55 protein-coding genes (1 of these 55 running past the window's edge) are annotated in these 57,671 nt (G+C 44.6%); 31 read left to right on the forward strand and 24 right to left on the reverse strand.

The window, feature by feature from the left end:
* The 4 genes from glpA to ACK5MF_RS09485 all read left to right on the forward strand — a co-directional run.
* The coding region (gene glpA, locus ACK5MF_RS09470) for an anaerobic glycerol-3-phosphate dehydrogenase subunit A (protein ID WP_416921587.1) at positions 1-1,659 on the forward strand (1,659 nt) is incomplete at its 5' end.
* A complete protein-coding gene (gene glpB, locus ACK5MF_RS09475; RefSeq protein WP_416921589.1) occupies positions 1,656-2,996 on the forward strand; it encodes a glycerol-3-phosphate dehydrogenase subunit GlpB in 1,341 nt (446 codons plus the stop codon). The genes glpA and glpB, both read left to right, overlap by 4 nt.
* The gene (gene glpC / locus ACK5MF_RS09480; RefSeq protein ID WP_416921591.1) at positions 2,993-4,204 is read left to right on the forward strand and encodes an anaerobic glycerol-3-phosphate dehydrogenase subunit GlpC; all 1,212 of its coding nucleotides are present in this window, start codon (positions 2,993-2,995) and stop codon (positions 4,202-4,204) included. The genes glpB and glpC overlap by 4 nt, the downstream gene beginning before the upstream one ends.
* A 153-nt stretch (positions 4,205-4,357) precedes the next feature.
* Positions 4,358-5,584, forward strand: coding sequence for a sugar transporter (locus ACK5MF_RS09485; protein ID WP_416921593.1), 1,227 nt, complete (start codon positions 4,358-4,360; stop codon positions 5,582-5,584).
* A 95-nt stretch (positions 5,585-5,679) separates the two neighbouring features.
* Here the strand turns inward: ACK5MF_RS09485 and ACK5MF_RS09490 are convergent, their stop codons facing one another.
* The 3 genes from ACK5MF_RS09490 to ACK5MF_RS09500 all read right to left on the reverse strand — a co-directional run bounded on the left by ACK5MF_RS09490 (position 5,680) and on the right by ACK5MF_RS09500 (position 8,991).
* Positions 5,680-6,702, reverse strand: coding sequence for a LacI family DNA-binding transcriptional regulator (locus tag ACK5MF_RS09490; protein ID WP_416921595.1), 1,023 nt, complete (start codon positions 6,700-6,702; stop codon positions 5,680-5,682).
* Between the two features lie 117 nt (positions 6,703-6,819).
* The gene (locus tag ACK5MF_RS09495; RefSeq protein WP_416921597.1) at positions 6,820-8,256 is read right to left on the reverse strand and encodes a 6-phospho-beta-glucosidase; all 1,437 of its coding nucleotides are present in this window, start codon (positions 8,254-8,256) and stop codon (positions 6,820-6,822) included.
* A 129-nt stretch (positions 8,257-8,385) separates the two neighbouring features.
* On the reverse strand, positions 8,386-8,991 hold the full coding sequence (locus tag ACK5MF_RS09500; RefSeq protein ID WP_416921599.1) for a TetR/AcrR family transcriptional regulator: 606 nt from the start codon (positions 8,989-8,991) through the stop codon (positions 8,386-8,388).
* A gap of 106 nt (positions 8,992-9,097) precedes the next feature.
* On the opposite strand from ACK5MF_RS09500, the gene ACK5MF_RS09505 reads away from it, so the two are divergent.
* The 10 genes from ACK5MF_RS09505 to ACK5MF_RS09550 all read left to right on the forward strand — a co-directional run bounded on the left by ACK5MF_RS09505 (position 9,098) and on the right by ACK5MF_RS09550 (position 18,316).
* A complete protein-coding gene (locus tag ACK5MF_RS09505; RefSeq protein ID WP_416921601.1) occupies positions 9,098-10,627 on the forward strand; it encodes an efflux transporter outer membrane subunit in 1,530 nt (509 codons plus the stop codon).
* A gap of 20 nt (positions 10,628-10,647) precedes the next feature.
* Positions 10,648-11,844, forward strand: a complete 1,197-nt coding sequence (locus ACK5MF_RS09510; protein ID WP_416921602.1) for an HlyD family efflux transporter periplasmic adaptor subunit — start codon at positions 10,648-10,650, stop codon at positions 11,842-11,844.
* A gap of 8 nt (positions 11,845-11,852) precedes the next feature.
* A complete protein-coding gene (locus tag ACK5MF_RS09515) occupies positions 11,853-13,388 on the forward strand; it encodes a DHA2 family efflux MFS transporter permease subunit (protein ID WP_416921604.1) in 1,536 nt (511 codons plus the stop codon).
* Positions 13,389-13,619: 231 nt separating this feature from the next.
* Positions 13,620-14,297 carry a response regulator transcription factor gene (locus ACK5MF_RS09520; protein ID WP_416921606.1) on the forward strand — a complete coding sequence of 226 codons (678 nt, stop codon included), beginning with the start codon at positions 13,620-13,622 and terminating at the stop codon, positions 14,295-14,297.
* On the forward strand, positions 14,294-15,559 hold the full coding sequence (locus ACK5MF_RS09525; RefSeq protein WP_416921608.1) for a sensor histidine kinase: 1,266 nt from the start codon (positions 14,294-14,296) through the stop codon (positions 15,557-15,559). The genes ACK5MF_RS09520 and ACK5MF_RS09525 overlap by 4 nt, the downstream gene beginning before the upstream one ends.
* 100 nt (positions 15,560-15,659) lie before the next feature.
* A complete protein-coding gene (locus tag ACK5MF_RS09530) occupies positions 15,660-16,022 on the forward strand; it encodes a DMT family protein (RefSeq protein WP_416921696.1) in 363 nt (120 codons plus the stop codon).
* A gap of 351 nt (positions 16,023-16,373) precedes the next feature.
* On the forward strand, positions 16,374-16,709 hold the full coding sequence (locus tag ACK5MF_RS09535; protein ID WP_416921610.1) for a helix-turn-helix transcriptional regulator: 336 nt from the start codon (positions 16,374-16,376) through the stop codon (positions 16,707-16,709).
* A gap of 198 nt (positions 16,710-16,907) precedes the next feature.
* Positions 16,908-17,219, forward strand: coding sequence for a hypothetical protein (locus ACK5MF_RS09540; RefSeq protein WP_416921612.1), 312 nt, complete (start codon positions 16,908-16,910; stop codon positions 17,217-17,219).
* Positions 17,220-17,499: 280 nt separating this feature from the next.
* Entirely contained in the window at positions 17,500-18,012 is a 513-nt protein-coding gene (locus ACK5MF_RS09545; protein WP_202641180.1) for a DUF4357 domain-containing protein, read from the forward strand.
* Positions 18,013-18,016: 4 nt separating this feature from the next.
* Positions 18,017-18,316: a hypothetical protein gene (locus ACK5MF_RS09550; protein WP_416921614.1), complete on the forward strand. Its 300-nt coding sequence runs from the start codon at positions 18,017-18,019 to the stop codon at positions 18,314-18,316.
* 406 nt (positions 18,317-18,722) lie between these two features.
* Here the strand turns inward: ACK5MF_RS09550 and ACK5MF_RS09555 are convergent, their stop codons facing one another.
* The 17 genes from ACK5MF_RS09555 to ACK5MF_RS09635 are packed head-to-tail and all read right to left on the reverse strand — an operon-like array spanning position 18,723 to position 33,960.
* Positions 18,723-19,952, reverse strand: a complete 1,230-nt coding sequence (locus ACK5MF_RS09555) for a beta-ketoacyl-ACP synthase (protein ID WP_416921616.1) — start codon at positions 19,950-19,952, stop codon at positions 18,723-18,725.
* Entirely contained in the window at positions 19,949-20,674 is a 726-nt protein-coding gene (fabG, locus tag ACK5MF_RS09560) for a 3-oxoacyl-ACP reductase FabG (RefSeq protein WP_416921618.1), read from the reverse strand. The genes ACK5MF_RS09555 and fabG overlap by 4 nt, the downstream gene beginning before the upstream one ends.
* Entirely contained in the window at positions 20,671-21,135 is a 465-nt protein-coding gene (locus tag ACK5MF_RS09565; protein ID WP_416921620.1) for a hotdog family protein, read from the reverse strand. The genes fabG and ACK5MF_RS09565 overlap by 4 nt, the downstream gene beginning before the upstream one ends.
* Entirely contained in the window at positions 21,128-22,315 is a 1,188-nt protein-coding gene (locus ACK5MF_RS09570; protein WP_416921622.1) for a beta-ketoacyl-[acyl-carrier-protein] synthase family protein, read from the reverse strand. The genes ACK5MF_RS09565 and ACK5MF_RS09570 overlap by 8 nt, the downstream gene beginning before the upstream one ends.
* A 10-nt stretch (positions 22,316-22,325) precedes the next feature.
* Positions 22,326-22,940: a DUF3261 domain-containing protein gene (locus ACK5MF_RS09575; protein ID WP_416921624.1), complete on the reverse strand. Its 615-nt coding sequence runs from the start codon at positions 22,938-22,940 to the stop codon at positions 22,326-22,328.
* Positions 22,937-25,291 carry an MMPL family transporter gene (locus tag ACK5MF_RS09580; protein WP_416921626.1) on the reverse strand — a complete coding sequence of 785 codons (2,355 nt, stop codon included), beginning with the start codon at positions 25,289-25,291 and terminating at the stop codon, positions 22,937-22,939. The genes ACK5MF_RS09575 and ACK5MF_RS09580 overlap by 4 nt, the downstream gene beginning before the upstream one ends.
* A complete protein-coding gene (locus tag ACK5MF_RS09585) occupies positions 25,263-25,889 on the reverse strand; it encodes an outer membrane lipoprotein carrier protein LolA (RefSeq protein ID WP_416921628.1) in 627 nt (208 codons plus the stop codon). The genes ACK5MF_RS09580 and ACK5MF_RS09585 overlap by 29 nt, the downstream gene beginning before the upstream one ends.
* Positions 25,886-26,332 carry an acyl-CoA thioesterase gene (locus tag ACK5MF_RS09590; protein WP_416921630.1) on the reverse strand — a complete coding sequence of 149 codons (447 nt, stop codon included), beginning with the start codon at positions 26,330-26,332 and terminating at the stop codon, positions 25,886-25,888. Before ACK5MF_RS09590 ends, ACK5MF_RS09585 begins: the two co-directional genes overlap by 4 nt.
* Positions 26,333-26,340: 8 nt before the next feature.
* On the reverse strand, positions 26,341-27,900 hold the full coding sequence (locus ACK5MF_RS09595; protein WP_416921632.1) for an HAL/PAL/TAL family ammonia-lyase: 1,560 nt from the start codon (positions 27,898-27,900) through the stop codon (positions 26,341-26,343).
* The gene (locus ACK5MF_RS09600) at positions 27,863-29,593 is read right to left on the reverse strand and encodes a glycosyltransferase family 2 protein (protein ID WP_416921634.1); all 1,731 of its coding nucleotides are present in this window, start codon (positions 29,591-29,593) and stop codon (positions 27,863-27,865) included. Before ACK5MF_RS09600 ends, ACK5MF_RS09595 begins: the two co-directional genes overlap by 38 nt.
* Positions 29,574-29,948 carry a 3-hydroxyacyl-ACP dehydratase gene (locus tag ACK5MF_RS09605; protein ID WP_416921697.1) on the reverse strand — a complete coding sequence of 125 codons (375 nt, stop codon included), beginning with the start codon at positions 29,946-29,948 and terminating at the stop codon, positions 29,574-29,576. The genes ACK5MF_RS09600 and ACK5MF_RS09605 overlap by 20 nt, the downstream gene beginning before the upstream one ends.
* Before the next feature lie 31 nt (positions 29,949-29,979).
* A complete protein-coding gene (locus ACK5MF_RS09610) occupies positions 29,980-31,344 on the reverse strand; it encodes an AMP-binding protein (protein WP_416921636.1) in 1,365 nt (454 codons plus the stop codon).
* Positions 31,345-31,350: 6 nt separating this feature from the next.
* Positions 31,351-31,908, reverse strand: coding sequence for a hypothetical protein (locus ACK5MF_RS09615; RefSeq protein WP_416921638.1), 558 nt, complete (start codon positions 31,906-31,908; stop codon positions 31,351-31,353).
* Positions 31,908-32,165 (reverse strand): acyl carrier protein, encoded by a 258-nt coding sequence (locus tag ACK5MF_RS09620; protein ID WP_416921640.1) that lies wholly within the window; start codon positions 32,163-32,165, stop codon positions 31,908-31,910. Before ACK5MF_RS09620 ends, ACK5MF_RS09615 begins: the two co-directional genes overlap by 1 nt.
* Positions 32,166-32,181: 16 nt before the next feature.
* The gene (locus tag ACK5MF_RS09625) at positions 32,182-32,442 is read right to left on the reverse strand and encodes a phosphopantetheine-binding protein (protein ID WP_102942681.1); all 261 of its coding nucleotides are present in this window, start codon (positions 32,440-32,442) and stop codon (positions 32,182-32,184) included.
* A gap of 10 nt (positions 32,443-32,452) precedes the next feature.
* Positions 32,453-33,223 carry a lysophospholipid acyltransferase family protein gene (locus ACK5MF_RS09630; protein WP_416921699.1) on the reverse strand — a complete coding sequence of 257 codons (771 nt, stop codon included), beginning with the start codon at positions 33,221-33,223 and terminating at the stop codon, positions 32,453-32,455.
* Positions 33,220-33,960, reverse strand: coding sequence for a beta-ketoacyl synthase chain length factor (locus ACK5MF_RS09635; RefSeq protein ID WP_416921642.1), 741 nt, complete (start codon positions 33,958-33,960; stop codon positions 33,220-33,222). Before ACK5MF_RS09635 ends, ACK5MF_RS09630 begins: the two co-directional genes overlap by 4 nt.
* Before the next feature lie 78 nt (positions 33,961-34,038).
* Here ACK5MF_RS09635 and ACK5MF_RS09640 point away from each other — a divergent pair, with 78 nt between their 5' ends.
* From ACK5MF_RS09640 to ACK5MF_RS09675, 8 genes are all read left to right on the forward strand, one after another.
* Positions 34,039-34,428 carry a hypothetical protein gene (locus ACK5MF_RS09640; RefSeq protein ID WP_416921643.1) on the forward strand — a complete coding sequence of 130 codons (390 nt, stop codon included), beginning with the start codon at positions 34,039-34,041 and terminating at the stop codon, positions 34,426-34,428.
* Positions 34,429-34,438: 10 nt separating this feature from the next.
* Positions 34,439-35,524: a methyltransferase gene (locus ACK5MF_RS09645; RefSeq protein WP_416921701.1), complete on the forward strand. Its 1,086-nt coding sequence runs from the start codon at positions 34,439-34,441 to the stop codon at positions 35,522-35,524.
* Positions 35,525-36,204: 680 nt separating this feature from the next.
* Positions 36,205-37,836, forward strand: coding sequence for an ABC transporter substrate-binding protein (locus ACK5MF_RS09650; RefSeq protein ID WP_416921645.1), 1,632 nt, complete (start codon positions 36,205-36,207; stop codon positions 37,834-37,836).
* A gap of 115 nt (positions 37,837-37,951) precedes the next feature.
* Positions 37,952-38,872 (forward strand): oligopeptide ABC transporter permease OppB, encoded by a 921-nt coding sequence (gene oppB / locus ACK5MF_RS09655; RefSeq protein WP_416921647.1) that lies wholly within the window; start codon positions 37,952-37,954, stop codon positions 38,870-38,872.
* A 12-nt stretch (positions 38,873-38,884) separates the two neighbouring features.
* Positions 38,885-39,787, forward strand: coding sequence for an oligopeptide ABC transporter permease OppC (gene oppC / locus ACK5MF_RS09660; RefSeq protein WP_416921649.1), 903 nt, complete (start codon positions 38,885-38,887; stop codon positions 39,785-39,787).
* A 17-nt stretch (positions 39,788-39,804) separates the two neighbouring features.
* On the forward strand, positions 39,805-40,776 hold the full coding sequence (locus tag ACK5MF_RS09665) for an ABC transporter ATP-binding protein (protein ID WP_416921651.1): 972 nt from the start codon (positions 39,805-39,807) through the stop codon (positions 40,774-40,776).
* Entirely contained in the window at positions 40,773-41,765 is a 993-nt protein-coding gene (gene oppF, locus ACK5MF_RS09670) for a murein tripeptide/oligopeptide ABC transporter ATP binding protein OppF (RefSeq protein WP_416921653.1), read from the forward strand. The genes ACK5MF_RS09665 and oppF overlap by 4 nt, the downstream gene beginning before the upstream one ends.
* Positions 41,766-41,929: 164 nt before the next feature.
* Positions 41,930-42,868: a glutathione S-transferase family protein gene (locus ACK5MF_RS09675; RefSeq protein WP_416921655.1), complete on the forward strand. Its 939-nt coding sequence runs from the start codon at positions 41,930-41,932 to the stop codon at positions 42,866-42,868.
* A gap of 41 nt (positions 42,869-42,909) precedes the next feature.
* Here ACK5MF_RS09675 and ACK5MF_RS09680 read toward each other — a convergent pair whose 3' ends face one another.
* From ACK5MF_RS09680 to ACK5MF_RS09690, 3 genes are all read right to left on the reverse strand, one after another.
* The gene (locus ACK5MF_RS09680) at positions 42,910-44,052 is read right to left on the reverse strand and encodes an OmpP1/FadL family transporter (RefSeq protein WP_416921657.1); all 1,143 of its coding nucleotides are present in this window, start codon (positions 44,050-44,052) and stop codon (positions 42,910-42,912) included.
* Between the two features lie 200 nt (positions 44,053-44,252).
* Positions 44,253-46,397 carry a phosphate acetyltransferase gene (gene pta / locus ACK5MF_RS09685; protein WP_416921659.1) on the reverse strand — a complete coding sequence of 715 codons (2,145 nt, stop codon included), beginning with the start codon at positions 46,395-46,397 and terminating at the stop codon, positions 44,253-44,255.
* Positions 46,398-46,535: 138 nt separating this feature from the next.
* Complete coding sequence (locus ACK5MF_RS09690; RefSeq protein WP_416921661.1) at positions 46,536-47,732, reverse strand: acetate kinase; 1,197 nt, start codon at positions 47,730-47,732, stop codon at positions 46,536-46,538.
* A 359-nt stretch (positions 47,733-48,091) separates the two neighbouring features.
* Here ACK5MF_RS09690 and yfbV point away from each other — a divergent pair, with 359 nt between their 5' ends.
* The 5 genes from yfbV to ACK5MF_RS09715 all read left to right on the forward strand — a co-directional run bounded on the left by yfbV (position 48,092) and on the right by ACK5MF_RS09715 (position 53,422).
* Entirely contained in the window at positions 48,092-48,544 is a 453-nt protein-coding gene (yfbV, locus tag ACK5MF_RS09695) for a terminus macrodomain insulation protein YfbV (RefSeq protein WP_416921663.1), read from the forward strand.
* Positions 48,545-48,848: 304 nt separating this feature from the next.
* Entirely contained in the window at positions 48,849-49,814 is a 966-nt protein-coding gene (locus ACK5MF_RS09700; RefSeq protein WP_416921665.1) for an ABC transporter substrate-binding protein, read from the forward strand.
* Between the two features lie 220 nt (positions 49,815-50,034).
* Positions 50,035-50,979, forward strand: a complete 945-nt coding sequence (locus ACK5MF_RS09705) for an ABC transporter permease (RefSeq protein WP_416921667.1) — start codon at positions 50,035-50,037, stop codon at positions 50,977-50,979.
* On the forward strand, positions 50,976-51,770 hold the full coding sequence (locus tag ACK5MF_RS09710; RefSeq protein ID WP_416921669.1) for an ABC transporter ATP-binding protein: 795 nt from the start codon (positions 50,976-50,978) through the stop codon (positions 51,768-51,770). The genes ACK5MF_RS09705 and ACK5MF_RS09710 overlap by 4 nt, the downstream gene beginning before the upstream one ends.
* 188 nt (positions 51,771-51,958) lie before the next feature.
* Entirely contained in the window at positions 51,959-53,422 is a 1,464-nt protein-coding gene (locus tag ACK5MF_RS09715) for a diguanylate cyclase (RefSeq protein ID WP_416921671.1), read from the forward strand.
* A 54-nt stretch (positions 53,423-53,476) separates the two neighbouring features.
* Here the strand turns inward: ACK5MF_RS09715 and dusC are convergent, their stop codons facing one another.
* On the reverse strand, positions 53,477-54,427 hold the full coding sequence (dusC, locus tag ACK5MF_RS09720; RefSeq protein WP_416921673.1) for a tRNA dihydrouridine(16) synthase DusC: 951 nt from the start codon (positions 54,425-54,427) through the stop codon (positions 53,477-53,479).
* Between the two features lie 240 nt (positions 54,428-54,667).
* On the opposite strand from dusC, the gene ACK5MF_RS09725 reads away from it, so the two are divergent.
* From ACK5MF_RS09725 to serS, 4 genes are all read left to right on the forward strand, one after another.
* Positions 54,668-55,288 carry an SEC-C metal-binding domain-containing protein gene (locus tag ACK5MF_RS09725; protein ID WP_416921675.1) on the forward strand — a complete coding sequence of 207 codons (621 nt, stop codon included), beginning with the start codon at positions 54,668-54,670 and terminating at the stop codon, positions 55,286-55,288.
* 96 nt (positions 55,289-55,384) lie between these two features.
* Complete coding sequence (gene lolA, locus ACK5MF_RS09730) at positions 55,385-55,981, forward strand: outer membrane lipoprotein chaperone LolA (RefSeq protein ID WP_416921677.1); 597 nt, start codon at positions 55,385-55,387, stop codon at positions 55,979-55,981.
* 24 nt (positions 55,982-56,005) lie between these two features.
* Complete coding sequence (locus ACK5MF_RS09735) at positions 56,006-57,355, forward strand: replication-associated recombination protein A (RefSeq protein ID WP_416921678.1); 1,350 nt, start codon at positions 56,006-56,008, stop codon at positions 57,353-57,355.
* Positions 57,356-57,457: 102 nt separating this feature from the next.
* Positions 57,458-57,671, forward strand: partial view of a serine--tRNA ligase gene (gene serS, locus ACK5MF_RS09740; RefSeq protein WP_416921680.1) — the beginning only. It continues 1,094 nt past the right edge of the window; 214 of the gene's 1,308 nt are visible here — the first part of the coding sequence; its start codon is at positions 57,458-57,460; the stop codon falls past the right edge of the window.

A 57,671-nucleotide genomic window follows, 5' to 3' on the forward strand; every position in this document is an offset into this window, starting at 1 on the left:
GAAACCGATGTCGTCATTATTGGTGGCGGTGCGACTGGTACAGGGATTATGCGTGATTGTGCTCTTCGGGGTATCAATTGCATATTACTTGAAAGAGATGATTTGGCTTCTGGGACAACAGGGCGTAACCATGGCTTGTTACATTCGGGCGCGCGTTATGCTGTCACCGATCAACATTCAGCTAAAGAGTGTATCCAAGAGAATCGCATATTAAAGAAAATAGCTCGTCACTGTATTGAAGACACTGGCGGCCTGTTCATCACCTTGCCAGAAGATGATTTGGGTTTTCAAAAAACTTTTATTGAGCAATGCAAAGCCGCTGATATTGATGTTGAAACCTTGTCGCCGAAAGAGGCTTTACGCTTAGAACCAAACACCAACCCAGCGCTCATCGGTGCAGTTAAAGTGCCTGATGGCACGCTTGATCCCTTCCGTCTATGTTCATCCAACGTACTGGATGCAAAAGAACATGGTGCTCGGCTTTTTAATCATTCGCGCGTGATTTCACTTATTCGTCAAGGCGATACCATCTTGGGGGTGAAATGTATCAATACCCAAACTAACCAACCTTTTGAAGTGATTGCCCAGCAAGTGATTAACGCGGCAGGTATTTGGGGGCAGGGTATTTGTGAATACGCAGAGCTGGATATCAAGATGTTTCCGGCAAAAGGCTCGCTGCTGATCCTTGATTATCGAATCAATAATCTGGTGATAAACCGTTGTCGTAAACCATCGGATGCCGATATTTTAGTGCCGGGCGATACTATCTCTTTGATAGGTACAACTTCAGAACACATTGATTACGACATGATTGATGACTTGCACGTTACCGCTGCTGAAGTGGACTTGTTGCTTGAAGAGGGTATCAAGTTGGCTCCGGTGATGAAAAATACACGAGTATTGAGAGCTTATGCAGGCGTTAGGCCGTTGGTTTCTCTCAGTGGTGACAGTTCAGGCAGAAACATCAGTCGTGGTATTGTGTTACTTGATCATGAAGAACGTGATGGCTTAAAAGGCTTTACCACGATTACGGGCGGTAAGTTAATGACTTATCGCTTGATGGCAGAGCAAGCTACAGATCTTGTTGCGAGTAAGCTCGGCAACACCACGCCATGTTCTACCCACACCAAGCCTTTACCAGGTTCGGTTGAATCACCTAAAGTGCTTAGAAAAAGCGCCAGTATTGCCAAACCTGTTTACGAATCTGCGATTTATCGCCATGGAGAAAGAGCGCAAGCTTTTCTATCAGAGAAGCCTCAGAGCCAGGCCATTGTATGTGAATGTGAGATGGTGACCGCGGGTGAAATTGAGTATGCGATTAAGAAACTGGATGTAAGAAATCTTATAGACCTACGTCGTCGAACTCGTTTAGGAATGGGGCCTTGCCAGGGAGAGCTTTGTGCCTATCGCGCTGCCAGTTTGTTTCAAGAGTATGGTGAGCTTGATGGCCACGCGTCAGCGTTGCTGCTCAAAGAGTTTTTGGAAGAGCGCTGGAAGGGAATTAAACCGATATTTTGGGGCGATGCATTAAGGGAAGCAGAGTTCAGTTACTGGATCTATGAAGGGTTATTTGGTTGCGGAGATATTGAGTCAGCAATAGACGCTTCTGCTGCGCAGTCTCACGTAACACCATCAACGCAGGAGCAAGAGCAGCAATGATGAATTACGATGTGATAGTGATTGGTAGTGGGATCGCAGGCTATTCGGCTGCCATTAAATGTTTGGAACACGGTTTGAAAACAGCTGTTGTTAGCAGTGGACAGAGCGCTTTGCATTTTTCCTCAGGCTCTATCGACTTGCTTTCTCACTCACCGTTAAACCATCAGTTGATTGATAACCCTTGGACAGAAATTGATGCCTTAGCGAAAGCACTTCCAGAACACCCTTATGCAAAAATAGGAAGCAAGAATATTCGTGCGGCGATGAACTGGTATCAACAGATGTTAGCATCGAACGGATTACCAATGAGTACGCTTGCTTCTGCAAATAATCATTTTCGAATTACTACCTTGGGCACGTTGACGTCGACTTGGCTTTCTCAGCCTTATGTTGAAAAAATAGAACCGGATTTTTCTAATCTCGCTGAATTTAAACGTATTGTGATGATCGCCGTCGACGGCTTCAGAGATTTTCAGCCGCATATTGCGCTTGGCAATTTGCAGCGGCATTCGGCATTTAAAGATATCCCTATCAAAACGGCAAAAGTTAGCTTAACCGCTTTTGGGCAGATCAATCGCAATCCTTACGATTTGAGATCAATCGATATATCAAGGCTATTGCGTGAAGAAAAGCAATTCAACGAGTTCGCCAATCAACTGTTGAAAGTCGCTACGCCTGAAGATTTAGTGGTGTTGCCATCAATTATGGGTAATGGTGATGGCTTAGAACTGATGGATAAACTTAGCCGTTACACCGGGCTAACTCTGCATGAAGTACCAACCATGCCGCCATCGCTACTGGGCATTCGTATTGAAGACGTGATGATGCGTACCTTCATCAATAAGGGAGGAGTGTTGCACAAAGGTGATGAAGTGCTTGGTGGGCAGCTTAAGGATCTCGACGGTAGCCTGAATTTAAGTTCGATTCAAACCAAGAAAATGGGTGAGATGAACCTAACCGCGAAACACTATATTCTCGCCTCAGGAAGCTTTTTCAGTAAGGGGTTGATCGCCAATCAAAACGCGATTAAAGAACCGATTTTTGATTTAGATACCGAAGTTGCGGGTTCTAGAAACGAGTGGCATCAAGCTGATTTCTTTAGTGCGAAACCTCATCCGTTTTTATCTTTCGGTGTGGTCACCGATAAGAGTTTTACTCCCTCAATCCGAGGTAACAAAGTCAATAACTTACACTGTATTGGTGCGATTTTAAGTGGTTATAACCCGATCGCTCACGGATGTGGAGGTGGTGTGGCAATAAGCACTGCTTACTGGGTTGTTGAGCAAATCGTATCGAGTTTGCGAAGTGAGATATTGATGAAGGAGGTCAGTGCATGACAACCGCAAGCAGAGACACCACCTTTGACCAATGCATCAAATGCACCGTTTGTACTGTGTATTGCCCAGTAGCGAAGGCGAACCCCGATTTTCCGGGACCAAAACAATGCGGACCAGACGGTGAAAGGTTGCGTATAAAAAGCCCAGAATTTTATGATGACATGCTAAAACATTGCACCAATTGTAAACGTTGTGAAACGGCGTGCCCGTCAGGTGTACGTATTGGCGATATTATTGCGGTGGCAAGAGGCAAGTTCGGCAAGCGCCCGATGAACCCTAAATTGGTCCGTGACTTCGTATTAAGTCATACCGACTTATTTGGTTCACTTGCTACTCCATTTGCGCCAATGGTAAATGCAGCGACTCAGCTCCCATTGGTTAAGAAAATTATGCACAAAACCATTGGTGTGCATGAACACAAATCTTTGCCTAAGTACTCTCATGGTACCTTCAGAAGCTGGTTCAAAAGCAATGTAACCGATCAGTCGAACTACCCGCGTGCGGTCAGCTATTACCATGGCTGCTATGTGAACTATAACCACCCGCAATTGGGTAAAGATTTTATTCGAGTGATGAACGCGATGAATATTGGCGTACGTCTGTTAGAAAAAGAAAAGTGCTGTGGTGTGGCGATGATTGCCAACGGCTTTCATGATAAAGCGAAAAAGAATGCTGAGTTCAACATCGAACACGTGAGCCGAGCAATTAACAGTAACAGTATTGCGGTACTGTCTACGTCATCGACTTGTTCATTTACTTTGCAAGAAGAATATCCGCATGTGCTTGGGGTTGAGAATGAACATGTGGCGAGTAAAATCCACTATGTGAGCCGTTTCCTGCTTAAAGAGTTTATGAGTGGCAATCTGCCGAAGATGAAACCGCTCAATAAGAAAATCGTTTATCACACTCCTTGCCATCTAGAACGCAGTGGTGGTGCTGTATTTACCATTGAAGTATTAAAGATGATCCCGGGTTTAGAGGTGGTGGTACTCGATAGCGAATGTTGTGGTCTTGCTGGTACTTATGGATTTAAAGAGGAAAACTATGAAGTTTCCATGAAGATAGGCGACGATTTGTTTAGCAAAATCCGGCGTTCAAATGCCGACTATGCGATTACCGATTGCGAAACTTGTAAATGGCAGATTGAGGAAAACACCCAACTTGAGTGCATTCATCCAGTGAGTTTGATTGCCGAAGCTTTGGTTTAAGAGCATTTTGGCTAAGGGGAATCATAAGAACATAGCCGTGAAAAAGAGGAAATAGATACAGAGGTTTTTGCTGTTAATAGAAAATAAAATTCTCTGCGAAGTATTAAAAAAGTTGTATAAACAGTTGGCTTTAATTGTGAAATGAATCACAATATGAGCACATTTATTTATCCTCTTTTGCACGGTTATATGACACAGACCATGTCCGCAACCAACGACAATTCTCGTCGTTCACAATACTTACGTGTTTTTGCTTTAGGTTTCAGTGGCTTTATTTTCAATACCACTGAATTCGTACCTGTTGGATTGCTTTCCGATATCGCCAATGATTTTTCGATATCGACGGCTTCCGTAGGTTGGATGTTGACTATCTATGCGTGGATAGTTGCATCAATGTCATTGCCAATGATGATGATCACCAGTCGAATCGAGCGTAAGAAATTACTGCTTGGTTTGTTTACGCTGTTCATTGCCAGCCACTGCTTATCCGTCTTTGCTTGGAATTTCGAAGTTCTGGTCGCTAGCCGGATAGGTATTGCCTTTGCCCACGCAGTGTTTTGGTCGATCACCGCTTCAATTGCGATTCGCGTCGCTCCTCCGGGTAAAAAGACTTTTGCACTAAGTATTCTGGCCACGGGGACGTCACTGGCGATGGTTCTGGGTGTGCCACTGGGGCGTATTATTGGTCAGTGGTTGGGTTGGCGTGTCACTTTTGGCGTTATCGGTATTATCGCGTTAATGATCATGTTCAGCCTATACCGCTTATTGCCAGTGATGCCGAGTCTGTTTAGCGGTTCAATGAAGAAGCTACCAGAGCTATTGAAGAACCCAGCATTGACAGGCTTGTATCTGTTCATTTTTATGATCTTCACCGCTCATTACACGGCGTACAGCTACATTGAACCTTTCCTGAAAGTGATCGGTTCACTGTCTGAAAACTTTACCACCTTCTTACTGCTGTTATTTGGCGTAGCGGGTATTTTGGGCAGTGTTATTTTTGGTAACTTAGGTGACCGTCCCAACACGCCAATCTTAGTCGGCTGTACCGCAACGGTAATGGTATGTACCGCATTGATTTACTTTGCAGTTCCTCATCTGTGGTCGATCAGTATTTTGCTGGTAGTCTGGAGTGCTGCGTTGATGATAGTGAGCCTGGTTATGCAGGTTAAAGTACTGAATATCGATGCCAATGCATCGGATATGATCATGTCGATGTTCTCCGGCATCATTAACCTGGGTATCGGTGCTGGTGCGTTGATTGGTGGTAAAGTGATTCTGCTGATGTCGCTTGAAAGTATTGGCTACGTAAGTGCACTGTTTGCACTGCTATCACTGCTGTGGATTATGTTTATGATGAAGCGCTACAGCGCAATTCGCTAATCGGCTCTACCGCTATCAGTCGCTTATCGTATCAATGACAAAAGGCAGCTTAGGTTGCCTTTTGTGTATTTCGATTTTGTATATTGTGAACGGTTTTAAATATCTTCTGAACGGTCACGAATAGCTTGTGTTGACTCGCGCGCAACCAGTTCTCCGTGATAAGACTGATGGCTCGGGAGATGAGTTTGCTTATTTGCCTGAGCCAAAGCGAGCGCTGTGGCGTCTTGCGTTAAGTGAACGATAGGCAGCGATACCGTAGACAGGCTTGGAATGGCATAAGCGGCGGCGGGTTCGTTGTCTATACCGATAACCGACACATCCTGTGGTACTCTTAAGCCGTGATCGTGTAAGGCGCGAATTGCGCCAATTGCCATGTCATCGTTACAGGCAAAAATGGCACTGAATTTTTCGCCTGTTTGCAGCAGGATTTGTGCGCCTTTATAACCACCTTCTAAAGTGTTGTCGCCTTCGACGATCCAGTCTTTGTTTTCTGAAACTTGCGCAACATTAAGCTGATGCTTGAACGCTTGTAAACGTAATCGCCCCGTTTCACTATTAAGAGGTGAAGTAATACAGGCGACATCTTTATGACCTAATTGGAGCAGATGACTTATGGCTATTGTGGCTAATTGAGTTTGCTCTAAACCAAAACTCGATAAGGATTTGGCGCTAAGCTGACGGTTGAGAATAACCAAAGGTTGGGCAATTTTTTGTTGCAGTTCTACCAATGCGGGTTCGGACAGATGGCGACTATAAAGCAAAATGGCGTCACAACGTTGGTTGGCGATGGTTTCAACCGATTCACGTTCACCTTCGGCGCTGTTTTTGCTGCGAATAACCAGTAACTTTTTACCCGCTTGTAAAGCGGCTTGACCAGCATGGTGAAGTACGCTGCCGAAATAGTTACTTTGGAATTCAGGAAGTACCAAACCGATGGAATTGGATGTATTAGTCGCTAAAGCTTGCGCGAGTGTATTAGGTTGATAACCCAACTGTTTCATTACAGACAGCACTGCATTTCGGGTGACTTCTTTCACCTGAGGGCTGTTATTGAGTACTCGTGATACCGTAGCTTTCGAAACGCCAGCGGCTTTGCACACATCATTTATGGTTGCCATACAATTCCTTATCTATCCGACTCGACATACCTAAATAAGGTAGGCATGTCGAGAGGAAGACAAGTTTAGCCAATGTCAGTTGAGTTTTGAAAGGCTTATTTGCTCGTTATGTGGCGGTTAGATCACATCCCCGTTGGTTTCGATAACCTTTTTGTACCAATGGAAGCTTTTCTTCTTCGAACGTGCCATTGTGCCGCTGCCATCATCGTGTTTATCAACATAGATAAAGCCGTATCGTTTCCGATATTCGCCCGTGGTGAATGACACACAGTCAATACAACCCCATGGTGTGTAGCCCATGACATCGACACCGTCATAGCTGATCGCTTGTTTCACCGCTTTAATGTGTGAACCAAGGTAATCAATACGGTAGTCATCATTGATTGAACCGTCTTGCTCAACTTTATCTATTGCACCAAGACCATTCTCTACGATGAAGATTGGCTTTTGGTAACGTTCGTAAAGCTCAGAAAGCGCATAGCGAAGACCATCTGGGTCAATTTGCCATTCCCAGTCAGACGCTGGTAAGTATGGATTTAGGCGGCTACCTTCGAACAGTGACGGTGTGTTGGTCGTTTCATCAATTTTGACGGAAACGATGTTGGTCATGTAGTAGCTGATCGCCAGGTAATCTGCACAACCTTCACGCAGGATGACATCATCACCTAGCTGCATGTCGACGGTAATCCCTTTACGTTGCCACTCTTTGAGTAGGTAACTTGGATAGTAACCCCGAACCTGTACGTCGCTAAACTGGTATTTCTCACGCATCATTTCCTGTGCAAGTAACATATCTTCAGGGCGGCACGAAGCAGGGTAGAGCGGCATCATATGGATCATGCTACCAATTTTGAAATCAGGGTTGATAGCATGGCCTTGTTTAACCACGAGAGCACTGGCAAGGAACTGGTGGTGAAGCACTTGATACAGCATTTGTTCAGGATTTTGGTAATCGCTGTAAATCATCCCTGAGTTACAGTAACCCCAGATTGGCAGTTTCCAGTTACGTTGGTTATTGATCTCGTTAAACGTGATCCAGTATTTCACTTTGTTTTTATAACGTTCCATAACAGTCAGGCTGAACTTAACAAAGAAATTCATGACTTGACGGTTCTTCCAACTGCCATACTCTTTCACTAAATGGTTTGGCATTTCGAAGTGAGAAAGGGTGATGACGGGCTCAATGCCGTATTTTATCAGTTCATCAAAAAGATCATCGTAGTACTGCAGGCCTGCTTCGTTTGGTGTCTCTTCATCACCATTTGGGAAGATACGTGTCCAGGCGATGGATGTACGGAAACATTTAAAGCCCATTTCTGCGAACAGGGCGACGTCGCCTTTGAAGTGACCGTAAAAATCAACCGCTTCGTGGTTTGGGTAAAATTTATCAGCTTCAACGGTCTCGGTGATGACGCGAGGCACACCATGAGCACCTTTGGTCAGTACATCAACCACGCTAGCGCCTTTCCCTTCTTTGTTCCAACCACCTTCAACTTGGTGCGCGGCGACTGCTCCGCCCCAGAGAAAATCTGTTGGAAAACCTTGTTGTGACATTTTGATACCTTCTTCAGCTAAATGAACCAATGTAATTAACCATAGGTGAGTTTCAGCGATTATAAGCTAGATAAAAATAAAATGAAACCGGTTACAAAGTGATTATCATTGCCAGAGGGAGCCATTAGCCTATTCTGGCATGCCGTAGAGAGCCATGAATGCGCTGACGGCTTGTTCTGTGGTGATCTTTATCTGCTGTTGATTTGGTTTTTCAATCGCGGCAAAAGCGTATTGTTCCACGTATTCTGAAGATAATAGTGCCTTAAATTGCATTGCCGCGATCCAGGCGTCACAGGAGCGAAGCTGACCTTTATCGATTTGCCGGGCGATGTATTCACTTAGATGCTTCCAGCCTTTTTTCGGGCCATTATTATAAAAATGGCGACCTATATCCGAACGATCGGCTTCGGTGATGGCCATCCGGTAAATTGAAATCGCATCAGGGGTGAGAATTGAATCAAGAAAATTATAGCCGAACTCGGTCAGTGATGTTCGGACATCACGTTCAATATCTAATGACAAAAAAGAGTTCGAAATTTGTTCTGTCGCCGAAGATTGCATTACGGCGGCGAAAATTTCTTCTTTTGAGCTGAAATAGTTATAAAGCGTTGCTTTAGAGCCGCCCAATTGCTTCGCCAATTGAGACATAGATGTAGCACTCACACCCTGTTGGGAAAAGCACTCTTTAGCGATATCTAAGATCGCTTGTCGTTTTTCGTCGCTTTTAACTCGCATGAATATTTTGTAGTCCTTAGGGAAATTTTGGGTAAGTTTCGCTTGACGAAATCTTTCTGTCAAGAGTATAACTGTACTGTACGGTTTAGTTATAAGGTTGTCTAATGTGAAAAGATTTCTCCAAAGGAACGAACTTGGATTTTCAAACTTACGGTTTGCTAATTCAAAGTTTTCAAAAAACGGAAACAAAAATGTTCCTTACTTCGCTTTAACTCTGATTAGTGCAGCGCTATTGGCTGGCTGCTCTGTCTCGAAAAATGAAAACTTGCCTGAAATTTCGCAAGCCAATGACTATGCGTTTAAGCAAAGTCTGTCTGCTGCAGAAGCTATGGCGTGGCCAACTCAGGATTGGTGGTATCGCTACCAAGATCCTCAGTTAAACCAACTTATTAATGACGCTTTTACTGGTGCGCCAAGTTTGAAAATAGCTGAAGCTAGGTTGAAAAACGCTCAAGGTATCGCACAGCAAGCTGGTGCAAGCCGCGCGGTTAACGTGGGATTAGCTGCTAGTGCATCTGAAACCAAGGTGAGTTACCAATATCAGGCCGCAACGCCTCCACATGGTTGGAATGATTATGGAACTCTGACGCTCAATTTCCAGTATGATTTTGATTTTTGGGGTAAAAATCGTGCTTCTGTGGCTGCGGCAACCTCTGAATTAGCTGCGGCTGAAGCAGAAGCTGTGTCAGCTCGTCTGATGTTGGCAACCGCGGTATCAAACGCCTATGCAGAATTGTCTCGTTTGTATGCGAATAAGCATACGGTAGAAACCGCGTTGGATATTCGTCATAAAACCGTAGAACTACTCACTAAGCGATATGAAAATGGCTTAGAAACACTCGGTTCTGTTAACCAAGCAAAAGCCTATGCAGCGAATGTGGAAGCTGAAATGTTAGGCATTAACGAATCCATTGCACTACAGAAAAATGCACTGGCAGCTTTGGTGGGGCAAGGACCAGACCGAGCTTTAGCCATCGTTGAACCCCACATCCAATTGGATATGCGCTATGGCCTGCCGCAAGACGCAGGTGTGGGTTTGCTTGGTCATCGCGCCGATATTACCGCCGCACGCTGGCGCGCAGAAGCCGCAGCACAACGTGTTGGTATTGCGGAAGCGATGTACTACCCAGACCTGAGCATTTCTGCCTTCATCGGTTATCAGGCTTTTGGTCTGAATGACTTATTTGAAAGCGGTAATGATGCCGGCAGCATAGGTCCAGCTTTGTATTTACCGTTGTTTACCGGAGGTCGTCTGGATGGACAACTGACTTCAGCGGAAGCACGTTATGAGGAAGCGGTGAGTGGCTACAACGCAACACTCACTCAGGCATTGCATGAAGTGGCGGACGTTGTGACCAGTACTCAAGCACTTGATGCTCGTATTGTGAAAACACAAGAGGCGGTGGATGCCGCAGAACAAGCATTGAAGATTGCTTCTAACCGCTATCAGGGTGGCTTGGCAACGTACCTAGATGTGCTTGTTGCTGAAGAGTCGCTGCTCAATAACCAACGAGCGTTGGTGAACTTACAGTCACGCGCATTCAGTCTTGATCTCGCTCTTATACACGCTTTAGGCGGCGGTTTTGAAGGCGAAAGCTCGCAACAAACCGAAAGCTCACAAACTAAGGCGTCTTAATTTTTAGAAGGTTTCTATCCATGAGTTCACATTCATCCCAAAACAACGCGGCAGAATTCGATACATCTACTGCAAACAAATCACGTAAAAAAGGCTTCTTAGCGTTAGCGGCGGCGATCATTGTTGCTGGTGGCAGCTACGGTTGTTACTGGTACTTAGTAGGCTCGCGTTACATTTCTACTGACAACGCGTACACCGCAGCTGAAATTGCAGAGGTGACCCCAGCGATTAACGGCATCATCGCCAAAGTTAATGTGGTTGATACCCAGTATGTCAATAAAGACGATATTCTGGTGCAAATTGAAGATACCGATGCGCAAATAGCCGTAGATCAAGCGCAAGCAAACTTAGCACTGGCAGAACGCCGTGTACGTAGCTACTTAGCGAACGATGAAGGTCTCACTGCTCAAGTTGAAGCGCAGAAATCCAATGAAACTCGCGCGAAGGCTCAGCTCAATGCAGCGAAAGCCGATTTTGACCGAGCGAAAATTGACCTGACTCGTCGCGAAGACTTAGTACGTTCTGGTTCAGTATCGGGTGAAGAACTGACAAACGCCAAAACAGCATTCGAGCAGTCGCAAGCAAACCTAAACGCAGCAAAAGCAGCATTAGCACAGGCACAAGCAAACCGTCTATCAACTATCGGTGCGCAAAAAGCGAATGCCGCAATGACTGACAACACTACCGTAGAAAACAACCCAGAAGTATTGGCAGCGAAAGCACGTCTGCAACAGGCACAAATCAATCTAGAACGTACCATTATTCGTGCGCCAATCTCAGGTGTGATTGCGAAACGTCAGGTACAGGTTGGTCGTCAAGTTCAAATGGGTACACCGCTAATGACGGTTGTGCCAGTACAAAACATTTATGTGGATGCAAACTTCAAAGAAGTGGAACTGCGTGATGTGAAAATTGGTTTACCAGTGTCAATTACTGCTGACCTTTACGGTGATGAAGTCATTTATCACGGTGTGGTTGCAGGTGTTTCTGGCGGTACAGGTTCTGCGTTCTCTATGATCCCGGCACAAAATGCAACGGGTAACTGGATTAAAGTGGTTCAACGTCTTCCTGTTCGTATCGAACTTGATCCAGAAGATTTGCAAGCTCATCCGCTGCAAGTAGGTCTTTCTATGCAAGTAGAAATTGATACCAAAGCGGACGTGAACAAGCAAACCATCGCTCAATACCGCGCATTTAAGCAATCTGAACAAGGTTAAGGTGGATCATGAGTCATTCATCAGACCATGACATCAAACCTTTGACTGGTGGGGCGCTATTCATTGGCGCTCTGTGTCTGGCAATGGCGAACTTTCTCGCCATTCTGGATACCACCATTGCTAACGTTTCGGTTTCAAGTATTGCCGGCAGTCTGGGAACATCAACTAGCCAAGGTACGTATGTCATTACCTCCTATGCGGTAGCAGAGGCGATCTCAGTTCCATTGACTGGATGGTTGTCCAGACGCTTTGGTTCAATTCGTGTATTCGTTACCTGTTTCATCTTGTTTGGTATCTTCTCCATATTATGTGGGTTGGCAACCAGCATGACGATGCTTGTGGCTTTCCGTGTCTTCTTGGGTTTGGCGGGCGGTCCACTGATGCCTTTATCGCAAACGTTAATGATGCGAATTTTCCCCAAAGATAAGAGCCATGCTGCGATCGGTATTTGGAGTATGACGACGTTAGTTGCGCCAATCATGGGGCCGATTTTAGGTGGTATTTTGTGTGACCAATTCAGTTGGCCGTATATTTTCTTCGTCAAAACGCCTTTTGCTCTTGTTGCCGCGATACTGTGTTGGAAACTGCTTCAACAATTCGAAACCAAAACCGTAGGTTCGAAAATCGACAAAGTGGGTTTGGCACTATTGGTTATTTGGGTCGCAGCACTGCAAATCATGCTAGATGAAGGCAAAGATCATGACTGGTTTGAATCAAGCCGAATTGTCGTCTTGGCTGTTATTGCTGTAATTGGTTTTGTTGCATTCCTGATATGGGAGCTGACAGAAAGAGATCCGGTCGTTGACCTGAAAGTGTTCCGCCACCGTGGCTATACCATGAGTATGCTAACTTTGTCACTGGCGTTTGGTGCCTTCTTCAGCATTTCGGTTATCACACCGTTGTGGCTGCAAATCTATATGGGGTATACCGCAACAATATCCGGTTATGCGACAGCAACCATGGGGATACTGGCTGTATTCCTCGCGCCACTGATTGCCAATCTGTCTGCTAAGTTTGACCCAAGACCGTTCGTATTTGTTGGAGTAATGTGGCTAGGGCTTTGGACCTTCCTGCGCAGTTTTGGCAATTTGGATATGACTTTCGAGCAAGTGAGTTATCCGCTGTTCTTGCAAGGTATTGGTATGCCACTGTTCTTCGTACCGCTAACGGCGATTGCACTAGGCTGTGTGAAGCCTAGCGAGATGGAGTCAGCCGCGGGTTTGATGAACTTTATTCGGACTTTGTCAGGCGCGTTTGCGACATCAATGATCAATACCTCGTGGGAGAATCAAACCCGGTATGTCCATGCAGAACTGGCAGGTTTAACTGACAGAGTTGGCGTGGCGACTCATGCGATGCAAAATTCAGGTATGGGGATAGGGCAGGTTCGTTCGTCGATGGACTGGTTACTACAAAAGCAAAGTGTCATGGTCGCAACCAACCAGTTGTTTATGGTTATCGCCGTTATCTTTGCTGTTGCGGCATGCATCATTTGGTTTGCGCCTAAACCTCAACATACCGTTGACCCGGGTGCAGCACATTAATTTTTAATGATTTGACCTTTGATCCACGGGGCTAAGGCGAAGAGATGGAACTCTTTTTTGCTGAAGCCCCTTTTTTGTTGCAACATTTTTCTAGTTAACCTTTCCTTAACTATCTCAGTTTTAATCTAGCTCTATTTGTTGCGTTGATAATAAGTTCAGACAGATATTTCATGCTCGGTTACAATAGCGAGAAATGACGTTGCTTAGACAGGTGAGATACAGGTTCGGGAAATGTTAAAAGCATTATTAGTAGAGGATGATTTAGATCTTGCTACTGCACTGATTGACTATATGTCATTGGAAGACATTGAGTGTGATTATGCCGCTGATGGTCAGGTTGGGTATAACCTGATCATGTCTCATCGCTATGACGTGATAATTCTCGACTTAAATTTACCGAAAATTGAAGGCTTAGCTGTCTGTGAACGTATTCGTAATAATGGGGTAGAATCACCGGTTCTTATGCTGACGGCTCGTGATACGCTCGACGACAAATTGGAAGGTTTTAGTCGCGGTGCTGATGACTATTTAGTAAAACCGTTTGCGATGGAAGAACTACTGGTACGTATGAAGGTGTTGGCAAAACGTCGCAGCGGTCAGATTTCCAAGCTGGTTATTGCCGATCTCGAATTGGATCTTAGTCACCGGCAAGCCACTCGCGCAGGCAGAGAGCTTAAGCTTTCACCGATTGCTATAAAAATTCTGGAAGTGCTGATGAGAGAGTATCCTGCGGCGGTTTCAAGAGAGAAAATTGTGCAAATTGTTTGGGGCGATGAACAACCAGACAGTAACAGTTTAAAAGTCCACATTTTCAACCTGCGTAAACAAGTTGACCAGAGTGAATGGTCGCCGCTGATCCAAACCATCTCAGGATTTGGCTTTGGCATTTATTCTCAGGATGCCCGATGAAACTTCGCCGTAGCCTAAAGATCTTTATTGTTTGTGCCATTATGGGAATGGCAACCGTGATGGTGTTGGGGTTCGCCACATTAACTGCCAACTATTTCGAAAAAGGTCTGGATGGAGGTGTGCGGATGACCATGCAGGAAATTGGTCATTTCGCGGATGTGCAAACAGCGGATGCAGCAACGGTGCTCGGTTTCCAAATTGTTTATCGCTGGCAAGATGTTACTCCAGAAATTAAATCCGCCTTTGCTCAGCCAACTCAACATCTGGAATTTAGCAAACGGGTTGATAGAGACAATTGGTATTCTGAGCCTAACCGGGCGCTATTTTTACTTCGTTATGACCGCAGTGCAAATGAAGTGCTCTATATTTCACGAATTATTAATGACCTTGAAGCGCAAGATCTAAGCACGCGGCTGAATAAAGATGAACTGCCGCATCTATGCCAGATTCTGGGGTATGCGACCATGGCATTAGCCATGTTTGCAGTCTGTATGTATTTTGTGATGCAGTTGGTGGCCAAACCGATAGAGCGTTTAGCGAATTGGACCAAAACACTGACACCATGTCAGCTCCATCATCCTTTGCCTGATTTTCATTACAACGAACTTAATCGTTTAGCGACGATTGTTAAAAACAGTTTGTCGTCAGTGGAAGATAGTTTACTACGTGAACATAAATTTCTTGCCCATGCGAGCCATGAACTGCGCACACCGATTGCGGTGGTGCGCAGTAATACCGAATTGATGCTCAAGCTAGTCGACAAGCCTAATTCACTCGAAAAGCAAAAAGAAGTATTGGAACGCATTTTGCGAGCGGGTGTCACCATGACCGATCTCTGCGAGACTTTATTGTGGCTAAACCGAGGCCAGCATGATGCTTTACCTCTCACGCCAGTCAATCTTGCTGAACTGGTCAAACAACTATGTCAGGAACTGCATTACCTGCTGCGGGACAAACAAGTGCAAGTCGACATCAGTGTCACGGGGGGAACATTTGAGTTGCCTGCGACTTTGTGCCGAATCGTGCTTGGTAACCTGATCCGCAATGCTTACCAGCATACACAGCAGGGACGGGTATTGATCAGTCAAGTGGGTGCAGATGTGACTATCATTAACCGTGACGAAAGCTGTGGCGACACACAAGACCAATTAGGGTTCGGTTTGGGGCTAGAACTCACGCACAGAATCATCCGCCATTATGACTGGGATTGTGTGATTGAAGAGTTTGATGATGGCCGGGATATTCGTATCCATTTTTCTTGATCAATCGTCATTGATTATGGTTGCTAAAACCATGAGTAAGGTGCACACTCCGCGCAAATAATGTCGCTACTGTTGCGTGGAGTTTCATTCAATGTTCGCCATCCCTCCTATGCTCATCACCATTGGTTTATTGCTGATCAGCAACGTTTTTATGACTTTTGCCTGGTATGCCCATTTACGAGAGTTAGGGCATAAGCCGTGGATTATTGCGGCTTTGCTAAGCTGGGGCATCGCCTTATTTGAATATCTGTTTCAGGTACCCGCAAACCGTATTGGTTACACGGTATTAAACCTCGGTCAGCTCAAAATACTGCAAGAAGTCATCACATTAACGGTGTTTGTACCTTTTGCGCTTATTTATATGAAAGAACCGTTCCGCATGGATTTCGTCTGGGCAGGACTTTGCCTTCTTGGCGCAGTGTTTTTCATTTTCCGTCCGCAAATCCTTGCTGCGTTATCTTAGATCCTTGTTTTTGTCCATTTTCTTTCATAACAGGCACTGCCATAAGCGGTGCCTGATTGCATTCTGGGATACAAGAAGTTATCTGCAAAGTTGAGTTAAGCTAGTAGTCGCAACTCAGAAATGCTCTATTCGGTGCGATGAAGCAATTACTTAATAGAGAGTTCAGACTGGATCTCTGTTGTTCATGTACTGCCATTTCAATGACTATTTGTTTGGTAAAATATAATTTGCCTTAACTGGTTTATGGTGAAATAAATTTCACTACCTTTATTTCTGACCTATTACTTTGACATACAGGGAATGGTAAATTATTATTTACTTTATCTGTTTTATGGTAAGGAGTAATTTACTATGGGAAGGCGTGGTATTCAGGTTAGCACTGTTGCTAGTGCTGCACTAACTCATTTCGCCACTATGCTTACAATCCAGCGTAAGGAAAAGAAAATCACTGTAGAAGATCTGTGTGCACGAGTTGGGGTGTCTAAGCCCACGATGATAAAGATTCTTAAGGGTGATCCGTCTGTAAGTATCGGACTCTACTTCGAAACTGCTTGGGTGTTAGGTGTTTCCTTATTTGAACCTGATGAAAACCAATTTGCTATTAAACGTAAAATAAATGCGAAAGTTGAGGCATTGCTGCCTAATCGAGTGAGAAGGAAAAAGGTAATTTTAGATGACGACTTCTAGTAACCAATGCTTTGTTTGGAAATGGCTTAGAGGACAATCAGAGCCAGTGGTAGTCGGTAGACTCACTATTGAAGAAACTGGCCAATATTTTACGTACGGTCAGTCTTACTTGATGCGGCCACTCTTGAAGAATTATACCAAGCGTCTGAAATCGTCAGTCAAGGAAAGGAAATCTCGCCAGATTTGGATAGAGCTCTTATGCATGGTACATCGCTCGGAGGTGCTCGTCCGAAAGCGATGATCACTGGTAGTGAAGCGAGTCATGGAATGAAGCTCTTCGAAAATCTTAATTTGTCTCTGTTATCACTTTGTATGCAAGCAGCACCAAGCTTCAATATTAAGGCTGAAAAAGCAGAAGAAATTATTAGGTTGCAAATTTATACGATTATTCAAGAGTTTGAATCCGTGTGTAACGAAGTCGATGTCCCTGAAATTACGCGAAAGTTACTTTTCAAACGTGTGATATTGAATGACTATATATTCAATGAAATGGAACATTTAAAGCCGTAAGATGATCGCTAACTCCTCAGAATAAATGGAAATACAAGTATTTAAATAAATAATTCCGTGCGATCTGAGGCTGTATGAGAGCTGTTCACTTCAATAAAATTCTAGGCGGGCTACTCTAACGAATTAATGTCCAGCTTTGTGCTGGCGAGAGGTGTAACACAGAAATGCCCCATTCCTACTTAGAGTAGGTACTCTTCACTTAAGCAAATAGAAGCTCTAATGTCTTGGAATTTGGCTAAAGACTAGATCGTTGTGGTTAGGTGTTTGGTTATGCTGAGTAATGACCGCTTGCATTGCTCCTACTATTTTACTATTTAATCTTGCTATTCCTCCTATTTTGGCTATTGTTACTTTAAGGGTAAACGAATGGGTGAATATAATGACAATGCTGAAAGTTGATTTTGATGTTTACAAAGCCATTACCGCTTTACGAGAAAGTGAATCAATGACGGAAAATGATGTACTTCGACAAGTGCTAGGCTTAACTAAAAAAACTGAGCAACAATCTGATTTTGAAGATATAAAAAAATTAGTAGAGCCACTTTTAGGATCGCTAACAGTTAAAGGAGTTACTTTTCCTGAAGGGACTCAGTTTAGAGCTTCATACAAAGGTCTTATTCATACAGCAACTGTCGAGAATGGAAATATAATTGTCAATGGGCAGCGCTGTAAGTCGCCTTCAAAAGCTGCTGAAGCGATAACTGGCAACTCTGTGAATGGGTGGAAGTTTTGGGAGTGCAAGTTGCCTAGTGATAATCATTGGATAGCTATTTCATCACTAAGAAAAAGTTAGCTTTATGGGGCAGATTATACGGGTAAAGTGTGAATGTGGTGTCGACAGCCTGCTTCATATTGGCGTTGGTTTTTTTGATTGTATTAATTCGCTGACGGGCGATAGCACAGAATATCGCTACTGGGCTTTAGATATCAATTCTAATGGGCTAGAGTGCCTGACCTCTCCACATCAATTGAACACAATCCCTGATATCATCAGTGAAGAGGATATTGATCAGGCTCTAAATGATGAAAAAAAAATATTATGCATTAGCTGCTATAAACATTACTTTTTCATCTCAGAGGTTGGCGTTTGGGATTAGCTATTTGTGATCGGCACCATCAATGCTGGACACAAGCAAAGCGACTTCCCATACCTGAAGTTATCCATGATTTGCAAATTTAGCAAAGTCACTAAAACGTTTCTGTCCAAAAGTTACTTACGATAGCAGTCTCCGGTGTGTGATCATCACGTAATTTTGCCGTACCTCACACCCATGAAACCGGATTTTCGGTATCGGGTTTTAATCGAGGTGTTCGACGCCCATTCGCTGCTCTACCAATGCCTAATTTGATCATGTTTTTACTTAGGGTGGTATTACCAAGGATGGTATGACCCCAAGTATAGAGAGACTAAAAAACCGCCTTTATCTTACCAAATAAGGGCGGCTTTAAAACGCATTGTTGAATTCTTCAACGATGGTTAAGCTTAAACCGATAGTTGATTGCTCAGTCGGTGACTCGCTTGAAGATGATGGAAGTATTGATACCTCCAAACGCAAAATTGTTGCTCATCAGATAGTCAATCTGCATGTCACGACCAGAGCCTGTGATGTAATCAAGGTCACCACACTCAGGGTCTAAGTTGTTCAGATTGAGAGTAGGGCTAAACCAACCAGTATGCATCATTTCTAAACTCAGCCATGCCTCTACAGCGCCACATGCGCCAAGGGTATGCCCAAAATAACTCTTCAGAGAGCTGATTGGCACTTTACCAACGGCTTTTTCCGTGGCGTTACTCTCGGCAATATCACCGCGGTCGGTTGCGGTGCCATGGGCTGAGACGTAACCAATTTTATCTGGCGAAAGATTTGCGTCTTTAAGAGCCAGTTCCATACATATTTGCATGGTTTCCATTTGTGGCTGGGTCACGTGAGCTGCATCGCAGTTGCTGGCAAAGCCAACGATTTCGGCAAAGATTTTTGCACCGCGAGCTTTAGCGTGTTCGTACTCTTCTAACACCAGCGTACCCGCGCCTTCACCAATCACTAGACCATCACGATCTTTATCATATGGGCTAGGTGTGGTTTTCGGATCATCATTCTTCAGACTGGTTGCGAAAAGGGTATCAAATACTGCTGATTCAGTCGGGCAGAGTTCTTCACCACCGCCAGCGACCATTATAGTTTGGTATCCGTGTTTAATTGCTTCATAGGCATAACCAATCGCCTGGCTTCCTGAAGTACAGGCGCTGCTGGTTGGGATGACACGACCACGAAGACCGAAAAACAGCCCGACGTTGACCGCTGCGGTATGCGGCATCATCTGCACATAAGTCGTTGCGGTAATTGCTTTGGTGGTTTTCTCATTGAGCATCACACCAAACGCACCCACGGCATCGGTACTGCCCGTTGACGAGCCATAAGCAATACCAGTTTGACCGTTAGTAAGCACTTCGTTACCAATTAAACCTGCTTGGATCAGTGCATTCTCTGTCGCGACTGTTGCCAGCATAGAAACACGACCCATACCGCGAACTTGTTTACGTTTGTAGTGCTTTGGCAATTCAAAATCGGTAACAGGAGCAGCGAGCTTAGTATTTAAACCTTCATATTGCTCATAGGACGGCATGTATTGTGTTGCGTTTTCGCAAGCACGCAAACGAGGCTCGATGCTTGCCCAGTCGTTACCAAACGCAGTAACACCGGACATACCGGTTACAACAACTCTGCGACTCATACAAGACCTCCATTGACAGAAATAACCTGGCGAGTGACATATCCAGCAATGTCTGACATCAGGTAGCTAACCAGACCTGCCACTTCTTCCGGTTCACCCATACGACGCAGTGGAACCAGCGGTAGTGCATGTTCTTTTACGTGCTCATCAACCATACCTGTATCAATAAGACCAGGAGCAACACAGTTTACGGTGATTTTGCGTTTTGCCAGCTCTAATGCCAGAGATTTGCTCGCGCCAATAACGCCCGCTTTCGCTGCGCTATAGTTGGTTTGACCGCGGTTGCCTGCAATACCTGAAACAGATGCTAAAGTAACAATTCGACCACCTTTACGCAGTTGTACCATTGGCATTACGCAAGGATGCAATACATTATAAAAGCTGTCTAAATTGGTATGGATAACACCATCCCATTCTTCTTCCGTCATTGCTGGGAACGCAGTATCCCGCGTAATTCCTGCATTGTTGACAACACCGTAGTAAGCGCCGTTTTGTTCAATATCGGCTTCAATCTGTGTTTTGCATTCTGCACGGTTACTAATATCGAATTTGATCAATCGACCTGAACCGCCATTTTCAACAATGGTATCAAGTGTTGCTTGGGCACCATGTTGGTCTCCCATATAGTGAACAATGACGTGAAAGCCATCTTTACCTAGCGCAATAGCAATTGCTTTACCTATGCCTTTGCTAGCACCTGTGACGAGAACTTGTCGGGTCATACATGACTCCTAATTTTCATTTCTTGTAATTTTTCTTGTGTCGGAACATAAACATTCAGTTGGCACTGAGCGATAGTATTCCCTTGAAATTCGATACGACCTGAAAATACCGCCATGCCACTATCTTCCATTACTTGATCGGCGAAGATATCGAGAGTTTGGCTTTGTGTAAAATGGTCGCACTCCGTGGTGTAACGGCGGCTGCCGAGTAAGAAACCGATAGGGGGTTCTTCACCTTTTTGCCATGCTTGATAACCGGACCAGGCGGCGATGGATTGCGCCATAAACTCAATGCCGACATAAGCGGGAACGGTATTGGTTTCTGGATTAAAAAACATCAGGTGTTTGTCGATATCCACTTGGCTATGAATGGAAGTCGCGCCAATAGACAAAGCACGATCAACCAAAATCATTGGATTATCATGAGGCAGCAGTGTTGCGATTGCAGGTAATTCAGTCATGAGTGTATCCAAAAATTAAGCTAATGTTATTGCCACCGAAGGCAAAAGAGTTGCTGAGAATGGCTTTATTGCCAAGATATTGTTCGCTTTTGACCAGAGCAATTTCAATATCTTCAGCTTTGTTTGTACAACGCTGCATCGGTAAGGGTAACTTGTGGCGTAAAATGTGCCAAGCGATCGCCGCTTCAGTCGCGCTCGCTGCGCCAAGAGTGTGCCCGGTTAAAGGTTTGGTTGAGCTAACAGGAACCTTGTCGCCAAATACACGATAGATGGCTTTGCTTTCCATGCTGTCGTTGAGGGGCGTGGCCGTGCCGTGAGCATTGATATAACCGATATCTTTAGGGGTTAGTCCGGCATCATTCAGTGCCGTTCGCATGGCTTGTTCCGCACCGTTGCCTTCAGGATGAGGCGCGGAAATGTGGTGCGCGTCAGAGCTATCGCCCACGCCTAATAATGCAATGTCGCTAGGCTCAGTGCTCAACAGAATAAACGCCGCTGATTCACCGATATTAATTCCCGAACGTTGCGCGCCAAATGGCTGGCATAGTTCATTCGACAAGGCTTCTAATCCGTTGAACCCGTTGAGGGTCAGTTTACATATGGAATCCACGCCACCAACGACGACTGCATCGACAAGACCTGCCTGAAGCATTCGTTTAGCACTAATAAATACCCGACCACTGGAGGAGCATGCGGTTGAAATGGTGTAGCAAGGGCCTGTGATGCCGAAAAAATCCGCGACGAAATTCGCACTATCACCGAGTTCTTGTTTGCAGTAGTGATAGCTTTGTGGGAATGCCCCTTGCTTAATTTTTTGTGCGTAGGCGACTTCACCATCGGAAATGCCGGATGTACTTGTTCCAACAATCACAGCAACGCGGTTAGCGCCAAACTGCTCAATGGCTTTATCAACGCTAGGCTTTATCTGTAATAGCGTAGACAAAGCAAGTTGGTTATTGCGTGTGGTGTACTTTGACAATCGCTGCGGAATTTCTGGGAGTGTTTCAGTAACCCGGCCAATAACTGTGGACGTGTGAGTATTGAGGATCTCATTGTCTACCAGCATGCCTTTTGACTGCCCGGATTGTAGTGCTTGATGAATAGCAATCGCTTCACTCCCTAGCGCAGAGTGAAAACCACAATCACGAATAAACACTGGAAATGAAGTTGATGAATTCATCTAGGTTTTTCTACTGTTCTGACGTTATTAATTTAGCTTGATGATTTAATGTTTGGATAGTAATCGAATAATTCAATGGTTTGTTTGCAAAGTGAATATCTCCATCCAGAGGTGACTCACCAGCATAGCGAATGATCAGTACCGATTCTCCAACATCGTTGCTAATAATGCGTTGATGTTGGTCATCAATAATTGACCACCTTACCTTATTTAATGGTGCTTCCCAAGCACTTCGAGGCCATAGGGTGATCATCAGATTAAATAACACTTGTTCCGGTTTCGGTAGGGTGTTTTCTAAGCCACTCATAACTTGGGTTGAAATCGTTTCGCCATCGTAATCTAATGACAGCAAGCGAGTTCCCCATGAAGAAAAGCCCGCTAGCACAATATGCTGATCGTCGATCTGTAACTGCACTGGCAATTGTTGAGTCTGCGTATTGCCTTGCTCATCTTGCCACTGCGCGGATATCAATTGCGTCGCGTTAAGAGATTGTCCGAGCTGGCTTGGTAATGGCAGCCCAACCCATACCTCTTGAGCTATTTCTACGCTGGTCGAAGAAGGCTGTGGCTGCATACTGCATCCTATTAGCCATAGACAGGCAAAGAGTGTGGTTAACCATTTCATTGATTCGTCTGCCTCTTAATTGCTAATGGTGAAAGTAACCAAGCGACAAAAATACCGCTTAGCGTCGTGAGGCCAAAACTGTGGATAGCGTGGGTTTCACTCAGTGACAGCAGACCAAATGAAAGTAGAGTGGTCATTGCGGACAAAGTGATTGCCAGTAAGGTACTGCGACTTTGCGGCTGTTCTGCAAAAGACTTCTCGGTAATAGACTGCTCGGCAAAAAACAATGTGTAGTCGATACCAATACCGACGACAAGTACCAGTGCGAGTAGGTTAAACAGGTTGAGTGTTGAGCCAGTCATTGTTGTGACGGCGATACCGACTAAGCAAGCTACCACACACGGAAATACAATTCGCAGCGTATGTGATATCCCGTATCGCTTGGCTAATACGAGTGATATCCCTATCAAGGCCGCAGCTAACAGCTCCATCACTTTGGTTCGATATTCGCCAAAAAGCGCAGAAATTTCACCGGCTTTATCTAAATAGCTGATATCGGCGTTTTGACTGGCAAAGTCTTTTATTTTGCCAGCGTTCTGCACATCTCTAAGCATGATAACGGACGCAACATTGTCAGCGATTTTTCCCAGATAAAGGAACTGTACCGGTTGTGAAACGCTTTGCTTAAGGTAATCGCTAAGAGTGACGGGGATCATGTTGCCATCTAATGATGGTGGTGCTGACAATTTTAATGACTGAGCTAGTGTAGCCCCATAATTCACATAGAGATTTTGCACCAACTGATGATCGGCTGCTTGTCTGGATAGCGAGGGCAGGTATTGGCTCAGGCTTTGATAGTCATCGAGCAGTTGCTGATTTTTCCACTCATCAAGCTTGTACTGCAGCTGTTCAAGCCTGAGCAGCAAAGCTTCATCATTCGCCGCACTGACTACCAGCATTTGTTGCGACGATTTAACGCCAGAAACTTGGTTAATGAGCTCTTCTTGCTGCTTAAGATCAGAAGGCATTGCCTGAAGCTGACGAATGTCATCGTCGTAGTTCACTTGTGTCAATTGCACGGCGCCAAAGACCAAAAGCAGTAGTGGCAGTGTGACTCTTATACTGCGTTTTTGCCATTGCGCTAACCACCACTGCCAAAGCGTATCGCCCGGCAGTGAGCGATTCGGTGTTGCTTTACGAGCAAGAACAGGATACCAGGCAACGACTGTGGCATAGGCTGCCATTAATCCAATCGCGGAGAACAACGCCAGTTGCTGTAAGCCGGGAAACGGGGCAATAAGCAAACCTAAGTAGCCAATTAAACTGGTCAGTAGCCCAAGAGTGATTGCCGTGAAAATATGTTGCAGCCCTTTAATGCTGTCCCACTTGTCTCGTGCAGCAAGGCGGTCTGTGAGGTAATGGAACGCGTAGTCGATAGACACACCAATTAAGCTGGCACCAAATACCAAACTGAATAGATGGACTTTGCCGAAGATTGCGGTGGTGACAACAAGTGCAACCAGCAGTCCAATGCCGATAGAGAGCAAAGCCAACATCAAAGGCGCAGTACTACGAAAGACAAACAGCACGATAACGATAATGCCTAGCAGCGAGAAAAGACCAATGGTGCTGATTTCTGATTTCGCACTTTGTGTACCAAAATCCGCATAAAACAGTACACCGGTGTGAGCAGAATCAACCTGATATTGAGTTTTTAGCGTCTGCTCTAAGCTATTGAGCTTGGGCGCAACTTGCTGCGCAGCCATGCTGTAGGGTGAATCAGCCAGAGTCGCCGTGAGCAACACATAAGTCTCGTTTTGAAATTGTGTGGTCAGAAAGCCTCGTTGGATCTGAAACTGCGTTGTCAGTTGGTTTAAGTGACTTAAATAATCGCGAAACAGCAAAAACGGGTCATTCGATAACTCTGAGCCTGTGACGCCTGAAAAGGGGTTGTAAATGGTTTGAATGACTTTTTGTACTTGCTGCTCAGGCGCGTTTTGTAAGCGTGAACGTTGTTGGTCAGTCAAAAACTGAAAACGATGTGAGAAGTAGTAACGGCTCCATGCGTTTTGCTGTTGTTGGTCAATTTTGCCGATAACTTGCTTAAATTCATCAAGATCCAATAACGAATCTTGCAATGATTCGGCAGCAGCGAACAGTTGTTTGTCATTGTTGCCTTTGACAACGAACACGACCTTGTCACTGACACTATTGGTCACTTTATCAAATGCCACTTGAGCCAATGGATCTTGGCGGCTTTGTGGCAGCAGCTTCATGATGTCAGTTTCTATGGGTAGCGCTGAGCTGAAACCCCACTGTTTGACCAGAAGGGCGCAACTGAGTGAGACCAATACAAGCCAGATAACGGCTAGCTTGCAAGGGTTAAAACTGGAACTGAGTTTGTTCAGCATCCGTTAACTTCTCTGGTTGATGAGTCTGGTTGGTAAAAGTGATTTCAGTTTTGTCGCCTCTGACTTCTTCTAAAACCAATGAATCAATATCTTGCTTGCCTTGTAAAACGATCGATTTGAACACCGCATTCAATGGCGCTTCTTTGGGTGTCAGCACCAACTGCCATTGCTCATTTTGCGGCGTAAATTGCAGTGCAAACTGGCTTTTAAGTTGCTCTGTATCGCCGTGGAAAACGGACAAAAAGATTTTGCTGAAGTAAAACGCCATTGGGTTTTCTTTGGCAGTAATGACTTGAGCGGGTTGGTTGGCGAAAGTTTGACGCAGTTTGTCCTGTGTCAGCACCAAATTTACCGGAAAGGGGGTGTTTTGCTGCCACAGTAACCCATGTTGTTTTTCAAGCAGAAACGAGCCTTCAGAGAGCAAAGGTTGTTCAAACATAGCTAAAGTGCGACTTTGGCTAAAATCGCCGCGGACAAGCGAGTGTTGCTGCAACTGGGTTTGCAGAGAAGTCAAATCCGTTATCTGAGCCCAAGCACCAGACACACTGACTAAGCTCAAACAGCAGAATAGGGTGATGTTTTTAATCGCCTTAATCATTGCAAACATTCTCCGGTTTGATGCCAATGATCCACTTTGTCCAAAAAACGTTTTGGCGAAACAAAGCACATTTCTTGATCGGCAATACTGACCGCAACTTGCGTGGTATGCGCTTTACACATTCTTTGCCCCGTTTGCGCATCAACAATAACGTAATCAATACGCAGGCGATTTTCCCACTCGGTCAGTTTAGCGCTGATGCGAATCTCATGGTTAAACGGGATCGCTTTGACGTATTTTACCCGCGTATCAATCACAGGCCACATGTGCCCTGATTCGCTCATCGCAATATAACCGTAGGCAATTTTATCCAGCAAAACACGACGCGCTTCTTCGAAATAACGGAAGTAGTTGCCGTGGTAGATGACGCCCATAGGATCGGCGTCTTGAAACGAAGTGGTGAGGGTCACTTTGGTTTCTAATGGGAAATTGATGCTCTCCATTACAACTCCTAGTACAGCTTCCAATATTGCGATTGGATACGATCAATACACAAGCGAAGGTCGGCTTCTAGCGGACGGTCTTCTACCACAAACTTAAAGTCTTGCTGAACATGCGCCACAATCTGATTGATGCCGGCACTCATATGGCGTTCATCAATTTCATTGTGGCGTTTACGTATTTCAATGGACTGAACGGAAGCTAGCAGAGAGGCGGCCGCCACTTGTTCGGTTAATTGCAATACGCGTAAACAGTCACGTGCCGCGATTGTTCCCATGCTCACTTTGTCTTGGTTGTGACACTCAGTAGAACGCGAGAACACGCTCGCCGGCATAGTGTGTTTTAGTGCTTCGGCTGTCCATGCTGAAATGCCAATTTGTACCGCTTTAAAGCCGTGGTTGATTGGCTTACGTTCACCTTCAGCGCCAGTTAGGTTAAATGGCAAACCGTTGTTAAATTTGTAATCCATCAATTGCGCCATTTGTCGGTCGAGCAAATCAGCAAGGTTCGCCACACAGGTTTTAAGAGTGTCCATTGCCATGGCGATATGACCGCCATAGAAATGACCACCGTGCAGCACACGCTCGTTATCGCCATCAATAATTGGGTTGTCGTTGGCGCTGTTGAGTTCATTCTCGATAAGCTGGCGTAACCAGGGCAGAGCATCTTGTACTGTGCCAATGACATGCGGAGCACAGCGCAGTGAATATCGATCTTGTAAGCGGTCACTATTGCGTGGTGGGCGTTCGGCTTGTAGATCGGCGCGTAACCAAGCGGCAATTTGTTGCTGACCAGGATGAGGTTTCACCGCAAATAGTGCTTCATCAAAATGGAATTCGTTGCCTTGCATACCAGTTAAAACCAACGCGGTGATTTTGGTACACAATTGAGCCAGATATTCAGCGCGTTGATAAGCCAAACACGCTAGCGCTGTCATAACCGAAGTACCGTTCATCAAGGCTAAGCCTTCTTTTGGCTTGAGTTTGATTGGTGTTAAACCAAGTTGTGCGAACACTTCTTGTGTTGGGCGAACTTCACCTTTGTAAAACACTTCACGTTCACCAATCAATGTGGCTGCCACGTAGGAAAGCGGTGTTAAGTCACCACTTGCACCAACAGAACCTTCTTGCGGAATACGCGGCGCAATATCGTGGTTGATCAGATTGATGATTTGATTCAATACATCGTGAGAGACACCAGATACCCCCTGCGCCAGTGAACATAGGCGAGTGGCTAAAACTGCGCGTGATTGTTGGTGAGTAAGCACTTCGCCTAAACCACAACCATGAAAACGTGTCAGGTGAAGTGGTAACTCTTCAACTAAGTTGGCCGGAATCGCCACAGTGCATGAATCACCATAACCGGTTGTCACGCCGTAGATCACGCCTTCTTCTTTCAATAGACGTTCTAAAAATGCGACACCACGGTCAATCTTCGCTGTGAACTCAGTCGAAGAGTTAATCGAAGCACTCGCGCCTTGTGCGATTGAAACAACGTCCTCAATGGTCAGGCGCTGTGCGCCGAATAAAATCTTATTGTCTTTTGTCTTCTTGTCTTTTGTCTTCGTCATGGTTTTTGCTTAATTCCCAGAAGTTGAAGAAGTTGTACCACTGCAGTGGTGCTTTCATGGTGTAGTGTTGTAAGCGATCAGCATATTGCTGTACCACTTGTTGCAAAGACTCTTGCCTAGTTGCGCGCGGCAGTTTGATACCATCACTAAAATGTTCGAAGTAAACATCAAAATGCGGTTGTTTGCTATGCTCATCACGCAATCCGAAAATCAGATAGACCGGGGCGGATAATACAGAAGCCAACATAAACGGTCCTTGAGGAAACGGCGCGGGTTTGCCGAGGAAATCTGCCCACACGACACGGTTTTCTACGCTGGTGGAGGTTCTGTCGCCAACGATAACGACCCATTCACCTTGTTCTATCATTTGCTGTAGCATAATTGCGGTATCAGGACCGATTTTGCTGACCTGGATAAGATTGAGCTCTGACTTCGGGTTTACTGCTTTTATCACCGCATTAAAACGTTCGGCATGTTCGGTAAACACCAAGGCGTTTATTTTTAAATGCGTGTGGCGTCGGCTCAAGGCGCGGCACAACTCAATATTGCCTATGTGCGAACCTAACAGAAGTACACCGCGTTTTTGTTCTATGATGGGCTCGAATTGCTCTTGACCATGCACAGTAAGATTATCGACGTTAAAATCACCTCGCCAGGCGGCAAGTTTGTCGAGTAAGGTTTCACCGAACGACATCAAATGGTTGTAGCTAGTGAGGTTTTTAGCTAACGGTAGTTGCGCCTGCTGCGCATAAGTTGTTACTTGCTGTAAAAACTGCTCAGACGATGTTTTCGCTTGTTTTCCTGTGAGATGGTAATAAGTCATCACCAATTGCAAAATGGCGCGAAAGACCTTTCTTCCTAACAGCTTGTAAACTGCCATCAGCACTTTAATACCCAGTACTGTTCCCCGCTCTTGACGCTTTGACCAATGCTCGTTACTGGCAGTTGGTCGTTTATCAAGTAACAGCTTAGGAATTTTCGGCAACATGCCGAAAAATAGCCGGCTATGCATCCAACTGATTTTGACGTTATCCCACAGGGAATCGAAATGAGAAATACCATCTTGCGGATAAATCACGCGCGTGTTGACGAACTTGAATCGCACACCGTTCCAAAACATCCGAACCATGATTTCTGTATCGAAATCCATGCGGCTACCGATGTCATTGTGATTCATCACTTCAAGTGCTGCTTGTACAGGATAAGCACGAAAACCGCACATACTGTCTTTTATTTCTAGGGAAAGAGTTTCAATCCATACCCAAACATGAGTGACATAGCGGCCGTAGAGGCGAGCTTTAGGGACGCTATCATCATAGATTGGTTGTCCTGAAACGAGATAGTCTGGATTATTTTTTGACGCTTCAATCAGATTCGGCAACGCGGTGATGTCGTGTTGACCGTCGGCATCAATTTGAATCACATGGCTGTAGCCTAACCAATAGGCGTGGCGTATTCCTGCCATGACGGCAGCACCTTTACCTTGGTTTTTAGGCAGAGTCAGCAGTGACACATTGTCGCGTTGTGCCGCCTCTTGAAGAGCTAATTTGGTTTCTCGATTGCTGCCGTCATCAACCAGAAAAACAGCAAGATCGAAGTCAGCGAGTGAATCAAGAACCGCTGCCACCGTTCCGCCATGGTTATAACAAGGGATCAAAAAACATGGGCGGTAATCAAGCTTGCTCACTGGCATCTCCCAGTTTCATTTTGCCAGATGAATGGATCACTGCTTCGTCATTTCTTTGAGATTGATAACTGAACGCCAGCTTTTGTTTGCTTTCATCCCACGTTAAGCTCAAGGTCACTTCTGCGTTGGGCAAAATGGGTTGTTGGAACTTAATCACTTCCATGCCTTTGAAATGGGCCGGTGTGTTCAAATATTGACGAGCATAAAAGATCGCCCAATCAATTTGGCTAACTCCGGGAAGTAAGGGAAAGTGGTTAAAGTGCCCTTTAAAATCTTCGATATCCGCGTCTACCTTAAAAGTCAGTAGCACGTGATGTTTTGACTGCTCGCAAGCCAGTAAAGTTGGTTTTCTTTTAGCCATCATAGTGATAGTGTCGGCGTATTCTTCGTTTTTATTGGAATAATTTTTCAAGTTCAGCGACTTGGCGCTTACCCTGACTGTTTAATGGGATCTCTTTTACCACTCTAAAACTGCGTGGTACAGCAATAGGTTCTAGCCAGTTTCTCAGCTCGTTACGCAGCAACAGCCAAAATTTACCTTTGCCAAGTTCAGCAAGTTGTTGTTCGCCGGTCTCGGTCAGCACTATCGCCGCCGCCAAAATTAACCGTTCTGTTTGCTGAACGGGAATCACTGCACATTCTTTGACGTAGTCAAGTTGCTCAACGCGTTTCTCTACTTCTACCAGTGATACTCGTTTTTCTTCAACTTTGATTATCCGATCCGTGCGACCTTTCAAAATAAATTTATTTTCAGAGACGAATTCACATTCGTCAGCCGTTTGATACCAACCATCTGGGTCAATGTGTGCTGAGCGCAAACGCAGGCAGTTCTCTTGGTTCAGTTGCGCAGCGACTTTTGGAAATAGCTGCCACGGAATTTGTTCTGTGGTCTGTTGACGAAAGGCGATGCCGCCTGTTTCTGTACTGCCAAGCACCTCTATCGGTCTAAAACTAAACAGTTGTTGTGCATGGTTTGCTGCGCTAAAAGGCAGAGGCCCGCCAGATGAAAACAGTGCTCTCAACTCGGTGGCTTGGTGCTCTTCTGTCAAACGTTTAAGCAGCGCTGGGCTACTTATCAATACCGTGTCTTTATCGGCGTGATGAGTAATTTGTTCGGGAAATTCTAAACTGTGTCGCGCAAATGGGTTACCGGCACAAAGTGGCCAAAGCACTCTAAACAACAGTCCATAGATATGCTGGTGGGAAACCGTACTTTCGACCCGACTGTTATGAGCCTTATCGCCCCACAGAGAATGCAGAATTTCTACTTCGACACTAAGCTGGTGCAACGTTTTGTGGATCGCTTTCGGTGTACCGCTGGAACCTGAGGTAAACAAGATCAACTGAATATGGAAGAGCTCTAATGGCTGCAAGGTCAGATTACTTTCTGAGTGTCCGCTGGTGAGCTGTTCCACAGGCGTTGTGCGCAAGGGTGAAATAGCCTCATCACACAGTAAAAACTCAAATTGGTTGCTTAATTCTTCCAACGCCTGCGGTTGGTAGTTGCCCGGCAAAATCACCGTTTTTCCTGCATGGAATAGCGCAAACAGTCCAACCGTGAACAAGTAGCTGTCGCGAGCACATAGTGCGATGTGTTGATACTTCAGTTGGTTAAGTAATTCGGTGTAATAACTGACATCAGCAACAAACTGCGCCCAGTTGATTTCGCCTTCACAACCAAACGCCACAGCAGTGTTGCGGCGATCTTCTAATAACAGGTGTGATAGCGGGCTAAGGTTGGTACTGCTTAATGTCATTAAATTCTAGTCCTTGCGAACAAATTGACGCACTACCCATTCGACAGCGAACAGAGCGCCGATGAGCAGGTAACTAATCAATCCGTTATATAACGTCCAAACTTCAATCGGTAAGAAACAGGTGTAAAGCGCTGTTATCCCGTTGAACAAGAAGAACATACACCATACTTGAGTCACTTTTCTGGTGTATTGAATACCACTTTGTGGCAGATTTGGCTCCTGGAGTCGCGCAAGTCTCTCGATGATGGTCTGAGGTTGCTTCAAACTGCTTGCAAAAACCATCAGCATGCACGCATTGACAACTACAGGATAAAACAGTAACCAACCTTGACTACGAAATAGAATCCCTAAAACAATTAAAGTGATCCCAATGAGACCACTTATGATTGCTAACTGTTTGAACTCTTTTAATTTGGTTTTACTTGCTGTGAAAATTCGTAATACAAAGAATACAGTAAGCATACCGCCTAAAATACTTAGACCAAACTTATCAATGCCGTAGTAAATGGCGAATGGATATGCGAGCAGGACAATTGCGGACAAACCTGTCAGCAAATGACGCATTAGGCATCCTTAAGCAGTTCGACTACTGATTCAACCACATCTTCGACCGTGCGGACCATCTTAAACTCTTCAGGCTTAATTTTCTTGCCTGTGACGTTCTGTAGATGGACAACAAGATCGACCGCGTCAATGCTGTCTAAATCAAGGTCTTGGTATAGGTGTGCTTCAGGTTGAATGTCTGCTTCATCGATTTCAAATAGTTCGACTAAAGCATCTTTTACTTGGTCGAAAACCTGTTGCTTGTTTAATTCTGTCATAATCGTGTTCTACAAATTAGTTGCTAGTTTGAGATGAAATATACGCGGCTAAGTTAGCCACTGATGCGAAGTGTTGGCGCGTATTTGAATCATCAGCATCGATTACAATGTTATATTTCTTTTTAATGGCTAAGCCAAGCTCAAGCGCGTCAATAGAGTCAAGCCCCAGTCCATCCCCGAATAATGGTGCTTCTGTTTCAATCTCGTCAATAGAGATGTCTTCAAGGTTTAATGCGTCGATGATCAACTGCTTAATTTCGTTATGTAGTACTTCCACGGGAACCTACTTAGTTATTATTGATAATTGGAAAAATAGCTTCAGCAAGATGGCTGTTAAGCCTTCTCGCTGCTGAAGTTGGGTTATTAGTTTGCTCTATAAAAGGCATCACCTCAACTTTATCCTTAACTTCAACATGGAAAAAAGGCTTAGTATCGGGAACTTGATACCATTTTTTTTCTTTTGTGAGAAAGCTAGGAAAAACGGAAATATGTATTATCCGCAGGTCTCTTTGTGTGCGTATCGCAATTTGCGCCGCACCACGTTGTAGCTTAGAGGCAACGCCCGGTGTGGTACGCGTTCCCTCTGGAAAAACTAGCAACACATTATTGCGTTCAAACCTTTGTTCACATAAATCAAGCAAGTCATCGGGTGTTTGATTAGGAATATAACCCGCGGCTTTAACGATGTGTTTCATAAACGGGTTTGACCAAATGGCTGCTTTTACTAAGCAATCACATTGCTTGAGTTGCGAAGCAACCAAAACGTAGTCGATAAGGCTAGGGTGGTTGGCAACAATAAGACAGTTTTTATCGTTGGCAAGAATGTCCGCACCATCAATTTGGTAGTCAATAGCACCAGTAAACTTCATCAGACGACAGAAAAAATTAAAGGTGATGCGAATGACATTTTGTACGCGATACTCTCGTTGGATGGTACTTGGTGTAGTCAGTCGAATTAAAGGAATAATAATAAAACTGAGAGTCAAACCGCCTAAACCAAAAATTGCAAAACAAAGCCCAGTGGCAAAAATACGCCAATATTTATTTACAGCATTCATGCTTGCTGCCATTCCCATGAATTCCTTTCACCCGCAATTATCCAATCAGGATCTTTGCGTAAATAGTGTGTCAAAAAGTTCAAAGCTTGCGGTAGGTGACTGATAGTATCTATTTTTGGGTATTGTGCAACTTGCCACTTATCGCCTGAAGACAAAATGAGACCTAAAGCATAGCCTTTAAACTTTTTATCTTCATATTCAGCATAATCTGCGGGTAGGGGTTCATCAAAGTCTACTAATAATACTCTGGCGTTTGGGTACTGTTTTAAATACAGCCAAGCTTCGATAAGTGCACTGTGGAATGTATTTTCCCCGCCAGCAATCGATGTTACGGGAATGGCTTGTTTGGTTGCTATGGTCGATAGCCCAGCAGCCGTGTTGTGAACCGATTGAGAGAAGTTCATGGGTGACGCTTCCTCACCCGCTAATATATTGCGGATTAATTCAGTACTGCGATGCAGTTCACCGTGACGGCTTGAAAAGACCAGATAATCGATCGGTTGATGACTTATCTGCTGATCGCTTAAAAGCTCAATCGCCGTTTGTACCGCGAGCTTACTTAATGTACTCATACGACGGCGCATCATAGCGGGAATTAAAGCCGATTCGATGGCCTCATCTTCAGGCCAAATTTGATATTGAGACCACTTTTGCCAACTTGTCAGGTCACTAAGTCCTAAACTATTGGCTGACCACTTATCGATATTAAATGAGATTAATTGCAACTGATTTGACATAACGTATTGATTTGTTGTTGAGCACATTAAATACTATGCTCGTTTATTAATATTCCCCAATCAAAGCAAGGAAATGCAATGAAAGCAATAAAATACACGATTTCGATTCTGTTAGTAGTACTTTTAGTCGGCTGTGGACGTGTTCAACCCATTATGAATATTGACAACACGCCTGTTGCTTACAATCTTACCAAAGACGAAGTCAAAGCCGCTATTGTTGTTGCGGCAACAAATCGTGGTTGGGTGATTGCAAATAGCACTGCAACAGAACTAACCGCTAAACTTCTCGCTCGAGATCATAGTGCTGAAGTTCGTATTCCTTATAGTGATAAATACTATTCAATCAACTACGTGAGTTCCGTGAATCTTAAAGCAAGTGATGGAAGTATTCACCGTAATTACAATCGCTGGGTTAATAATCTGAATGTTGATATTCAGAAGCAATTGGCTAGAGCGTCAGTAAAATAATTCTAAATAAATACAATTAGGTTTTTTCGTGTTTGAACAAAATCAAGATCCTTATAACGCTCTAGAAGCGAAAACCGAAGCGCAAAAGTTATCTTTTGCGCCAATTATTTTTCATACCGCACGTACTTTACGTGATCTAGGCATCTTAGCGGCATTAGATAAAGCTGGCTCACAAGGGGCGAACGCTGAGGCTCTTGCCGAGCAAACCGGTGTTTCTGAATACGGTGTAAAAGTCCTGCTGGATATGGCAATTAGTGCCCATATTGTACTGTGGGACAAACCCAATTATATCTTGGCTAACTTGGGGCATTTTATTCTTCATGATGGAATGACTCGTGCCAACATGGATTTCACCGCAGATGTTTGTTATGCCGCCATGATGCATCTAACCGAGTCGATTACCGAAGGAAAACCCGCCGGACTTAAAGAACTCGGAGACTGGGATACTATCTACCAAGGACTGTCGCAGTTACCGGAAAAAGCAAAACAGAGCTGGTTCCAGTTTGATCACTTTTATTCTGATCGTTCTTTCCCCATTCTTCTTGAACGCGTGTTCGCATCAAAGCCAAAAACGCTGGTGGATATCGGTGGTAACACGGGCAAATGGGCATTGCAGTGCTGTAATTATGATCAAGACGTTAAAGTAACGATTGTCGACCTGCCTCAGCAGCTCGAAATGGCAATGAAAAATGTGCAGGATAACGGCTTGGCAAATCGTATCAGTGGCTATCCTGCAAACATGCTGGACAAAGCACAAACTTTGCCTGAACAAGCCGATGTTTGGTGGATGAGTCAGTTTTTAGATTGCTTCTCACCGATGGAAATCCTCAGTATTTTGCAAAGGGTGAGACAGCAACTGAAACCCGATTCAAAAGTCTATATTTTGGAATTATTCTGGGATTCACAGAAATACGATGCAGCGTCATATAGTCTCAATGCAACATCGCTGTATTTTACCTGCTTAGCTAATGGTAACAGTCGTTTTTACCGTAGTGACGATTTCTTAGAAATTGTTGATGCCGCAGGCTTAGAAGTTGTGGAGCGTACCGATCATATTGGTCTAGGGCACACATTATTAGAGCTGAAAGCCAAATAATAATATCCCCTTCCTACCTGAAGCTACAGCGTTTTATGTTTTGGTATGGGGGCTATGTTCACTCACCCCAATCGTATAGTTTATCTATACGATTGGGGATTCACTGACTTGTCACCTATCTGCAACCCCAAGTCGTTTGGATAGAAATAACCTTTTCTCGGCGCATATGGTTGCAGAGTCTATTTTTGCATAACTATTTAACTTAACACGTAATTTTAGGTTTTATATGCGCCGATATTGGGCGCGGCTTTCTAACTTGGTGCAAGTGAGTGAAGTTGCTCACAAATTCTTATTGTGCGATGAGATAAAAATCACACAACCTCCCTAATATTGTGCACGAAATGTTAAATTTATTGCTATTTTCTAGTGCAAGATGCTGAGATTGCGGTTTTAGTTAGATGAATCGATATTTAAATCTGATGTAAAGGATTACTTTCCTTTGTTGTCCTGTAAGTCGGATTTGTGTTGGGTTTTGTCGCTAATTATTCGCTATTGATAAGAATATAATCTCTTTTTATTCTGATTTTATGGCAAATTGCTTCAATGCTTGATACTGTTTGCCGCATTCTTTGTATGGAAAGTGGTTAAGTTTCGCCAGTTCCATCATCTTTTAGGTTAGCCGTTCTAGCCGAAATGCAAAGAAGTCATGGATGCAAAATTAAAACTTGGAGTTTATACCGATGTATAAGAACAAAATCACACAAGCACTTTTACTAGGTGCAGGCCTTATGGTGGCTACAACTTCTCTTACAGCTTTTGCTGCAAACGTGCCAGCAGGTACTAAGCTAGCTCCAGTGCAAGAGATTGTTCGTGGTAACGGCACAGAAGTCGCTACTATCGACCCGCACAAATCTCAAGGTGTTCCCGAATCACACGTTATTCGTGACCTGCTGGAAGGCTTGGTAAACCAAGACGCTGACGGCAAGGTTATTCCTGGCGTTGCAGATAGTTGGGAAACATCAGACAACAAAACGTTCACTTTCCATATTCGTCAAGGCGCTAAATGGTCTAACGGCGACCCTGTAACTGCGCAAGATTTCGTATACAGCTGGCAACGTGCTGTTGATCCAGCCACTGCTTCTCCATACTCTTGGTACATGGAAATGACCCAGATGAAGAATGCAGCAGACATCGTCGCTGGGAAAAAAGACAAGAGTGAACTAGGCGTATACGCTAAAGACGCAAACACTCTCGTTGTTGAGCTAGATTCTGCGGTTCCATATTTTGTTATGATGACTGGCCACACAACAATGAAACCAGTTAATCAGGCAACCGTTGAGAAGTTTGGTGATCAATGGACCAAACCAGAAAACTTTGTTGGCAACGGTGCTTATGTGGTTGAAAACTGGGTAGTCAACGAGCGTTTAGTACTTAAACGTAACCAGCAGTACTGGGATAACGAGCACACAGTTATCAATAAAGTCACTTTCCTTCCGATCGAAAACCAAGTGGCTGAAATGAACCGCTTCCTAGCAGGCGAGATCGATATCAGTTATGAGGTGCCAGTAGAGCATTTCCGTCGTCTTAAGAAAGAGCACCCAGAATTCGTTTCTGTTGTGGGTAACTTATGTTCTTACTACTACTCTTTCAACACCAAGAAAAAGCCATTTGATGATGTGCGTGTGCGTAAAGCGATCTCTTACGCGATTGACCGTAACATCGTTAGCGATGCAATCATGGGTCAAGGTCAAAAACCTGCATACTTCCTAACGCCTGAGATCACTTCTGGTTTCAACCCAGTCATGCCTGCTTACGGTAAAATGACGCAGAAAGAACGTAACGAAGAAGCCGCTCGTCTACTTGCTGAAGCGGGTTACGGTAAAGACAACCCACTTAAATTTACGCTTCTCTACAACACTTCAGAGAACCATAAGAAAGTGGCTGTGGCGATTGGTTCGATGTGGAAGAAAACTTTGGGTCTAGATGTCACTCTAGAAAACCAAGAGTGGAAAACCTACCTGTCTTCTAAAGACACTGGTAACTTCGAAATGGCGCGCGCAGGTTGGTGTGGTGACTATAACGAAGCATCGTCATTCCTAACGTTGATGACAAGTAACAACACTACTGGTGGTCAACACTGGGGCAGCAAAGAGTATGATGCAATCATCGATAAAGCACTGACTTCTACTTCTGAAGAAGAACGTCAAAAACTTTACGCGGATGCAGAAGCTCTGATGGCGAAAGATATGCCGATTGCACCAATTTATCAGTATGTTAAGACTCGTTTACTGTCGCCAAAAATAGGTGGTTTCCCTGCAAATAACGCAGAAGAAAAGATCTACTCAAAAGATTTATATATCAAAGCTGAATAAATCAGCAAAGTTATAAAACTATAATTAAGTAATATTCTGCATGTACTTGAGGTTCGCGGATGGTACATGCAGTATTTTTTTGTTTTAAATAGTCACAGACTGGAAGCGTGAGTTTATGTTTAAATTCATTATCAGACGAGTTCTGGAAGCAATCCCAACCATGTTGGTGTTGATTACCGTTTCGTTCTTTCTCATGCGTTTCGCTCCCGGGAATCCTTTCTCAAGCGAACGTGCTTTACCGCCAGAAGTTTTGGCGAATATCGAAGCAAAATATGGCTTGGATAAGCCTGTATTTGAGCAATACACCACCTATTTGACCAATGTTTTACACGGTGATTTTGGTCCTTCATTTAAGTATCTTGATTACTCGGTCAATGAGCTGATTTTTGCTGCGTTACCAGTGTCAGCTAAAATCGGTTTTGCCGCTTTCATCTTCACTGTAATCATGGGCGTCTTCGTCGGTACCATAGCCGCGTTGAGGCAAAATACCTGGCTTGATTATTCCATTATGGCGACGGCTATGATTGGGGTAGTTATGCCTTCGTTTGTACTGGCACCCGTACTGATTTACATATTCTCAATTAATTTAGGTTGGTTCCCTGCCGGGGGCTGGCTAGATGGCTCATTCAAGTATATGGCGCTGCCTGTGCTTGGTATGTCATTGCTGTACGTAGCGACTTTTGCGCGTATCACTCGTGGTTCGATGATTGAAACGCTAAACAGCAACTTCATCCGAACTGCTCGTGCTAAGGGGCTAAGCTATCCTTACATCGTTGTTAAACACGCGCTGAAACCTGCAATGTTGCCTGTCGTCTCCTACATGGGGCCTGCGTTCGTCGGTATTATTACCGGTTCGGTTGTTATCGAAACCATCTTTGGTCTTCCGGGTATTGGTAAGCTGTTCGTAAATGCGGCGTTTAACCGTGACTACTCTCTGGTAATGGGTGTAACCATTCTTATTGGTTTCTTATTTATCCTGTTCAACGCAATTGTAGATATCTTGTTGGCAGCGATTGACCCGAAAATTCGTTACTAAGGAAGTTTGACTATGTTGACGAAAAAAGAAAATCTGCAAGCGATTGAAAAGTTTTCCGAAAGTCTTGAAATAGAGGGTCGCAGCCTGTGGCAGGACGCTCGTATCCGCTTTATGCGCAACAAAGCTGCGATGGTGAGCCTATTTATTCTCATGCTTATGACGTTGGCGGTTATTTTCCTGCCAATGATCGCTCCTTTTACTTATGACGATACTGACTGGTATGCAATGCACGTTGCACCAAATGCAGAGCATTGGTTTGGTACTGACAGTTTAGGGCGTGATATTTACGTTCGTACTCTAATTGGTGGCCGAATCTCTTTGATGGTCGGTGTTATGGGTGCGCTAGTTGCGGTGCTGATCGGTACGCTTTACGGTGCAGCATCGGGCTTTATCGGTGGCCGTGTTGACCGTATCATGATGCGTATTCTTGAAATCTTGTACGCAGTACCGTTCATGTTTTTGGTTATCGTATTGGTAACCTTCTTCGGTCGTAACATTATTCTGATCTTCGTTGCTATCGGCGCTATCGCGTGGCTTGATATGGCGCGTATTGTTCGTGGTCAAACATTAAGTTTACGCAGTAAAGAGTTTATCGAAGCGGCACATGTGTGTGGTGTCAGTAACTGGAAAATCATTACTCGTCATATTGTGCCAAACGTACTGGGTATCGTAGTCGTTTACTCTACGCTGTTGATTCCAAGCATGATTCTGACGGAATCGTTCTTATCTTTCCTTGGTCTGGGTGTTCAAGAGCCGATGACAAGCTGGGGAGCACTGTTGCAAGAAGGTGCAAACACGATGGAAATTGCAGTATGGCAGCTTGGCTTCCCTGCGGCATTCATGGTGGTCACACTGTTCTGCTTTAACTATGTGGGTGACGGTCTACGTGACGCGCTGGATCCAAAAGACAGATAAGAATTGAGGAAGTAGTAATGGCTTTATTAGATGTCAAAGACCTGCGTGTAGAATTCACTACCCAAGATGGTATTGTTACCGCAGTAAACGATTTGAACTTCTCACTCAATCAGGGTGAGACATTAGGTATCGTTGGCGAATCAGGTTCGGGCAAATCTCAGACTGTATTTGCAATCATGGGCCTTCTGGCTAAGAACGGTATCATTTCGGGAAGCGCAAAATTTGAAGGCAAGGAAATATTAAACCTGCCTGAAAAAGAGCTAAATAAAGTTCGCGCCGAACAAATTGCGATGATTTTCCAGGATCCGATGACCTCGCTTAACCCATACATGAAAGTTAGCGATCAGCTAATGGAAGTGTTGATGCTGCACAAAGGCATGGGCAAAGCACAGGCATTCGAAGAGTCTGTACGCATGCTCGAAGCGGTAAAAATTCCGGAAGCTCGTAAGCGTATCACTATGTATCCGCATGAGTTTTCTGGCGGTATGCGTCAACGTGTCATGATTGCAATGGCTCTGCTTTGTCGTCCGAAACTGTTGATCGCGGATGAGCCGACAACAGCACTTGACGTAACGGTACAGGCGCAAATTATGGAGTTGTTGAATGAGCTGAAAGCAGAGTTCAATACCGCAATTATCATGATTACCCACGACTTAGGTGTGGTTGCCGGTTCTTGTGACAAAGTGTTGGTGATGTATGCCGGTCGCACCATGGAATACGGCACGGTTGATGAAATTTTCTATCAACCAAGCCATCCATACGCGGAAGGTCTGTTAAAAGCTATCCCGCGTCTGGATACTGAAGGGGATGTGTTACCAACCATTCCAGGCAATCCGCCAAACTTACTTCGTCTGCCACCGGGCTGTCCTTATCAAGAACGCTGTCATCGCGTAATGGATCGCTGTAAACGTGAAGCGCCTATCCTGACTCCATTTGGCAAAGGTCGTCAACGCGCCTGTTTTTCTGACTGGGAGACTTGGACGAAATGAGTGTAGATAAGAAATTACTGTTAGATGTTAAAGAGCTAAAAGTACACTTTGACATTGCGACTAAATCAGCATGGCCTTGGGCTAAACCTGTAAAACTTAAAGCGGTTGATGGGGTTAATGTTCGTCTTTACCAAGGTGAAACTCTAGGCGTTGTAGGTGAATCAGGCTGTGGTAAATCGACATTTGCTCGTGCAATTATCGGTTTGGTACAAGCGACTGAAGGTGAAGTGGTTTGGCTGGGGCAAGATTTGACTCGCATGCAGGAAGTGAAACGTCGTGAAACTCGTAAAGAGATTCAGATGATTTTCCAGGATCCTCTCACATCATTGAACCCGCGTATGACAGTAGGGGATATCATTGCCGAGCCGCTACAGACTTTCTATCCAGAGCTTTCTAAGCAGGAAGTGAAAGACCGTGTGAAAGAGATGATGGCAAAAGTGGGTTTGTTGCCTAACGTGATTAACCGTTATCCGCACGAGTTTTCAGGCGGTCAGTGTCAGCGTATTGGTATCGCACGTGCATTGATTCTAAAACCTAAGATGATCATTTGTGATGAACCAGTATCTGCACTCGACGTATCGATTCAGGCTCAGGTGGTTAACCTGCTACAAGAATTGCAACGTGAGCTAGGCCTGAGCTTAGTTTTTATCGCACACGACTTGTCTGTGGTGAAACATATTTCTGACCGTGTATTGGTGATGTATTTAGGTAATGCTGTCGAGCTGGGTGAATCGGATGCACTGTTTGCTAATCCTAAACACCCGTACACTAAAGCGTTGATGTCTGCGGTGCCGATTCCAGATCCAAAACTAGAACGTGCAAAAACGATTCAAATGCTTGAAGGTGATCTGCCTTCACCAATCAATCCGCCATCAGGATGTGTTTTCAGAACTCGTTGTCCACAAGCAACGGAAATCTGTGCTCAAACCAAGCCACAAATACAAGGGTCTGATACCCATGCTGTTTCGTGTCTACACGTTGAGATGTAAATTCAGCCTGTGACGGGCATAAGCGCGGCTTCTTTTTGAGTCGCGCTTTTTTTGTGCTCTAGAAACCTTCAAAAAATTCGAATGACTAAGCCAAAACCCACCGGGTGAATGCTGCTCTCCATCAACTATAATGACCCGTAAGCGAAAAAGTGATGGGGTAAGTGATGGGCAAATTAGTGGAAGGTGTCTGGCAGGATATTTGGTATGACACCAAAAGCAATGGTGGGAAATTCATTCGCGAAGATGCAGGATTTCGCGATTGGATAGAGAATAGACCTAACTGCCGATTTGAACCTGAAGCTGGTCGTTATCATTTGTATGTTTCTTTAGCCTGCCCTTGGGCTCACCGTACATTGATATTCCGTGCAATCAAACAACTGCAAGACATTATTGATGTGACCATAGTTTGTCCTGATATGCTGCATGAAGGGTGGAAGTTCGGCATACCTGAGCCTCTGTTTGGGCACACTAAACTTCACCAAATCTATACTCAAGCCAAACCTGACTATTCTGGGCGTGTAACCGTACCCGTATTATGGGATAAGAAAACTCAAACTATTGTGAGTAACGAGTCATCAGAAATTATCCGTATGTTTAATAGTGCATTTAATCACCTGACAGGGAATCAGGATGACTATTATCCTCAGGCATTGCGTTTAGCGATTGATGAGTGGAACGACTTTATCTACCCCAACATTAATAACGGTGTCTATCGTTGTGGTTTTGCAACAACACAAGAGGCTTATGAAGAAGCGTATGAGTCGTTGTTTGATGCGCTCGACAGGATTGAAGCGCATTTGGCGGTTAATCGTTATTTAGTTGGCAGCCACTTAACTGAAGCCGATTGGCGATTATTCACTACCTTGATCCGTTTCGATGCAGTATATGTAGGGCACTTTAAGTGTAATAAGCAGCGAATTGCTGATTATCCGAATCTGCAGGGATATATGAAAGAGCTGTATCAAGTTGCCGGGGTGAAAGAAACCACAGATTTCTATCATATTAAGCGCCACTATTACTTCAGTCACACCGGTATTAACCCGACGCAAGTGGTTCCAGTCGGACCCGAGCTGGATTTAGCATCACCACATGGTCGAGGCTAGCAATAAAAAACGCATCCGAAGATGCGTTTTTTATCGTTAGGCTATTTACCAGACCAGCTATAGGTCATGGTTAGAAAATATAACGTTGGGTCAGTGAAATGACCTTCGTATCCGAGCCCCAATTTACCGGGCTGAACTTCAGATGAATCGACCAAAGCCACTTCAAACGCTACACCGATAGAATTGTTGTTATCCAATTGGTATTCCGTACCGGTACCAATACGCCAGGTATTACCCGTCGGTAGGGTTAAATCACCCTCAGATTGGCTTTTATAGAGGCTTGAATCATAAGCAATGCCTAGGTTCCAGATGGTTTTTTCATTCAGTTGATAGCGAGAACCAATAGCGATGTGGTAGGTATCTTGGGTAGGAGCACCGGTGGTGGTGCTGTATGCACTCCAGTCTTCCCAGTCTAAGTTACCCATAACGGCTAGTTTGTCGTTCAGTTGATGGAATGCGCTGAATGTCAAGGTTTGAGGCATCACCGATGGTGGTATCGATTTTCCAAGTACTTCAAAATTAAGTTCGGTTTCCGATGAGTAGCCTAAGCCAAAACGTGTATCGGCATTAGGAGAGAATAACAGCCCTAACTTTGCGTTGTAGGCAATATCCGTATCGTCAACTTCTGCTCCTGAAGGTATTTTGCCGCCTGTTATATCACCTGTTGTTGTCCCTGCTTTTAAGTCAAACATTCCGTATTGAATGCCTAATCCTGCACCAACCGCCCATTGGTCATTAATTTTGTAAGAGGCGGTTGGCTGAATAGTCAGAGCTTGGGTGACGGCTGTTTCTACGGGAACGTTATCGTAATCAAGCCCTAAGCCATAGTTGCCATAAACACCGATACCCAGTGTAAATCGGTCATTGATTTGCTGGCTGTAAAATGCTGAACCAAGTGGCACAAAACCGACAATATTACCAGCATTAGTACCATCATCCATTTGATAGTCTGCATCCCCGTAAAGGGCGGTTAATCCACCGGTAAATGATTTGCCATCCACGTTTGCTAAGCCAGCAGGGTTTGCTGCCATTACTGATGCGTCTTGAGCCCGCGCGGCTTTGCCGGCAGCAGCAAGACCAACATCATTAGTACTCACTTCATGTAGATATAAACCGGCAGAGAATGCAGATGTACTGGCGAGAATGACGCTACTCGCGATAAGAGTTTTATTAAATATATTCATGATATTGGACGCAGTTAAGTTTTATATTGGGTTGGAAGTAAGAGTAGTATCTTATGCGATATGTTCGAGTTGATATGTAGGATTTTTCGTCAATTTAAGCTGCGGCTGGTTAAATTTTCTCAAAGATAAGAAAAAAGCCGCAACTTAAAGTCGCGGCTTTTGTGAGCTTATGGCCAGCTTTTGTTAGCTAATTGCCCATGTTATTTTGCTTCTTGCGCTGCTTGGATTGCAGTCAGTGCGATGGTGTACACGATATCATCCACTAACGCACCACGAGATAGGTCGTTAACTGGTTTACGCATACCCTGTAGCATTGGACCGATAGAGACTAGGTCCGCAGAACGTTGTACTGCTTTGTAAGTCGTGTTACCTGTGTTCAGGTCTGGGAATACAAATACGGTCGCTTTACCTGCAACTGGCGAGTTAGGCGCTTTAGAAGCGGCTACGTTTTCCATGATTGCGGCGTCGTACTGTAGAGGGCCATCGATCACCAGATCAGGGCGCTTCTCTTGGGCGATACGTGTTGCTTCACGCACTTTATCAACGTCTGCACCTTTACCAGATTCACCAGTAGAGTATGAGATCATTGCAACGCGAGGGTCGATACCGAATGCTGCTGCAGAGTCAGCAGATTGGATAGCGATTTCAGCAAGTTGTTCCGCTGTAGGATCTGGGTTGATTGCACAGTCACCGTATACCAATACTTGATCAGGCAGCAGCATGAAGAAGATTGAAGAAACGATAGACGCATTAGGTGCAGTCTTAATGATTTGGAACGGAGGAACGATAGTGTTTGCTGTTGTGTGCACAGCCCCAGAAACCAGACCGTCAACTTCGTTTGCTTCAAGCATCATAGTGCCTAGGAAAACGGAATCTTCCAGTTTTTCGCGCGCAACCACTTCAGTCATGCCTTTTGCGCCACGTAGCTCTACAAGACGAGCCACGTAGTTTTCACGAACTGAGTCTGCATCAATGATCTCAACGCCAGCACCTAGCTCAACACCTTGTTGCGCCGCAACGCGACGGATTTCCTCTGGGTTACCCAGCAGCACACAGGTTGCAATACCGCGATCAGCACAGATAGCGGCCGCTTTTACTGTGCGTGGCTCATCACCTTCAGGAAGCACGATACGCTTACCGGCACGACGAGCAAATTCAGTCAACTGGTAACGGAATGCTGGTGGGCTTAGACGACGGATGCCCTGGGTGCCTTCAGTTAGAGAGTCAATCCAAGGGCCATCAATGTGGCTCGCTACGTGTTCGCTGATGAACTCGATACGTTCTTTATCGTCTGCTGGTACTTCTAAACTAAAGCTTTGTAGGTTTAGCGAAGTCTGCCAAGTGTTGCCTTGCGCTTTGAAAATTGGCAAGCCAGAATCAAATGCAGGTTTACATAGGTCAACGATTTCTGTTGGGATATCGTAGCCACCAGTCAACAGTACAGCACCAATTTCAACACCGTTCATTGCAGCTAGAGAAGCGGCAACGATAACGTCTGGGCGGTCTGCTGAAGTAACTAGTAGAGAGCCAGGCTTGAAGTGCTCAATCATATGAGGGATTGAACGTGCGCAGAAAGTGATGCTCTTAACACGGCGAGTTTTGATTTCACCAGGGTTAATGATTTCAGCATTCAGATGCTTCGCCATATCGATTGCACGAGTCGCAATCAGTTCAATGTTCCATGGCACACAGCCTAGAACACGAATAGGGCTAGTATTGAAGATTTGCATCACTTCAAGATTAGTTTGAATCGCACTATCCGCATCATCGAACATTTCAGACAGGTCTGGACGAGTACGACCAGCTTCATCAACCGGAGCATTAAGCTTGTTGATGATAACACCTTTAATATTCTTGTTCTTAGTACCGCCAAAGTTTGAACAAGCGATCTCAATACGCTCTTTCAACTGCGTTGGGTTGTTGGTGCCAGGTGTTGCAACAAACACAATTTCAGCGCCAAGAGTTGCTGCAATTTCAGCGTTCACTTGGTTAGCGAATGGGTGTTTACGAGTTGGCACTAGACCTTCAATCAGAGTCACTTCTGAATCTTTGTTGACTTGGTTGTAACGCTCAACGATAGATTCTAATAACTCATCCATTTTTTCTGAGCCGATTAGGTTTTCGGCTACAGACATCGCCATAGGCTGAGCAATTTTAATATCGCTGTTACGACCGATGATGGTTGAAGTTAGATCTGGCTGATCTTCACCACTGCGCGGTTGAGCAATTGGCTTGTAGAAAGAAACGTTTACGCCTTTACGCTCCATTGCGCGTAAAATACCCATGCTCACACTGGTTAAACCCACGCCAGCACTGATAGGGATAAGCATAATAGTACGGGACATTTGTAAGGTACCTCAAACTATTGGACACAATCTAAGATATAGATTGGATTGATATAAAGCCGAGTTATTAATTCAGGTGTGAATAATAGCTAGGCCCCTATAGAAATCTGGCTAACCTTAGGTTAGCCAGAGAGAATATTAAATGCCTGCTAGAGCCGCGGTATCTTCAGCGATGACCAACTCTTCGTTGGTCGAGATAACCATTGCTGGAATACGGCTGTCTGCGGCAGTGATCACCCCTTCGCCACCGAAACGAGCTTTTAGGTTACCTTCGCTGCTTACCTTGATACCAAAGATAGCTAGACGGTTAAGAACCATTTCACGGATAGGAGCAGAGTTTTCACCGATACCACCAGTGAACACGATAGCGTCCAGACGGCCGTCTAGGCTTGCAGTGTAGCCTGCTACGTATTTCGCCAGACGGTGACAGAATACATCCATCGCGCGAGTTGCTTCTTCTTTAGTGCCGTAGTTGTCTTCAACGAAACGACAGTCAGAAGTCACTTCAGTCAGGCCTAGAAGACCAGACTCTTTAGTTAGCATGTTGTTGATTTGCTCAACGGAATAACCTAGAGCGTCGTGTAGGTGGAAAATGATCGCAGGATCAATATCACCACAACGAGTACCCATCACAAGACCTTCAAGAGGAGTCATACCCATTGAAGTGTCTACTGATTCACCGTTTTTAATTGCACAAACCGATGCGCCGTTACCTAGGTGACAGTTGATGATGTTTAGCTCGTTTGCAGGCTTACCTAGACGCTCAGCGGCTTCGCGAGCGATAAATAGGTGAGAAGTACCGTGCATGCCGTAACGACGTACACCGTGCTCTTTGTATAGTTTGTATGGAAGTGCGTATAGGAACGCTTCTTCAGGCATTGTTTGGTGGAAAGCCGTGTCAAAGACAGCAACGTTTTTCAGTGCTGGGAAGGCTTTCTGTGCCGCTTTAATACCAATGATGTGAGCTGGGTTGTGAAGTGGTGCTAGCGTTGAGCAGTCTTCAATACCTTTAAGTACAGCATCATCGATTAGAGCAGATTTAGTAAACTTCTCGCCGCCGTGTACAACACGGTGACCAATAGCTTTAAGTTGTGCCGCAAGTTCTGGCTTAGAAGCAAGAATAGTTTCTACGATGAATGATAGAGCTTCATCGTGTGCAGCGCCTTCACCAAGTTGTGCTTCGTGCTTACCATCAAGTTTCCACTTGATACGAGCTTCTGGAAGGTGTAAACATTCTGCAAGGCCAGAAAGATGCTCGTCGCCGTTTTGTGCATCGACAACAGCGAATTTAAGCGAAGAACTACCGCAGTTTAAAACTAAAACTAGCTTAGACATGTGTGACTACCTGTAATAATCGGTTAGGACAAAATCAATGACAAGAATAGTAGATGCATAAGCAATTAGTACTAATCTTAATCAATAAAGCTTTAACTTCCTTATCTCTAGACGAGACTTCGTCATTGAAATCGTCTGCTGCCTTCCTTGCAGAGTAGTCTTAAAGTTGCCTAAATTGTAAATAAGGGCAACAATGAGATTGAGAACCCGCAAAGGATAGCGATAATGGGGTAATATAACAAAAAATATTTGAAATAATATTAGCTTTTATCAAATTTTTACGTTATTCGTTGAAGTATTCAACTATTTTTTAGCGAAATCGCCCGAAGAGGCGACAACACTGAGAGTGAGGAAGTGGTATGAGTAATCGTGTCGGAATCATCCACAGCTTGAAAGATGGCCAAAAGTACATGCAAATTTGGCCGATGCGCAAAGAGTTGAACCTGCTTTTTCCGGAAGCGCGAATCATTAAAGCGACGCGTTTTGGCATCAAAGTTATGCCAGCTGTTGCTGCGATTAGCGTGTTAACTCAAATGAGTTTCCAAAACGTTCAAGCTATGCCACAAGCCGTTGTCGTTGCCTTGTTTGCTATCAGCTTACCGTTACAAGGTATGTGGTGGTTAGGTAACAGGGCGAATACTCAGTTGCCGCCTGCGCTTGCCGGTTGGTATCGCGAAATTCATGCAAAAATTGTTGAAACAGGTTCTGCTCTCGAACCGATAAAATCGAAGCCTAGATACAAAGAGCTGGCGATGGTGCTTAATCGTGCATTCCGTCAGCTTGATAAAACCGCTTTAGAACGCTGGTTTTAACTAAACAAATTGTTAAGGCTCTAATTCATTGGTTAGAGCCTTTTTTAATGGTCGATATGAAGCCAAGCTCACTGCTGCAACAGCGGCTTTCAAATGAATAATAAATAGCTGCTATTCGTCCTCATTTAGCCACCGAACACAAGATACTGTTTCTTCCTCTCTTTTTGTTATTTCTCGGTTAAATGTTTCTTCCCTTTCCGCATAGTTACTGGTAATAATGTTGTTAAGTGCATGCTAATTGCACAATAACTAAAAAACATCACACAACATCAAATAACAATATGCTTTAAATCAAGGAGTTAAGATGAAAGCAAGCAAGGTCATAGCTACCGCCGTTCTAGCCGGAGCTGCATTACTTTCTTCCCACAGTATTATGGCGAAAACTGCTAAAGTTGCGGTTTCGCAAATCGTTGAACACCCGGCGCTCGATGCCACACGTCAAGGTCTGCTTGATGGCCTGAAAGCCAAAGGCTATGAAGAAGGCAAAAATCTGGAATTTGATTTTAAAACTGCGCAAGGTAACCCTGCCATCGCGGTACAAATTGCTCGTCAATTTGTCGGTGAAAATCCGGATGTTTTGGTCGGTATTGCAACACCGACTGCCCAAGCTCTAGTGTCAGCAACCAAAACAATTCCAGTGGTGTTTACGGCGGTAACAGATCCAGTCGGCGCGAAACTGGTGGCTAAAATGGAACAGCCAGGAAAGAACGTGACTGGTCTCTCTGACCTTTCGCCAGTTGAGCAACACATAGAATTGATTAAAGAAATCATACCAAACGTGAAATCCATTGGTGTGGTTTACAACCCAGGCGAAGCAAATGCCGTGAGCTTGATGGAGCTGTTAAAAGCTTCAACACAAAAACACGGTATCACGCTGGTAGAAGCGACCGCACTGAAAAGTGCTGATGTTCAGTCAGCAACACAGGCCATCTCTGCTAAATCAGACATCATTTATGCCCTTATCGACAACACTGTGGCAAGTGCAATTGAAGGCATGATCGTAGCTGCAAACCAAGCTAAAACCCCAGTATTTGGTGCCGCGACTTCCTATGTAGAACGTGGTGCGGTGGCAAGTCTTGGTTTTGACTACTACCAAATCGGTGTTCAAACAGCAGATTATGTAGCGGCTATCTTGGAAGGTGCTGCTGCTGGTACTTTAGACGTTAAAGTCGCTAAAGGTTCTGATTTAGTCATCAACAACACTGCGGCTGATAAGCTAGGTCTGGAAATTCCTAAATCTGTTATGGATCGCGCGACAAGCGTTAAATAAGAACCATTGTCAAAAGAGTTGGCTGTGATATGCCAACTTGAGTTTGTTGACAAAGTCCTTTCCGTCATTCCAGCGAAGGCTGGAATCTACTTACAGCACGGGTTGTTATTAGATTCCAGATATTTCGTCCCGAAATTCTGGAATGACGATCTTGGGTTTGTCAGCAGTCTGGATCTGGCGTTTGATACGCCAGCTTCATTAAGCAGAAAAGGGAGTTTGTATGTCTGCTTTTGCCTTTTTTGGCGCCTTAGAGGTTGGCCTTATCTATGGTCTGGTGGCACTGGGTGTTTACCTGACTTTCCGAGTTCTTGATTTCCCGGATTTGAGTGTTGATGGTAGCTTCCCAATGGGCGCAGCTGTGGCTGCAACGGCTATTGTTGCAGGCATCAATCCATGGATTGCAACTGGCTTAGCGATTATTGCTGGCGCAGCAACAGGTTGGGTTACCGCATTTCTAACGGTTCGTTGTGGCATTCTGCACCTGTTAGCGTCTATCCTGACGATGATCGCCGCTTTCTCGATCAATATTCGTATCATGGGACGCCCTAACTTAGCTTTGTTGGGTGAAGATACAATCCTGACACCTTTCGAAGCTATGGGCGACCCAATGCTGACTCGTCCCTTGGTTGTTGCGGTATTAGTGCTTATTTCTGCGCTGTTTGTTATTCGTCTGTTGAACAGTGATTTTGGTCTAGGTCTTCGTGCCACGGGCGTTAACGCTCGTATGGTCGCAGCGCAAGGCGCAAGTACTGCCTTTTACACCTATTTTTGTTTAGCACTTTCAAACGGTTTTGTTGGTTTCGCTGGTGCTTTGTTTGCACAAACAAACAGTTTCGCCGACGTCACTTCTGGCGTGGGTACCATCGTAGTTGGTTTGGCTGCTGTTATTTTGGGGCAAACACTGATTCCTGGTCGTAAAATTTGGGTAGCAGTAACGGCGGTAATTGTTGGTTCTGTACTTTATCGTTTAGCCGTCGCGTTTGCGCTAAGTTCAGGCATGTTTGGTTTACAAGCATCTGATTTGAACTTGGTGACAGCCGTACTTGTGGCTCTGGCGTTGATCATGCCGAGAATGAAAAGGAATCGAAAGTCAAAAAAGGGTAGTGCACCTGCTGAGAAGTCGGTCGTATCTAAGCAGGTAAAGGCGTCAGGAGAAGCATTATGATCCGTTTAGAAGATATACAAGTTACATTTAATCCTGGAACTATCCTTGAAAACCGTGCATTAAGGGGCGTGAATCTGCAAGTGCCTGAGCATCAGTTTCTTACTGTTATCGGCTCAAATGGCGCAGGTAAATCAACGCTACTAGGCGCAGTGACAGGTGAAACACCTATGGTTGGCGGCAAAGTCAACATTGATGATATTGACGTAACTCGCCGCAGCGTAGACCAACGCGCGAGTTTATGCGCGCGTGTATTCCAGGACCCACTTGCTGGCACTTGTGGCGCGCTAACGATTGAAGAGAATATGGCGCTTGCGTACATGCGTGGTAAACGCCGCGGTTGGAAGCATTCACTTTCAACCAATCGCCGTAAACTGTTTCAGGAACGGATCAGTATTCTTGGTTTAGGCTTGGAAGATCGTCTCGGCGATAACATAGGTTTGTTGTCCGGTGGTCAACGTCAGGCAGTCAGTCTTGTCATGGCAACGCTTTCTGATAGCAAGCTATTGTTACTCGATGAGCATACCGCAGCGCTAGATCCTCGAATGGCAGCATTTATTATTGATTTGACTAAAAAAATCGTTAAAGAGTTTAACTTAACCGTAATGATGGTGACGCACTCAATGAAAGATGCCTTAGCGTGTGGTGACAGAACGGTGATGCTGCACCAGGGTGAAATTGTGTTGGATGTTGCGGGTGAACAGCGTGCCAATATGCAAGTTCCCGATTTGCTTGAAATGTTTTCTAAAGTTCGTGGTGAAGAGTTATCAGACGATAGTTTGTTGCTGAATTAAAACGGCTCATCAACGTAATATTAAGTCCTCTTGGTATTTTATGTGACGATTTCACATGTTATCCGGAGGATTTTTTTATTCATGCTAACATGTGCATATAAAAGTGTCTTAAAGTGTACTAATCTATTGAATGGTGAGAATGACTTACCTTACTTTTTTATATGAAGACGTAGATATGAAGATGAAATATGTACAAGCGAAAAAATTATAAAAAAATCGTCATCTTTGGTCCATTGGTGCTTGGCTTTGCTATTCTCTCGGTGATGGTTTACTCCTATTTAATGGTTTTAAATCAACAGATCAGAAGTGAATACCGCAATGTTAACAGCATGCTGCAAAGAGCGGGCAAAATCCTTGTGGCACTGGATTACGGTTTTAGTAGTTATTATGAGTCGACGCTAACGGCGGCGACGGATTTTAATGTCGAAGTGGTTAATGGTGTCTGTCAATTATCCCCTAAAGAATCGTTAATACTGACGCAAAACCTCGCTCATTCATCGCCGCCGATCAATATCAGTTATATGATGATTGGCGATGAAAAATATTGTGATATCAAAAATGAAATCACCGAGTTGGCATTACGCAAGGTGACACTTGCACCGATCATCTCATTTTTACATGATCTCGATGAGTATGTGATTGGTGTGCATTACTTAGATGATCATGGTTTCATTATTTCCTCACCTAAAGAATCGATTCAAGCCATCGACAAAGAACAATTGGCAACCGTTAAGCTAAGAAACTTCTGGCAGGAGGCTTCGCAGAATCCAGATGTGATCTCTGTGATTGGCCCGAGCGCCTTTAGCGAAGTTTTGATGCAGCGCAACAATATGACACTAGCGATGCCAGTCTTTGAGAAGACAGAGTTCAAAGGGGTGGTCGTTTTAGACGTCAGTATTGATAAATTGATTGGCGATCAGTCTCCAGTCGCCGGAAAACTGCGTCTGGTGCGCACGGAATCACTGCCAGACGATGGCTCAGCGTATCTGCCTCACAAGATAGATGTCAGTTATACCAAGATGGATCACTATCTCTATTATCATTGGGAATGGAATAGCGAGATCCGCCAGTTTATTGGAGAGATGAGCATGAGCCTTATTGTGCTGTTTCTTTCCTATCTGGTGACCGTGATTGGCGTACTTCTGCTCGGTACTCGTGTCGAAAAAAGCTATTACGCAGATTTGGCCTACCATGACCCCATGACGGGGGTATTAAATCGACGCGGTATGGAAGAGTTTTTGCGTGACAAATTTCACAAACGCTATTTGTCTATTGCCATATTGGATATCGACAACTTCAAATCCATTAACGATACCTATGGTCATGATGTCGGGGATGATGTGATCTGTTATTTAGGTGAGCAAATTGAGCACAGCATTCGTGACACTGATGCGGTGGCGCGCTTTGGTGGTGAAGAATTTGTGATTTATTTAACGGGCGATGACCTGAGCGTGCTCAAAAAAATCATGTTTCGAGTTAAAGATGCCATTACTGAGAAATCTTCTGCTGTGGTGGAGGGTGGATTCACGGTATCTGGCGGGGTTGAAATTATTGAAAGTGTTGCAGGCTGCGATTTCGACAAGTTATTCAAAATCGCAGATGAGAAGCTTTATGAAGCCAAAACAACGGGCAAAAATAAGCTAGTGTTTTAGCCGTCACGCCATAAACCCTCGCCCGATCTCAGGGCGGGGATATAAGGGAAACGGTTATGCGTAAAGAGAATCTCGATAGTGTTTTAGATGTTCAACCATCGCTTGCACATCGTTTTTTACGCGAATCTCTCTGAATAAATCGGCTGCGTCAGGGTAAGCCTGACGCAGGTATGAAAACCACTGTTTTACTCGGTTCGGATAGTATTTTGCTTTATCGCCGTTGACTTCGTATTCGGAGTATTTTATCAGCAGTTCCACCACTTCATGCCAAGACATCGCATCATGGTTGTGCTTCACCATGTTACCAAGGTTAGGAATGTTGAGAGCGCCACGGCATACCATTAGAGAATCGACCCCCGTGGTCTTGATGCAGTCCTGACCGTCTTGATAACTCCATACTTCACCATTGGCAATTAGCGGTACTGAGGTTTTCTGACGGATTTTATCAATATATTCCCATTTGATTTCACTCGCTTTGTAACCACCCATTTTGGTTCTGGCATGAACCGTTAATTCGTCTGCTCTGGCTTGAGATACCGCATCAACAATTTCATAGCAGTCATCGGGGTTTTCCCAACCAAGGCGAATCTTTGCAGACACAGGAATATGCGCAGGAACCGCTTCTCGACAGGCTTTTACAACTTGGTAGATAAGCTCAGGCTGTTGCAATAGGGCTGCACCACCTTTGCTTTTGTTGACGGTTTTTGCAGGGCAACCGAAATTCAGATCGACGCCATATGCACCGAGATTAGCGGCACGAACGGCGTTTTCTGCCATCCATTCAGGTTCTTGTCCCAGTAATTGAACTTTTACAGGTATGCCGGATTTTGTCGCAGAACCCTGTTTAAGTTCAGGGCATAGACGATAGAACATATGATCGGGAAGCGCTTGGTCTATTACACGCACAAATTCAGTCACACAAAAATCATAATCATTGATTTCAGTGAGCATTTCACGCATCAGACTATCTAATACACCCTCCATTGGGCCTAAAACAACTCGCATCGTTAGATCTTATTACTACCGTCAAAAATGGAGGCGAGATTGTAGTGGTATGGCGGTGAAATGTCACGAAATCCGAGTTATACCTTTATAAATGACATGTCGAATAAGCGATAGAATTATGCTTTGTCGTGTATCGACTGTATTGAATCGCAACTTAGGCTGAGACATACAAGAACTTATTGGCGAGTTCAGGTTATAATGCGGCAATAATCAAAATTATCCCAAGCTAAAAGAGTTTAAATGACTTATCAATTTGTGAATTTGAGTTCAGTGCAATGTAGTGAATCCCCTGCTTTTATAGAAGGTGTCGTTCTGGCGGCTAACGTCGCAACTAAGCCTTTAGATCCTGAATCGTGGTGGAATTCGGTCTTTGGCGATCAAGCTGAGAGCTTAAAGCCTTTGATTACAGAGCAAATCAACGCTCAATATCATCAGCTCAAACGGAATGAGTATGCTTTGCACGCCAAGCTTGAGCAGCAAGAGGCTGGCTTTGATCAAGCGTTAGCTGATTTTGCTGAAGGCTTTATGATGTTGTGGCCAACGGTTGAACCGCTATGGCAGGAGGTAGCAACCTCTGATGGTTCAATTCGAATGCTACAAGCACTGCTGACTACATTGATGCTGGCGATTGATGAACAGCAGACACATCAGCAAATGAAAGAAGCGGGTTTTACCGAGCTACCTATGCTTGAAAATATGGTGAAACAACTCGATCTTATGATTCATGAAGTGGCGTTAGCCGCAGATGAAGCTATGATTGGCTTCAAAGCGCAAAACGTTAACCCGTATAAAGGTATTGGTCGTAACGAAATTTGCCCATGCGGTAGTGGTAAAAAGTTTAAGCATTGCTGCGGAAACTAGGCCCAGAAAATATAATTTATTCCACATAAGGTTGACAAAACAAGGAATAATTTCAGATATAACTTCCTTACACCCATTGGCTAGGAGCCGAAAGCAATGAAGAAATGGTTTGTTCTTTTAATGTGTAGTTTTTCTGTATTGGCTACACCCAAAGAGAATTTAAGCGAGCGTCTTGCTCTGACAGAAGGCTTTAGTGCAAAGTTTCAACAGCAAGTCATTAGCCCAGACGGTGAAATCGTGATGGACGGCAGTGGGTTAGTTGATATCGCTCGCCCAAGTCTTTTCCGTTGGGAGACTCTTGAACCTGATGAAAACTTGTTGGTTTCTGATGGTAAGTCTCTCTGGTACTACAGCCCATTTATCGAACAGGTCACAATCTACAACCAAGAGCAGGCGATGGAACAAACGCCATTTGTTTTGCTGACACGTAATCGCGCGAGCGACTGGGATGCCTATAAAGTTGAACAAGACAACGACGTTTTCACCCTGACGCCAATAGCTGTTGAATCGAATCAAGGTCAATTTCAAATAACGATTGATGATAAAGGTGTGGTAAAAGGTTTTAATGTATTAGAACAAGATGGTCAGAAGAGTCTGTTTAGTTTTAATGACGTAAAACAGCAAAAGCCGGCAATGAATCGATTCACATTTGAGGTTCCTCAAGGCGTAGAAGTTGATGACCAACGCAACTAACGATGGATCTAGGTAATTGGCACAGTGAGTAACTACTCTTTAGATTTTTCAGGGGACGAAGATTTTCGTCCCCTTGCTGCACGTATGCGTCCGCAAACCGTTGAGCAATATATCGGTCAGCAACACATATTGGGTGTTGGTAAGCCTTTGCGTAAAGCTTTGGAAGCCGGACAAATCCATTCTATGATTCTGTGGGGACCTCCGGGTACCGGTAAAACCACACTGGCTGAAGTTGCCGCAAATTATGCCAATGCAGAAGTGGAGCGAGTATCGGCGGTAACCTCTGGTGTTAAAGAGATTCGTCTAGCGATTGAAAAAGCTCGCGAGAATAAGCTGACTGGCCGCCGTACCATCTTGTTTGTCGACGAGGTGCACCGATTCAACAAATCTCAGCAAGATGCATTTTTGCCACATATTGAAGACGGCACAGTAACCTTTATTGGTGCGACTACCGAGAACCCTTCGTTTGAACTTAACAACGCTCTGCTATCGCGAGCGCGTGTTTATAAGCTCACCTCTTTAAGTAAAGAGGAGATTCTTCAGGCACTGGAACAAGCGGTGAACGATGGTGAAAAAGGCTTAGGCAAAACCAAAGCGGTCTTCAAAGATAACGTTTTAGAGTGTTTATCTGAGCTGGTGAATGGCGATGCGCGAATGTCGCTCAACTACCTTGAACTGCTTTATGATATGGCGGAAGAAGATAGTGACGGGAATAAGCTCATTACTTTAAGTCTTCTGGCTGAAGTGGCAGGAGAGAAGGTCTCTCGTTTTGATAATAAGGGCGATATTTGGTACGACCTAATTTCAGCCGTTCACAAATCCATCCGTGGCTCAAACCCTGATGGTGCTTTGTATTGGGCTGCGCGTATGATTTCAGCGGGCTGTGACCCGTTATATATCGCTCGACGTTTATTGGCGATTGCTTCTGAAGACATAGGTAATGCTGATCCTCGTGCGATGCAAGTTGCTTTATCTGCGTGGGATTGTTTTACCCGGGTGGGACCGGCGGAAGGCGAGAGAGCGATAGCGCAAGCGATCGTCTATCTGGCTTGTGCTCCCAAAAGCAATGCGGTGTATTCAGCGTGGAAACAGGCATTATCAGATGCTCATAATCTTCCTGAATATGAAGTGCCGTATCATTTGCGAAATGCACCAACCAGCTTGATGAAAGATTTAGGCTACGGTGCAGAATACCGTTACGCGCACAATGAGCCGGGAGCATACGCCGCTGGCGAACGTTATCTACCTCCTGAAATGACAGGAACGCGCTATTATCAGCCAACAAATCGCGGCTTAGAGACTAAGATTGGCGAAAAGTTAGATTATCTGGCGGATTTAGACGCAAAAAGCCCACAAAAGCGCTATGAAAAATAGTGTCTTTTCGTTATCTTTGACAAGTTAAAAATTCAATACCTATGTCCTGCTTAAAAAGCAAACACATAGGTCTTTTCGATACTCAAAAGCATAGGATTAACAATGCTGGATTCTAAATTACTTCGTACAGAGCTGGATGAAACAGCTGCAAAACTGGCACGTCGCGGTTTTAAACTCGACGTCGATACTATTCGTACACTTGAAGAACAACGTAAGTCCATTCAAGTCGAAGTTGAAAATTTACAATCCTCGCGTAACTCGATCTCTAAGCAAATCGGTCAATTAATGGCTCAAGGCGACAAAGACGGCGCCGAAG

The sequence above is a fragment of the Vibrio sp. genome (assembly GCF_047973365.1).
In the GTDB taxonomy this organism is placed as follows: domain Bacteria; phylum Pseudomonadota; class Gammaproteobacteria; order Enterobacterales; family Vibrionaceae; genus Vibrio.

Bases quoted from the DNA above. Each gene is read 5' to 3' on its own strand.
- fabG (WP_416921618.1), bottom strand. From the start codon at position 20,674: ATGACCCGACAAGTTCTCGTCACAGGTGCTAGCAAAGGCATAGGTAAA.
- ACK5MF_RS09640 (WP_416921643.1), top strand. From the start codon at position 34,039: ATGAAAGCAATAAAATACACGATTTCGATTCTGTTAGTAGTACTTTTA.
- ACK5MF_RS09690 (WP_416921661.1), bottom strand. From the start codon at position 47,732: ATGTCTAAGCTAGTTTTAGTTTTAAACTGCGGTAGTTCTTCGCTTAAA.
- ACK5MF_RS09495 (WP_416921597.1), bottom strand. From the start codon at position 8,256: ATGTCACAACAAGGTTTTCCAACAGATTTTCTCTGGGGCGGAGCAGTC.
- ACK5MF_RS09565 (WP_416921620.1), bottom strand. From the start codon at position 21,135: ATGACTGAATTACCTGCAATCGCAACACTGCTGCCTCATGATAATCCA.
- ACK5MF_RS09485 (WP_416921593.1), top strand. From the start codon at position 4,358: ATGAGCACATTTATTTATCCTCTTTTGCACGGTTATATGACACAGACC.
- ACK5MF_RS09580 (WP_416921626.1), bottom strand. From the start codon at position 25,291: ATGCTGAACAAACTCAGTTCCAGTTTTAACCCTTGCAAGCTAGCCGTT.
- ACK5MF_RS09650 (WP_416921645.1), top strand. From the start codon at position 36,205: ATGTATAAGAACAAAATCACACAAGCACTTTTACTAGGTGCAGGCCTT.
- ACK5MF_RS09705 (WP_416921667.1), top strand. From the start codon at position 50,035: ATGTCTGCTTTTGCCTTTTTTGGCGCCTTAGAGGTTGGCCTTATCTAT.
- ACK5MF_RS09700 (WP_416921665.1), top strand. From the start codon at position 48,849: ATGAAAGCAAGCAAGGTCATAGCTACCGCCGTTCTAGCCGGAGCTGCA.
- ACK5MF_RS09620 (WP_416921640.1), bottom strand. From the start codon at position 32,165: ATGACAGAATTAAACAAGCAACAGGTTTTCGACCAAGTAAAAGATGCT.
- ACK5MF_RS09550 (WP_416921614.1), top strand. From the start codon at position 18,017: ATGGGGCAGATTATACGGGTAAAGTGTGAATGTGGTGTCGACAGCCTG.
- ACK5MF_RS09725 (WP_416921675.1), top strand. From the start codon at position 54,668: ATGACTTATCAATTTGTGAATTTGAGTTCAGTGCAATGTAGTGAATCC.
- oppF (WP_416921653.1), top strand. From the start codon at position 40,773: ATGAGTGTAGATAAGAAATTACTGTTAGATGTTAAAGAGCTAAAAGTA.
- ACK5MF_RS09605 (WP_416921697.1), bottom strand. From the start codon at position 29,948: ATGGCTAAAAGAAAACCAACTTTACTGGCTTGCGAGCAGTCAAAACAT.
- ACK5MF_RS09615 (WP_416921638.1), bottom strand. From the start codon at position 31,908: ATGCGTCATTTGCTGACAGGTTTGTCCGCAATTGTCCTGCTCGCATAT.
- yfbV (WP_416921663.1), top strand. From the start codon at position 48,092: ATGAGTAATCGTGTCGGAATCATCCACAGCTTGAAAGATGGCCAAAAG.
- ACK5MF_RS09540 (WP_416921612.1), top strand. From the start codon at position 16,908: ATGCATGGTACATCGCTCGGAGGTGCTCGTCCGAAAGCGATGATCACT.
- lolA (WP_416921677.1), top strand. From the start codon at position 55,385: ATGAAGAAATGGTTTGTTCTTTTAATGTGTAGTTTTTCTGTATTGGCT.
- pta (WP_416921659.1), bottom strand. From the start codon at position 46,397: ATGTCCCGTACTATTATGCTTATCCCTATCAGTGCTGGCGTGGGTTTA.
- ACK5MF_RS09610 (WP_416921636.1), bottom strand. From the start codon at position 31,344: ATGACATTAAGCAGTACCAACCTTAGCCCGCTATCACACCTGTTATTA.
- ACK5MF_RS09535 (WP_416921610.1), top strand. From the start codon at position 16,374: ATGGGAAGGCGTGGTATTCAGGTTAGCACTGTTGCTAGTGCTGCACTA.
- ACK5MF_RS09520 (WP_416921606.1), top strand. From the start codon at position 13,620: ATGTTAAAAGCATTATTAGTAGAGGATGATTTAGATCTTGCTACTGCA.
- ACK5MF_RS09665 (WP_416921651.1), top strand. From the start codon at position 39,805: ATGGCTTTATTAGATGTCAAAGACCTGCGTGTAGAATTCACTACCCAA.
- ACK5MF_RS09635 (WP_416921642.1), bottom strand. From the start codon at position 33,960: ATGTCAAATCAGTTGCAATTAATCTCATTTAATATCGATAAGTGGTCA.
- dusC (WP_416921673.1), bottom strand. From the start codon at position 54,427: ATGCGAGTTGTTTTAGGCCCAATGGAGGGTGTATTAGATAGTCTGATG.
- ACK5MF_RS09680 (WP_416921657.1), bottom strand. From the start codon at position 44,052: ATGAATATATTTAATAAAACTCTTATCGCGAGTAGCGTCATTCTCGCC.
- oppC (WP_416921649.1), top strand. From the start codon at position 38,885: ATGTTGACGAAAAAAGAAAATCTGCAAGCGATTGAAAAGTTTTCCGAA.
- glpC (WP_416921591.1), top strand. From the start codon at position 2,993: ATGACAACCGCAAGCAGAGACACCACCTTTGACCAATGCATCAAATGC.
- ACK5MF_RS09630 (WP_416921699.1), bottom strand. From the start codon at position 33,223: ATGAATGCTGTAAATAAATATTGGCGTATTTTTGCCACTGGGCTTTGT.
- ACK5MF_RS09585 (WP_416921628.1), bottom strand. From the start codon at position 25,889: ATGATTAAGGCGATTAAAAACATCACCCTATTCTGCTGTTTGAGCTTA.
- ACK5MF_RS09570 (WP_416921622.1), bottom strand. From the start codon at position 22,315: ATGAATTCATCAACTTCATTTCCAGTGTTTATTCGTGATTGTGGTTTT.
- ACK5MF_RS09555 (WP_416921616.1), bottom strand. From the start codon at position 19,952: ATGAGTCGCAGAGTTGTTGTAACCGGTATGTCCGGTGTTACTGCGTTT.
- ACK5MF_RS09590 (WP_416921630.1), bottom strand. From the start codon at position 26,332: ATGGAGAGCATCAATTTCCCATTAGAAACCAAAGTGACCCTCACCACT.
- ACK5MF_RS09595 (WP_416921632.1), bottom strand. From the start codon at position 27,900: ATGACGAAGACAAAAGACAAGAAGACAAAAGACAATAAGATTTTATTC.
- glpB (WP_416921589.1), top strand. From the start codon at position 1,656: ATGATGAATTACGATGTGATAGTGATTGGTAGTGGGATCGCAGGCTAT.
- ACK5MF_RS09525 (WP_416921608.1), top strand. From the start codon at position 14,294: ATGAAACTTCGCCGTAGCCTAAAGATCTTTATTGTTTGTGCCATTATG.
- ACK5MF_RS09710 (WP_416921669.1), top strand. From the start codon at position 50,976: ATGATCCGTTTAGAAGATATACAAGTTACATTTAATCCTGGAACTATC.
- ACK5MF_RS09490 (WP_416921595.1), bottom strand. From the start codon at position 6,702: ATGGCAACCATAAATGATGTGTGCAAAGCCGCTGGCGTTTCGAAAGCT.
- ACK5MF_RS09545 (WP_202641180.1), top strand. From the start codon at position 17,500: ATGACCGCTTGCATTGCTCCTACTATTTTACTATTTAATCTTGCTATT.
- oppB (WP_416921647.1), top strand. From the start codon at position 37,952: ATGTTTAAATTCATTATCAGACGAGTTCTGGAAGCAATCCCAACCATG.
- ACK5MF_RS09715 (WP_416921671.1), top strand. From the start codon at position 51,959: ATGTACAAGCGAAAAAATTATAAAAAAATCGTCATCTTTGGTCCATTG.
- ACK5MF_RS09515 (WP_416921604.1), top strand. From the start codon at position 11,853: ATGAGTCATTCATCAGACCATGACATCAAACCTTTGACTGGTGGGGCG.
- ACK5MF_RS09575 (WP_416921624.1), bottom strand. From the start codon at position 22,940: ATGAAATGGTTAACCACACTCTTTGCCTGTCTATGGCTAATAGGATGC.
- ACK5MF_RS09500 (WP_416921599.1), bottom strand. From the start codon at position 8,991: ATGCGAGTTAAAAGCGACGAAAAACGACAAGCGATCTTAGATATCGCT.
- ACK5MF_RS09600 (WP_416921634.1), bottom strand. From the start codon at position 29,593: ATGCCAGTGAGCAAGCTTGATTACCGCCCATGTTTTTTGATCCCTTGT.
- ACK5MF_RS09675 (WP_416921655.1), top strand. From the start codon at position 41,930: ATGGGCAAATTAGTGGAAGGTGTCTGGCAGGATATTTGGTATGACACC.
- ACK5MF_RS09510 (WP_416921602.1), top strand. From the start codon at position 10,648: ATGAGTTCACATTCATCCCAAAACAACGCGGCAGAATTCGATACATCT.